The sequence below is a fragment of the Caballeronia sp. LjRoot34 genome, assembly GCF_964253815.1.
In the GTDB taxonomy this organism is placed as follows: domain Bacteria; phylum Pseudomonadota; class Gammaproteobacteria; order Burkholderiales; family Burkholderiaceae; genus Caballeronia.
On the sequence record NZ_CAXUSB020000002.1, the window covers coordinates 2,125,593 to 2,183,263 of the forward strand.

At 60.6% G+C, this 57,671-nt stretch carries 46 protein-coding genes (2 of these 46 cut by a window edge); 15 read left to right on the forward strand and 31 right to left on the reverse strand.

All coding sequences use genetic code 11. The features are described 5' to 3' along the window. The 11 genes from ACSQ36_RS29025 to ACSQ36_RS29075 form a co-directional block, all read right to left on the reverse strand. Window positions 1-809, reverse strand: the 5' portion of a protein-coding gene (locus ACSQ36_RS29025; RefSeq protein WP_436184629.1) for an MmgE/PrpD family protein. The gene continues 559 nt to the left of window position 1, outside the view; only the first 809 of its 1,368 coding nucleotides appear in the window; it begins with the start codon at window positions 807-809; its stop codon lies beyond the left edge, outside the window. 24 nt (window positions 810-833) lie between these two features. After that, a complete protein-coding gene (locus ACSQ36_RS29030; RefSeq protein ID WP_436184630.1) occupies window positions 834-1,922 on the reverse strand; it encodes a flavin reductase family protein in 1,089 nt (362 codons plus the stop codon). After that, complete coding sequence (locus tag ACSQ36_RS29035; RefSeq protein WP_436184631.1) at window positions 1,915-3,189, reverse strand: aromatic ring-hydroxylating oxygenase subunit alpha; 1,275 nt, start codon at window positions 3,187-3,189, stop codon at window positions 1,915-1,917. The genes ACSQ36_RS29030 and ACSQ36_RS29035 overlap by 8 nt, the downstream gene beginning before the upstream one ends. A 34-nt stretch (window positions 3,190-3,223) precedes the next feature. Continuing rightward, window positions 3,224-4,120: a nitrilase-related carbon-nitrogen hydrolase gene (locus ACSQ36_RS29040; RefSeq protein WP_436184632.1), complete on the reverse strand. Its 897-nt coding sequence runs from the start codon at window positions 4,118-4,120 to the stop codon at window positions 3,224-3,226. A 21-nt stretch (window positions 4,121-4,141) separates the two neighbouring features. Then, on the reverse strand, window positions 4,142-5,065 hold the full coding sequence (locus tag ACSQ36_RS29045) for a glycine betaine ABC transporter substrate-binding protein (RefSeq protein WP_436184633.1): 924 nt from the start codon (window positions 5,063-5,065) through the stop codon (window positions 4,142-4,144). Between the two features lie 62 nt (window positions 5,066-5,127). Beyond that, window positions 5,128-5,868: an ABC transporter permease gene (locus ACSQ36_RS29050; RefSeq protein ID WP_436184634.1), complete on the reverse strand. Its 741-nt coding sequence runs from the start codon at window positions 5,866-5,868 to the stop codon at window positions 5,128-5,130. Further along, complete coding sequence (locus ACSQ36_RS29055; protein ID WP_436184635.1) at window positions 5,865-7,100, reverse strand: ABC transporter ATP-binding protein; 1,236 nt, start codon at window positions 7,098-7,100, stop codon at window positions 5,865-5,867. Before ACSQ36_RS29055 ends, ACSQ36_RS29050 begins: the two co-directional genes overlap by 4 nt. Continuing rightward, window positions 7,097-7,834: an ABC transporter permease gene (locus ACSQ36_RS29060; RefSeq protein WP_436184636.1), complete on the reverse strand. Its 738-nt coding sequence runs from the start codon at window positions 7,832-7,834 to the stop codon at window positions 7,097-7,099. Before ACSQ36_RS29060 ends, ACSQ36_RS29055 begins: the two co-directional genes overlap by 4 nt. A gap of 357 nt (window positions 7,835-8,191) precedes the next feature. Beyond that, window positions 8,192-8,878, reverse strand: coding sequence for a GntR family transcriptional regulator (locus ACSQ36_RS29065; protein ID WP_436184637.1), 687 nt, complete (start codon window positions 8,876-8,878; stop codon window positions 8,192-8,194). Between the two features lie 42 nt (window positions 8,879-8,920). Next, window positions 8,921-10,594: a dihydroxy-acid dehydratase gene (locus tag ACSQ36_RS29070; RefSeq protein ID WP_436184638.1), complete on the reverse strand. Its 1,674-nt coding sequence runs from the start codon at window positions 10,592-10,594 to the stop codon at window positions 8,921-8,923. 12 nt (window positions 10,595-10,606) lie between these two features. Continuing rightward, entirely contained in the window at window positions 10,607-11,953 is a 1,347-nt protein-coding gene (locus tag ACSQ36_RS29075; protein WP_436184639.1) for an FAD-dependent oxidoreductase, read from the reverse strand. A gap of 122 nt (window positions 11,954-12,075) precedes the next feature. Between ACSQ36_RS29075 and ACSQ36_RS29080 the strand changes: the two genes are divergently transcribed. Then, window positions 12,076-13,446: an MFS transporter gene (locus ACSQ36_RS29080; protein WP_213764568.1), complete on the forward strand. Its 1,371-nt coding sequence runs from the start codon at window positions 12,076-12,078 to the stop codon at window positions 13,444-13,446. Between the two features lie 235 nt (window positions 13,447-13,681). Here the strand turns inward: ACSQ36_RS29080 and ACSQ36_RS29085 are convergent, their stop codons facing one another. From ACSQ36_RS29085 to ACSQ36_RS29135, 11 genes are all read right to left on the reverse strand, one after another. After that, window positions 13,682-14,629, reverse strand: coding sequence for a LysR substrate-binding domain-containing protein (locus ACSQ36_RS29085; protein WP_213764567.1), 948 nt, complete (start codon window positions 14,627-14,629; stop codon window positions 13,682-13,684). Next, complete coding sequence (locus ACSQ36_RS29090; RefSeq protein WP_436184640.1) at window positions 14,626-15,492, reverse strand: alpha/beta hydrolase; 867 nt, start codon at window positions 15,490-15,492, stop codon at window positions 14,626-14,628. The genes ACSQ36_RS29085 and ACSQ36_RS29090 overlap by 4 nt, the downstream gene beginning before the upstream one ends. Next, window positions 15,489-16,589 carry a zinc-binding dehydrogenase gene (locus tag ACSQ36_RS29095; protein WP_436184969.1) on the reverse strand — a complete coding sequence of 367 codons (1,101 nt, stop codon included), beginning with the start codon at window positions 16,587-16,589 and terminating at the stop codon, window positions 15,489-15,491. Before ACSQ36_RS29095 ends, ACSQ36_RS29090 begins: the two co-directional genes overlap by 4 nt. A 25-nt stretch (window positions 16,590-16,614) precedes the next feature. Further along, window positions 16,615-17,841, reverse strand: coding sequence for an NAD(P)/FAD-dependent oxidoreductase (locus tag ACSQ36_RS29100; protein ID WP_436184641.1), 1,227 nt, complete (start codon window positions 17,839-17,841; stop codon window positions 16,615-16,617). Further along, a complete protein-coding gene (locus tag ACSQ36_RS29105; protein WP_436184642.1) occupies window positions 17,838-18,827 on the reverse strand; it encodes a fatty acid desaturase in 990 nt (329 codons plus the stop codon). Before ACSQ36_RS29105 ends, ACSQ36_RS29100 begins: the two co-directional genes overlap by 4 nt. 144 nt (window positions 18,828-18,971) lie before the next feature. Next, on the reverse strand, window positions 18,972-20,489 hold the full coding sequence (locus ACSQ36_RS29110; RefSeq protein WP_213764562.1) for a sugar ABC transporter ATP-binding protein: 1,518 nt from the start codon (window positions 20,487-20,489) through the stop codon (window positions 18,972-18,974). A 15-nt stretch (window positions 20,490-20,504) separates the two neighbouring features. Continuing rightward, on the reverse strand, window positions 20,505-22,064 hold the full coding sequence (locus ACSQ36_RS29115; RefSeq protein ID WP_213764561.1) for a xylulokinase: 1,560 nt from the start codon (window positions 22,062-22,064) through the stop codon (window positions 20,505-20,507). A 52-nt stretch (window positions 22,065-22,116) separates the two neighbouring features. Next, window positions 22,117-23,160 (reverse strand): ABC transporter permease, encoded by a 1,044-nt coding sequence (locus tag ACSQ36_RS29120; protein ID WP_436184643.1) that lies wholly within the window; start codon window positions 23,158-23,160, stop codon window positions 22,117-22,119. Next, window positions 23,157-24,149 carry an ABC transporter permease gene (locus ACSQ36_RS29125; protein WP_213764559.1) on the reverse strand — a complete coding sequence of 331 codons (993 nt, stop codon included), beginning with the start codon at window positions 24,147-24,149 and terminating at the stop codon, window positions 23,157-23,159. The genes ACSQ36_RS29120 and ACSQ36_RS29125 overlap by 4 nt, the downstream gene beginning before the upstream one ends. A 76-nt stretch (window positions 24,150-24,225) precedes the next feature. Next, entirely contained in the window at window positions 24,226-25,521 is a 1,296-nt protein-coding gene (locus ACSQ36_RS29130) for a sugar ABC transporter substrate-binding protein (RefSeq protein ID WP_213764558.1), read from the reverse strand. Between the two features lie 80 nt (window positions 25,522-25,601). After that, window positions 25,602-25,943: a non-heme iron oxygenase ferredoxin subunit gene (locus tag ACSQ36_RS29135; RefSeq protein ID WP_213764557.1), complete on the reverse strand. Its 342-nt coding sequence runs from the start codon at window positions 25,941-25,943 to the stop codon at window positions 25,602-25,604. 503 nt (window positions 25,944-26,446) lie between these two features. Between ACSQ36_RS29135 and ACSQ36_RS29140 the strand changes: the two genes are divergently transcribed. Next, window positions 26,447-29,626, forward strand: coding sequence for an EAL domain-containing protein (locus ACSQ36_RS29140; protein ID WP_436184644.1), 3,180 nt, complete (start codon window positions 26,447-26,449; stop codon window positions 29,624-29,626). Between the two features lie 108 nt (window positions 29,627-29,734). On the opposite strand, the gene ACSQ36_RS29145 is transcribed toward ACSQ36_RS29140, so the two are convergent. After that, a complete protein-coding gene (locus ACSQ36_RS29145; RefSeq protein WP_436184645.1) occupies window positions 29,735-31,141 on the reverse strand; it encodes a DHA2 family efflux MFS transporter permease subunit in 1,407 nt (468 codons plus the stop codon). A gap of 37 nt (window positions 31,142-31,178) precedes the next feature. Next, the gene (locus ACSQ36_RS29150; RefSeq protein WP_436184646.1) at window positions 31,179-31,607 is read right to left on the reverse strand and encodes a MarR family winged helix-turn-helix transcriptional regulator; all 429 of its coding nucleotides are present in this window, start codon (window positions 31,605-31,607) and stop codon (window positions 31,179-31,181) included. 227 nt (window positions 31,608-31,834) lie between these two features. Between ACSQ36_RS29150 and ACSQ36_RS29155 the strand changes: the two genes are divergently transcribed. The 5 genes from ACSQ36_RS29155 to ACSQ36_RS29175 all read left to right on the forward strand — a co-directional run bounded on the left by ACSQ36_RS29155 (window position 31,835) and on the right by ACSQ36_RS29175 (window position 36,189). Further along, on the forward strand, window positions 31,835-32,161 hold the full coding sequence (locus ACSQ36_RS29155; RefSeq protein WP_436184647.1) for a hypothetical protein: 327 nt from the start codon (window positions 31,835-31,837) through the stop codon (window positions 32,159-32,161). Between the two features lie 328 nt (window positions 32,162-32,489). Beyond that, complete coding sequence (locus ACSQ36_RS29160) at window positions 32,490-33,602, forward strand: ABC transporter substrate-binding protein (protein WP_436184648.1); 1,113 nt, start codon at window positions 32,490-32,492, stop codon at window positions 33,600-33,602. Continuing rightward, the gene (locus ACSQ36_RS29165; protein ID WP_436184649.1) at window positions 33,599-34,444 is read left to right on the forward strand and encodes an ABC transporter ATP-binding protein; all 846 of its coding nucleotides are present in this window, start codon (window positions 33,599-33,601) and stop codon (window positions 34,442-34,444) included. Before ACSQ36_RS29160 ends, ACSQ36_RS29165 begins: the two co-directional genes overlap by 4 nt. Further along, a complete protein-coding gene (locus tag ACSQ36_RS29170; protein WP_436184650.1) occupies window positions 34,437-35,321 on the forward strand; it encodes an ABC transporter permease in 885 nt (294 codons plus the stop codon). Before ACSQ36_RS29165 ends, ACSQ36_RS29170 begins: the two co-directional genes overlap by 8 nt. After that, window positions 35,314-36,189, forward strand: a complete 876-nt coding sequence (locus ACSQ36_RS29175; protein ID WP_436184651.1) for a substrate-binding periplasmic protein — start codon at window positions 35,314-35,316, stop codon at window positions 36,187-36,189. The genes ACSQ36_RS29170 and ACSQ36_RS29175 overlap by 8 nt, the downstream gene beginning before the upstream one ends. A 166-nt stretch (window positions 36,190-36,355) precedes the next feature. Here ACSQ36_RS29175 and ACSQ36_RS29180 read toward each other — a convergent pair whose 3' ends face one another. After that, window positions 36,356-36,898, reverse strand: a complete 543-nt coding sequence (locus ACSQ36_RS29180; RefSeq protein ID WP_436184652.1) for a hypothetical protein — start codon at window positions 36,896-36,898, stop codon at window positions 36,356-36,358. 486 nt (window positions 36,899-37,384) lie between these two features. On the opposite strand from ACSQ36_RS29180, the gene ACSQ36_RS29185 reads away from it, so the two are divergent. Continuing rightward, window positions 37,385-38,338, forward strand: a complete 954-nt coding sequence (locus tag ACSQ36_RS29185; RefSeq protein ID WP_436184970.1) for an ABC transporter substrate-binding protein — start codon at window positions 37,385-37,387, stop codon at window positions 38,336-38,338. 265 nt (window positions 38,339-38,603) lie between these two features. Next, window positions 38,604-40,289 (forward strand): AAA family ATPase, encoded by a 1,686-nt coding sequence (locus ACSQ36_RS29190; protein WP_436184653.1) that lies wholly within the window; start codon window positions 38,604-38,606, stop codon window positions 40,287-40,289. A 156-nt stretch (window positions 40,290-40,445) separates the two neighbouring features. On the opposite strand, the gene ACSQ36_RS29195 is transcribed toward ACSQ36_RS29190, so the two are convergent. Beyond that, window positions 40,446-41,096: a BON domain-containing protein gene (locus ACSQ36_RS29195; protein WP_436184654.1), complete on the reverse strand. Its 651-nt coding sequence runs from the start codon at window positions 41,094-41,096 to the stop codon at window positions 40,446-40,448. A 408-nt stretch (window positions 41,097-41,504) separates the two neighbouring features. Here ACSQ36_RS29195 and ACSQ36_RS29200 point away from each other — a divergent pair, with 408 nt between their 5' ends. From ACSQ36_RS29200 to ACSQ36_RS29215, 4 genes are all read left to right on the forward strand, one after another. Next, window positions 41,505-42,332, forward strand: a complete 828-nt coding sequence (locus tag ACSQ36_RS29200; protein ID WP_436184655.1) for a universal stress protein — start codon at window positions 41,505-41,507, stop codon at window positions 42,330-42,332. A 33-nt stretch (window positions 42,333-42,365) separates the two neighbouring features. Then, window positions 42,366-42,704, forward strand: a complete 339-nt coding sequence (locus tag ACSQ36_RS29205) for a c-type cytochrome (RefSeq protein WP_436184656.1) — start codon at window positions 42,366-42,368, stop codon at window positions 42,702-42,704. Window positions 42,705-42,725: 21 nt separating this feature from the next. Beyond that, a complete protein-coding gene (locus ACSQ36_RS29210; RefSeq protein WP_436184657.1) occupies window positions 42,726-43,082 on the forward strand; it encodes a DUF3564 family protein in 357 nt (118 codons plus the stop codon). A 250-nt stretch (window positions 43,083-43,332) separates the two neighbouring features. Continuing rightward, on the forward strand, window positions 43,333-44,427 hold the full coding sequence (locus ACSQ36_RS29215; protein WP_436184658.1) for a PAS domain-containing sensor histidine kinase: 1,095 nt from the start codon (window positions 43,333-43,335) through the stop codon (window positions 44,425-44,427). Window positions 44,428-44,461: 34 nt separating this feature from the next. Here ACSQ36_RS29215 and ACSQ36_RS29220 read toward each other — a convergent pair whose 3' ends face one another. The 3 genes from ACSQ36_RS29220 to ACSQ36_RS29230 form a co-directional block, all read right to left on the reverse strand. Further along, window positions 44,462-45,190 carry a Crp/Fnr family transcriptional regulator gene (locus tag ACSQ36_RS29220; protein WP_213764541.1) on the reverse strand — a complete coding sequence of 243 codons (729 nt, stop codon included), beginning with the start codon at window positions 45,188-45,190 and terminating at the stop codon, window positions 44,462-44,464. Window positions 45,191-45,613: 423 nt separating this feature from the next. Beyond that, on the reverse strand, window positions 45,614-50,098 hold the full coding sequence (locus tag ACSQ36_RS29225; RefSeq protein ID WP_436184659.1) for a chemotaxis protein CheB: 4,485 nt from the start codon (window positions 50,096-50,098) through the stop codon (window positions 45,614-45,616). Between the two features lie 1,410 nt (window positions 50,099-51,508). Then, on the reverse strand, window positions 51,509-51,778 hold the full coding sequence (locus ACSQ36_RS29230; protein WP_436184660.1) for a hypothetical protein: 270 nt from the start codon (window positions 51,776-51,778) through the stop codon (window positions 51,509-51,511). 625 nt (window positions 51,779-52,403) lie between these two features. Here ACSQ36_RS29230 and ACSQ36_RS29235 point away from each other — a divergent pair. Beyond that, the gene (locus ACSQ36_RS29235) at window positions 52,404-54,200 is read left to right on the forward strand and encodes a hybrid sensor histidine kinase/response regulator (protein WP_436184661.1); all 1,797 of its coding nucleotides are present in this window, start codon (window positions 52,404-52,406) and stop codon (window positions 54,198-54,200) included. Between the two features lie 969 nt (window positions 54,201-55,169). Continuing rightward, window positions 55,170-56,468, forward strand: coding sequence for a hybrid sensor histidine kinase/response regulator (locus ACSQ36_RS29240; protein WP_436184971.1), 1,299 nt, complete (start codon window positions 55,170-55,172; stop codon window positions 56,466-56,468). On the opposite strand, the gene ACSQ36_RS29245 is transcribed toward ACSQ36_RS29240, so the two are convergent. Next, a complete protein-coding gene (locus tag ACSQ36_RS29245) occupies window positions 56,410-57,159 on the reverse strand; it encodes a response regulator transcription factor (RefSeq protein WP_436184662.1) in 750 nt (249 codons plus the stop codon). The two genes, ACSQ36_RS29240 and ACSQ36_RS29245, sit on opposite strands and share 59 nt — an antisense overlap. A 192-nt stretch (window positions 57,160-57,351) precedes the next feature. Continuing rightward, window positions 57,352-57,671 carry the final stretch of a GntR family transcriptional regulator gene (locus ACSQ36_RS29250; protein WP_436184663.1) on the reverse strand. It continues 412 nt past the right edge of the window, so the window shows 320 of its 732 coding nt (coding positions 413-732); the start codon falls outside the window, past its right edge; the stop codon is at window positions 57,352-57,354.

Here is a 57,671-nt window from a genome sequence, read left to right on the forward strand (position 1 = left end):
GCACAAGCGATTGCCGGATGTGCCCAGCGGCACACCGGGAACGGCTTGAAATACTGGTCGAGAATGAACCAGCGGCGCCCGAGATCGGACCACAACGCACCTTCTTCGCCGGCTTCAACCGTTAGTGCGGGAGCGCCGGTAAAGTGACGCGCGGCGAGCAGCGCGGCGCTCACGCCCGCCATGCAACCCCAGCCCGAGCCGTCCTTGAGCATGGTCGGAAAATCGATGCAGCGCATCATGTCGCTGCGTGGTCCGTGATACTCCGCGATACCTAACGCATGACGCGTTCGCTCAACATCGAGCTTCAGCCCTCGCGCGATTATCGCCGCCGCGGCCAATGCGTTCCACGCGCCGGACGTGTGGTATTCGCTGCTGGTTGCGTGCAGCGCGATGCCGGCACGCGTACCGATCTCGTAGCCGAGCACAAGGCTCGTGAGGAAGGAACGGCCGTCCATCGACGGGTCCAGTTCCGCCATCGCCAGCAAGGCGGGCAGCACGGCCACGCCGACGTGGCCCTTCGTCAGCGAATGGCCGTCGTGGCCGTCGAAGCTGTCGATCGTCATCGCGCCGGCCAATGCCGCACCGAGCGGACTCGCGATACGTCCGTTGAACAACAGCCGTGTGCGCATGCTGCCCGCGCCGAAAAATTCAGCGGCATGATCGCAGGCTATCTGCGCGAGTTGCGTGCTGCTGCCCGCTGCCGCGACGCCGAGCAGATCGAGCAGGCAGTATTGCGCCTGCTCGACCACGGCATCGGGCAGATCCTCGAAGCGAAGCGAGTGGATGAATTGTCCAACGTGATCGTTCATTGCGCGTGGTCTGCCGGAGAAGGGTTAGAAGTCAAGCACCAGATCAGATAATGGCCGGCTTGAGCAAGCAAGAATGAAGCCCTCCGCTTCGTCATGGGTGGAGAGCCCTCCTTGATGCTGCATGTCCACCGCGCCCGAACGTTTGTGCAGCTTGCAGGTCCCGCAGATGCCGCTCGCGCAAGCGCAGGGAATGACGACCTGCTGCCGCGACGCGGCCATCAAAACCGTTTCGCCCGCGCGTGCAGTGAAGTGCTTGTTGCCCAGCGTGACATCGAAACTCTTGTCTGTGTCCGAAGCTTCCCGGTCTGCCGGCGGAGTCGATACCGTCACCGCGCCGAAATGCTCCACATGAAAACGTGCATGCCTGGCGCCATCGGCGGCGTGAATGCGCCGGATATCGTCCATGAACGATGCCGGGCCGCAGCAATAAACTTCACGCGTGAAAAAATCGGGCATGGCCGCCGCAATCAGCCGCCGCGATGCGCGCCCGCGCAAACCAAACCAGCCGGGTCCGGGCAGACTCAGCGTGACGGTCGCTTGCAGCCTGGGCATCCGCGCTTGCAACGTAGCGATCTCGTCGGCAAACAAGATGTCTTCCACACGGCGTGCCGCGTGAAACCACGCGATATCCTGATCGGGCGCGTGGCGCGCGAGAGTGCGCAGCATCGACATCAACGGCGACGCACCCGATCCTGCCGAGACCAACGCGAGCGGCCCTTGCGGCACGGCGTCGAGTCGAAATACGCCTAGCGGGTAACGCGAACTCACGCGCATGCCGGGCTTCAGTTCGTCATGCAACCAGCGCGTGGCGCGTCCTGCCGGTTGCCGTTTGAGCGTGAGTTCGAGCGTCTCGCTACCGGCAACAGTACCCGGCGCCGATGCTATCGAAAACGTCCGGTCCACGCGTTCACCGTCAATATGGAGCGTCAGCAGCATCGATTGCCCGGCAACGAACCGAGGGGCATCGCGGGTTGTATCGCGGAAAACAAACGTCTTCACATCCGGCGATTCTGACCTCACCGCGACGCATTCAAGCATGCGGTCCACAGGTGCATCCGGCGTGCCGGGGAACGGCGCTTCGAGCGCGCTGATATCGCCGGGGACGTTAGCCATTGGACACCTGCAATTCGATCGTGCGGGGCTTCGAACTCGCGCGCTCGACATACGCGGCAAGTTTGTCCGCGTACCAGTTCGTGAAGTTGCGCAACATGAATTCCGATGGCGCGTACGGTCCCGGCACATAGGCTTTCGATGCAATGCCCAAATGATTGTTTGCCGCCAGCCGCGCGTCCTGGTCGTTGGTCGCGCGCCAGACCGACGTGAGCGTTTCGACGTCGTAGTCCACGCCTTCCACCGCATCTTCATGAACGAGCCAGGTCGTGCGCAACTCGGTCCGGTTCGCGGAAAGCGGCAGGATCCGAAAGTGGATGATGTGATCGGAGAGGAAATGATTCCAGTTATTAGGTACCCTGAACATTCTCACCGAACCCAGGTCCGGCTCAATCAACTCACCGAGCAGCTTGGTACAAGCCGGCGAACCATCGGCCGTGAACGACACCGCGCCGCGATGGAACGGCAAGCGGATGCAACGGAACTCGTTGCCACCGTCCGCAGGCTGATGCGGCAAGCTCAGGCTGTCCCACTGGCGGCCTTTATCATTCATCAACTGGCGAAAATCCTGCGAGCCGCGCGGATCGTCGGGCAACGCGAATTCGATCAGCGTGGCGAGCAGTTCGGGATGATTGCCCGAGCAGTGGTAACACTCGCGGTTGTTCTCTATCACGAGCTTCCAGTTCGCGTTTTCCACAATGGTCATGGAACACGCCACCTTCGTCCGTTCAGGCTGATGTGGCGCAATGTACGGCGTCACCGTACGGCGAAAGCGCGACAGGTCAGGCGTGATCGAGTGAGGATCGGAAGGATCGGCGAGACAGATATAGACCATGCCGCAGATCACTTCCACCTGCACCGGCGCGAGTCCATAACCGTCGCGTTCGAAATCAGGCGGCATCTGGCGCGCGTGCAACAACGCGCCGTTCAGGTCGTACACCCACTGGTGATACGGACATACCAGCCTATGCGCATGCCCCTGCGGTTCCATGCAGATACGCGATCCGCGATGCCGGCAAGTATTGAAGAAAGCCTTGATCTCGCCATGCGAATCGCGCAACACGATCACGGACGTCCCGCCGACTTCCAGCGTCTGATAGTCGCCAGGCTGGGGAATCTCGCAGGCGTTCAGCGCGAACAGCCAGTCGTTCATAAAGACAGCGTCGAGATCCAGCGCATGAAACGATTCGTCGATATAAAACGGCTGGGCCAGACTGAATCCTTCGCGCCGGCTGGCCAGTAGAGCGTGAACCCGTGCTGCGTCCAACATCGTCATGTCCGCCCAAGAAAACATTCGTGTGAAGCTATTGTGTTCCGCCGTTTTGCGGCGTGAGCGCAGGTTCACGACCAAGCCCATCACGAAACCGACACGATGCAACAGCCGGATTCAACTTCAGCGCGTTGGCGTCGCGAATAGTGGGCAACGCGAAACGCGCCTGGCGCACGGCGTCGTAGTCCAGTGTCGCAATCACCAGTTCTTCGCGGGCCTGTTCGCTTTGAGCAATGACATGACCATCGGGGCCGACGATGCGCGAACCACCCCAGAAATGGAGATCGCCCTCGCGGCCCACGCGGTTCGCCATCACGACCGGCGTACCGTAGACCAGCGCGTAGAAACGCAAGGCAAGGTCCCAGCCGCGCGGGTTGTCGAAGTCCTGGCCGACGGCTTCGAGCGCCGAGCTGACCGGCGCCGCGAACAAGGTCGTGCCCGCACACGCCGATGCATGCACGAGCGCCGGATTCCACAGGTCGGCGCAGACCGGCGTAGCGACGCGCCAGTGCGCATCGAGATCGAAACCACCGAGCGCGTCGCCGGGGGCAAAATACTTGCCGTCGTCGAGCTTTCCGTAGGTCGCCAGGGAAATCTTCCGATGCACATGGACCACGCGGCCTTGCGCCAGCGTGGCCACGCTGTTGTAGAACTGCGCGCCCGGCGCTTCTTCCATGAAGCCGACCACCGCATGCACGCCGGTACATGCAGCCGCTATTTGCAGCAGCAAGGGGTCATCGGCGGGCATGGCGAGACGCAGCGCATCCGCACCCGCGCCGTGGCCCACCAGTGACAGTTCCGGAAATACCAGCAGTTGTACGTTCGACGCTGCGGCGGCCGCGAGCATCGACAGATGCTTGTCCACATTCGAAGCAATCGAGCCCGGCACGCTTTCCATCTGTGCGGCCGCCACCACGAGTTCATGTTTCATGTTTGCGCGCGAACCCTCGGTCTAGATCAGTCCCGACGACTTCAGGAACTCTGCCGCGACGTCGTCCACCGACTTCTTCGACACATCCACTTCGGCATTCAGACGCGCCATGGTCTGGTCGTCGAGTTTCGCGGAAAGTGCGTTGAGAATGCCCGCGAGCGTCGGATTGGCGTCGAGTGTTTCTCGACGGATGACTGGTGTCAGCGCGTAGGCCGGGAAGAAACCCTTGTCGTCGCGCAGCACGATGAAGTTGAACGCGGGCACGCGGCCATCGGTCGTGAACACCAGCGCGAGATCGACCTGCCGGTCCTTCAGCGCCTGATACGTCAGGCCCGAATCCATGCGCTTGACCTGCGGCGGCGAGAAGCTGAAGCCATAGGCTTGCTGCAGCGGCTTGAGGCCGTCGGGCCGTGCGTAGAACTCTGAATTGCACGCGAACGTCAGTTCCTTGCCGCTATTGAGGACCTTAGACAAGTCGCTTAGCGTGGCAATGCCAAGCTTCGCGGCTTCGTCGCGATTCATCGCCAGGCCATAGGTGTTATTTGCCTTCGATGGATCGAGCCATACCAGTCCCTTCTTCGCATCCAGCTCTTTCACGCGCTGATAGGTCTGCGCCGGATTCAAATGATCCGTGACCTTGTTATAGGTGATCAACGAGGTGCCCGTGTATTCCCAATACACATCGATCTGGCCATTTTCCTGCGCCTCGCGCAGCACGCTGCTGCCCATGCCGTCCTTTTTAACGACGGTGAATCCCTTGGCCTCCAGCAAGGCGGTGGTCATCTGCGCCATCAGCACTTGCTCGGTGAAATTCTTGCCGCCGACCGTGATCGTGGCTGCACCGGCGGACGTCGATGCAAACGCCCCGGCGATACAAAAGCCTAGCGCACAGGTAAACGCGGAAATTGAAGCGCGGGAAAAAAACCGGGAGAGCCGAGTGTGCATGGAAGGTCCGAAATGTGGTTAAGGGACAAACTGACTTGGCAAACGAAACGAAAAAAGACCGCTCAACGCTGCGGATTCACGCCACGCGGCACCAGCCGAAGTTGCATCTGCGCGACCAGCATGTCGGTGGCAATGGCGAGTGCCGCGGTTGGAATCGCGCCGGCAAGCAGCATCGGAAAATCGTTCAGGTCGATGCCGGTAAAGATCAGCTCGCCCAGCCCGCCACCGCCCACGAGAAATGCGAGCGGCGCGGTGCCGACAGTGATTGCCAGAGCCGTTCGGAGTCCCGCGAAAATGACGTACATCGCGTTGGGCATTTCCACTCGCCACAGGATCTGCCAACGGGTCATGCCAATGCCGGTCGCGGCGTCGATCAGCGTCGGCGGCACGGCACGCAGGCCTTCGTAGGTATTCATCGTGATCGGCAGCAGGGTCGCCACCCACAAGCCGAAGATGGCCGGCTTTGCGCCGATTCCGAGCAGGCTCATGGCCAGCGCGAGCAGCGCGAGTTTCGGCACGGCTTGTCCCGCGTTGAGCGCGAGCAGCACGAGATGCGCCGCGCGGCCGCGTCCAGGCCGGCTGAGCCAGATACCCGTGGGGATCGCGACCGCGATGGCAGCAAGACCGGCGATTGCAACCATGAGCATCTGCTGACCCGCCTGATACACGATGTCCGCGCGATACTGCGCGAGCGACGAGAACAAGCTGTCGGCATGAGCGTCGGCGCACGCGGCCAGCATCATGAGCGCCACGAAAAGACATCGGCCGCGCACGCGATGAACGGTAGGCGAGCCCATGCTCATGCGCCCTCTTCCGCGCGCGTGAGCACGCTGGGATCTTCCTGGCCGGCGAGCGAAGTAGAGCCCGCGGTGTCATCGGTGAAGACACCCAAGCCCGCTTGAACGCATGCGTCCGGGTGCGCCGCGCGCGCCAACGCCGCGATCGCTGCATAGCTGACATAACCGGCGAAGCGGCCGGCATCGTCGAGCACGGCGAACCATGAGACGCCGTGCGCGAGCATGGCGGACACTACGCTGCGCAAGTCGTCGCCTGCACGGGCCGTCGCAGTAAGCGGCATCGCAATCGATGCATCCAGCCGGTCGTCCGCGTTCACGCCCGCGGCGTCCAGGCATGCGGCGCTGAGATAGCCGCACGGCGCCCCGTTAGAATCGACCACGATGACCTCGCCGCCGGGATGCGTGCCCAGCGCCGCGCGCACGTTGCGGTGCGTTTCTCCAACGCGCGCGACCGCTCTCGAACTCATCAGCGCATCGCTTGCGCACAGCAGGCGCAAGCGCTTCAATGCGCGATCCGAGCCGACGAAGTTCGCGATGAACGCGCTGGCCGGCCGTGCCAGCAATTCTTCCGGCGGTCCATATTGTTCGAGCTTGCCGTCGCGGAAGATCGCGATCTTGTCGGCCATCTTCACGGCTTCGTCAATATCGTGGCTCACGAACACCACGGTCTTGTTCAGGCGCCGCTGGATCTTGCGAAACTCGTCCTGGATAGCCGTGCGGTTGATCGGATCGATGGCGCCGAACGGTTCGTCCATCAGCATCACGGGAGGATCGGCGGCAAGTGCGCGCGCGACCCCCACGCGTTGTTGCTGACCACCCGACAGGTCACGTGGATAACAGCGCATGAACACGGCCGGATCAAGCGCGACGAGTTCAAGCAACTCCTCCACGCGCTTGCGCGTGCGCGCCTTGTCCCAACCGAGCATCTGCGGCACGAGCGCGATGTTGCCTTCCACCGTCATGTTGGGGAACAGGCCAACCTGCTGAATCACATAGCCAATGCGCCGACGCAACTCGACCACGTCGAAGCTCGCGGTGTCTTCTCCGCCGATCAGGATCTTGCCCGACGTCGGCTGCACCAGCCGGTTGATCATCTTTAGCGTGGTGGTCTTGCCGCAACCCGAGGGTCCGAGCAGCACGCATAACTCCCCTTCGCCAATCTCCATCGTGAGGTTGTCGACCACCGCTTGCGACTGGCGCGATTCGAAGCGCTTGGTGAGATTCTGAAGCTTGATCATCGGCTCTCCGCAATGGTGATGGGGTCGACTGCGCGCACGTCCGCTGAGACCGCCCGACGGCCAAAGGCCAGCAGGGGCAAGCGTGCCGTGCGCAGGCCGGCAGGCGTGAGGCGGCGTTGCAGGCAGGCCAGTCCAAAGTCCGCCACGATCGCAAGCGCACCCACGATCACCGCCCCGGCTATCAGTTGTCTCGGGTCCGACTGCGAGATGCCGCGGCTGATCAGCTTGCCGAGTCCGCCGGCGCCAATATAGGTTGCGATCGCCGCAATGCCGATGTTGATGACCACGGCCATCCTGATGCCGGCCATGATGATGGGCACGGCAATGGGCAGTTCGACGCGGAAGAGCCGTTGCTTCGTGGTCATGCCCATGCCGCGCGCGGCTTCTCGCATGGCAGGGTCGAGATTGCGGATCGCCGTGTAGGTATTGCGCACGATCGGCAACTGGGAGTAAAGGAACAGCGCAATCACCGCCGGCAGGAAACCGATACCTTGTCCAATCAGCGACAGTACCGGGATCAGCAAGCCGAACAGCGCGATCGACGGCACCGTCATGAGGATGGCGGCCACATAGAGCACGATCCGCGCCACACGTTCATTGAGGCTGATGGCGATACCCAGCGGTACCCCGGTGAGGATGGCAAAGCCGACGCCCACCGCCACGATCTGCAGATGCTCGACGAGCATGTGCAAGATCGAAGGACCGTTTGTCCAGATGAAAGCGAGCGTTTCCAAGCGTCCTCCGGAAGAGAGCCCAGCCGATTGGGTCGATAGCGCTGCGGGATCAGGGTTTGTCGGTATATGGGCGTGGACCATGGACCGTTTTCCAGACCTCCTCGCCGCCAGAGAACTGTAGCGGCTCAAAATGCACGGCAGCACCACGTTTTCGACATCAAGTGTCACCGAGGCGACGCCCGCGGGTTTTCGCTTGGGGCCGGAGTAGGTTTTGGATTTGGGTTTGCAGGCGCTTTTAGCGCGATTCTGCCTTGCGGCCACGCCTGGTCCCGTTCGCGCTCGGGAGCTTCAGAGGCTGGGGTCTGCCTACGCCCGGAAGGGGGCATATCTCGTGCAGATGGGAACTATGCGCTTCGGCTATCGATAGGAATCGAGCGCCGCCCGTGTAAACGTCTCGACATTATCGATCAACCGATCCAGCGCATCGCGCGCCAGATCTTCGTCACCGTCCGCGATCGCCGATGCAATTCGCGCATGCAATCGTGCCGCTTCGGGCAGATTCGCCGATTCCTTGTAATGCGCGTACCAGAATCGCCGCGACAAACCCTGCATGAGTTTCATGGCGGAAGTCGCGTATTCATTGCGGGCACTTTCGAGCAGCAAGCGATTGAACGTCCGGTCATGGGCAAGAAACGCATCGCCGTCATTCTCCTGCGCCGCCTGCTCCATCTGCTCGGCCAGCGTGGCGAATTCCGCGCGCTGCTGCGCGTCTGCGCGTTTCGCCGCGACTGCCACCAGATACCGTTCGAGTTCGCGCCGGACTTCGAGCAGCTTCAGTTGCTTGCGCACGTCGATCTCGGAAATGATGATGCCGAGCTTCGGCACGATCACCACCAGACCTTCGCGCGCAAGCTGCTGCAGCGCTTCGCGCACGGGCGTCCGGCCCAGGCCCAGCAGCTTCGACAAGCCGTTTTCGGAGACGATCTGCCCCGGCTTGAGGCTGAGTGTCGCTATGCGCTCCTCGATCTGCGTGTACGCCTGGCCTGCGAGGCTTTGCTCTTCGTTGTCGACAATGACAGGATTGACCGGCACGGGTCCGTTCATAAATGGGCCTTCAGAGTGATTGGCGGACCCGGCCGGCGACCATCAGCGCTTGCCGAGCACCGCGCCTTTTGAAAGCGGCTGCACCAGTTGCTGGTACATGGAAAGCCAGCCCTTTTCAGTCGTTGCGCGCAGGGGCGGAAGCGCCGTGAGGCGCGCCTCCATTTCGCCGTCCGAGATTTCAAGAGTCATCGATTTCTCGTTGAGGTCGATCGTTATTATGTCGCCGTTTCGCACCACTGCCAAGGGACCACCCTCCGCCGCCTCCGGCATCACCTGCCCGATGGTAATGCCGCTGTTCAAGCCCGACAGCTCGCCGTCAGTCACAACGGCAACGGTGTCTCCCAGCCCCGCGCCGACCAGCGCCGCCATGAAGCTGGCAGCGAACACCGTGCCCGGCCCGCCCTTCGGTCCCATCATGCGCAGGACCACAACCGAACCGCCCGCGATCTCGTTCTTCTCGATTTGCGCGATCGCATCGTTCTCGTCTTCGAATACCGTCGCGGGTCCGGAAAAGCGCCGCACGTGTTTCGGCACGGCGGAGAGCTTGACCACCGAACCGTCCGGCGCAAGATTTCCCCTGACGATGATCAGGCCCGGCTCAGCAAAAAACGGCGTCGCGAGCTTGGCGATAACCGCTTCGTCCGGCGCCGGACGCGCGTCCAGGTTCGCTTGCAAACTGTTGCCCGTCACGGTCATGACCGAGGTATCGAGTACGCTTTGCAGTTGCTTCATCGCCCCGGCGCAGCCGCCGGCGGCCGCAAAATCCTCGATCCGGTCGGGTCCGTTCGGACGCACCTTGGTGATCTGCCCGACCAGCGCGCCGGCTGCTTCGAATTCACCGATGATATTCACATCACACTCGCTCTCGATAGCGGCAGCCAGCAGATGGCGCATCACATTGACCGAGGCGCCGATTGCCACCGCCACCCGGACCGCGTTACGAAACGCCGCCGCCGTCATGATCTGGCGCGGGCGGATATCCCGGGCGACCAGATCCATGATCGCGACGCCGGCGCGTGCCGCGTAGTCATTGAGCGCTTCGCTGCCCGCGCGGATCGGCGCGTTGCCCGGCAGCGTCATTCCCAGCGCTTCCGCCATGCAATGCATGGAATTGGCGGTGGCGAGGCCCGCGCACACGCCCGGCCCCTTGATCGCGTGGCATGTCATCTCGGTCAGGTCATGCAGCGTGATCTTCTTCGCCTTGTACGCGCCGACCGACTTGTAGACCTCTTCAATATCGACATGATGGTCGCCGCACTGAGACCCCAGTTGAAACCCGCACGTGACGATGATGCTCGGCACATTCAGCCGCCCCGCGGCCATGAGTTGCGCGGGCGTGGTCTTGTCGCATGAAGCGAGCAGCACCATGCCGTCCAGTTCGGCGCCTTCCACCTGGACCTCGACGTCGTTGACCAGCAAGTCGCGCGTGGGCATCAGGTAGCGCCCCTGCTTGCCGGCGCTGGTGACGAAATCGGATGGCGCCACCGTGCGGATTTCCAGCGGCACGCCGCCGGCTGCGCGAATCGCGTCCTGTACAACCTGCGACACGCCATCGAGATGCTGATAACACACCGACAATTTGCTCGATGAATTCACGATCGCGATCTTCGGTTTTTCGAAGTCCGCTTCCGTCAGGCCCATCGCCAGCCATTGCGAACGGCGCACGGCCCAGCGCGTGGTGCCCGGCGTGAAATTACTGCGCAATTTTTGAGTCATTGTGGAGTTCCTTTAATCGAGTTGTGCGCCATCGCGGTTAAGCAGCAAGCGGATATCGCGACCTGCCAGCCTGCTCACCGGAATGTGTTCGTTGACAGCCAGCGCCGCGGCGTGGCCGATTGCGTGACCATAGGAAAAGCACTGCGCCGTGACGCGCGCGGACGCCACCGCTTCGTGTTCGGCCGATAAACATCGCCCCGCCGTCAGCAGCCCGTCGCCTTGCTGCGGCACGAAACAGCCGAACGGGACTTCGTAGTAATCGTTGAGCAGCCACTCGACGCGCGGCCGGCTGCCGCTATGCAGCTCGATTGGCCACGGTGAACGCGCGATGCCATCGGCGAATTTCTTGCCCGCGAGAATGTCGGCGTTGAGCAGCGTCTGCACGCCGAGCGCCTGACGGCTTTGTCGGATGCCGACCTGCACGCCGGTGTCGTTGACCCAGCTCGTCTCGCATCCCGCCAGATGGTCGCGGAAGAAGCACGCATACTCACGCACTTGCAGGCGCCCTTCGAACTCCGCTTCCGTGAAATCCCGATGGATCATGGAGTTGAGCTCGCGGCCATCGGCGCCCGTGATACGCGTGCAATTGCAAAGCAGTTCGCCCGGACGCGGTGTAGGGAACAGCCAGATCTTGGCGCGCGGCAGCGTATAGCCGCGGCCATTCGCCTCCACGAGCTGCACCGATATCTCGGGCGGCATGATCGTGTCGTGGCCGTACGCGCTGAGAAACCGCTCCACGTCCACACCGCCGAGGCGAAAGATCATGGTCGGATTCTGAACGTGACCGTTGTCCCCCATCGAGGTCGGCCAGCCCGCCATGGTGACCAGGTCGGCGTCGCCGCTGGCGTCGATCGTGATGGGAGCCAGTACCCGCACCTTGCCGCTCTTTGTATAAATCTGCGCACCGGCGACGCGACCTTCATCCAGCACGACTTCCGTCACCGTCGCGTGATAAATCACGGTAATACCGGCTTCGCGCAGCAGCGCATCCGCTACCTCGCGCCATACCAGCGGATCGTGGACCACCGTATAGGTCTTGCCGTATTTCACCGGATCGCCAAGGCCGCCCCGCGCATGCATCATCGCGATGAATTCATCGACGAATCCATGCACCAGCTGGTTGGGCGGCGCGTCTCCATTGCTGGCTTCGTACAGGCCGCACACCGTGCCCGACAGGCCCGCGACCGCACCACCTCCGCAGAACCCGTAGCGCTCCGCCAGCACGACCCGGCAGCCCTGCCGTGCCGCCGTTACCGCCGCTGCGAGGCCCGCCGCGCCGCCGCCCGCAACGAATACATCCGCTTCGATAGTCTCGACCGGACGGACGTCGCGCGTCTCCAAAACGATCGTTCGAGTCATGAATCTCCTCCATCCAAGGTTCGTTTTCTGGTTGACACTCTAAGCAACAACATCATATTCTGTCAACATGTCACTGACATACTACCAACATACAAGATCATTTCGACTTAGGAGACAGCCTTATGAGGCCGCGCATTCCGTACCGGTGGATCATTGCCATCGTTCTATTTGTTGCCTACAGCATCCAGTACCTTGACCGGGTAAAAAGCAGCGTCCTGAACCCGATGATTGCGCACGATATCGGCCTCAGCACCGGTGATATCGGCACGGGCGCATTCCTGATGCTGCTGTTCTACGGGCCGTCGCAATATGTGTCGGGCCTCCTCACGGACAAGTTCGGACCGAAGCGCATCCTGGTGTTTTCGGTGGTCGCGTGGTCGGTGATGACCATGTACATGGGCGCGATCCAGACCCGCAACGAATACCTCTTGCGCATGGCGTTGTTCGGCATGCTGGTGGGAACTGAATACGTGCCGTCGGCGCGTATTCTGATGCGCTGGTTCAACAAGGAAGGCCGGGCGCGCGCGCAGACTATCCTGGCGTGGGCCTGGATTCTCACGCCCGCGTGGGCAAGCGTGGTGGCGACCCAGTTCGCCGCGCATGCGAACAGCTGGCGGATCGTATTCGTGGTCACGGGCGCGTTGGGTGTCGTCCCGCTCGCGATGATTCTGCTCTTCGTGTTCGATCGCCCCGAGCAGTACAAGAAGATCACGGAAGAAGAGCTGGAATATGCTTACCGCGACGAGATCGCTTCCGGCACCATCAAGCGCGGTGAATATCGCAACGCGCAGCAGGACATCATGCGCAACGGCGCGGTGAGCTTTCTCGACCTGTTCAAGAACAAGACCTACGTAGCGGTTGTTTTTGTCGATATCGTGATGCAGATCACGTTGTACGGCGCACTCACCTGGATCCCGCTTTATCTCTCGGACACCTTCGGTTTCAAGCTGCAAACCATGGGCTGGTGGAGCGGACTCTATTTTCTCGCGGGTGCGGTGGGCAGCTTCGTATCGTCCTATCTCTCCGATAAAGTCTTTCACGGCAACCGCAAGATCATGATCCTTGCGTGCTTTATCGGCCTCGCTCCGTTCGTGGTTTTGCTCGGCTCATTGCAGCATGCCAATCAATTGCTGCTGACTATCGCGCTTTGCGGCATGGGATTCTTCGGCAACATGGCGTGGGGACCGTTCCTCGCATTGCCTGCCGAAATTTTCACGCCGGAGGTGTATGGCAAGGCGATGGGCTTCATGAACGGCGCGGGCTATTTCGTCGCGGCGTTCTCCGCAAAAATCTTCGCGATTCTTGTCACTGTCGATGCCCTCGGAAAGAAGGACTACAGCAACGGATGGTATTTCATCGCGCTGTGCGTGGTCGCAGGGGTACTGGCGGCGAGCCGGATCAAGACCGGATCGCCGGCCGGCGAGCAAAGACACCCGGACCATGGGCTGAATGGGGCGCCAGGGCCGCGAGAAAAAGGGCAGAACGTGCTCTAGCATGCTGCTGCAATGCGGGCAGAACAGGAACCAGGCGCCGGAATCGGTGCCAGATAAAATCTGGCACCGTCCGGTTCAGGAAGAACGTTTGAAGTACAAAGTCCAGGACCGTTTGCCGGCACCGTTTGCCGGCACCATTTGCCAGCGCTGTTCAACATGTACGTACGCGTCGGAGTCCTCCCTCTTCAGTTCCAGGGTGGCACCCCGTCACAGCGCAGGCTTGACGTGAGTTGCGCTATCCCAGGTCGGCGGCTTTCAATACCGCTGGGGATTTAACGCTTCCGTCCACGCTCGATTCTGCGAGATCCGTAAAAGCAGCAATAGTCTTCGCGCCTCTTCTCGAACGCAAACAGACGACATAAGAATGCGTGAAGCTCTTGTAATCTGAAATGTGCAGGACATGCAGGTTGTCATGGGGACGATATTCCGCCTGAGACACTATGCCAATGCCCAGCCCCTCCATCACCGCTTCCCGCACTGCATCGCGCGATACCTCCATGACAACTTTCGGGTGCACGCGATGTTGCGTCAGCTCCTTTTCGAGCGCAGTCCGTGTCATCGATCCCCGCTCGCGCATGATCATTCGCTGACCGTCGAGTTGCGCCAGCTTGATGCTGTCCAGCAGCGCCCACGGATGAGAAGAATTGACGAAGACGAGGATCTCATGGGAGCCAAGATGGCGCGAGTAAAGCCGGGCGTCGTTGACAATACTGCCGGTGATCGCGACATCCGTGCTCGAATCCAGGATCTTCCTGAGCACGCCATCGGAATTGTCGCTATCGATGGAAACCTGAACCAGCGGATACCGTTGCGTGAACTTCGCGAGCAGTTTCATCACGAAGAAAGGCCCGACTGTCCCAATCCGAATAGATCCGGACACGGCTTCGCCGGTCGAGCAGAGCAGATCGACCGCTTGTTCCTCGAGCTCGAATATCTGCCGCGCGACCGCGAACAGGGCCATTCCGGTTTCACTTAGCTGCAATCCCTTTGGAGAGCGAATGAATAGTTCGACGCCGTAGTTCTCCTCCAACTGCTTGACCTGCACGGTCAGGGTCGGCTGGCCAATGTGAAGCAGCAATGCCGCCTTCGTAAAGCTCATCTCCTGGGCGACGGCATAAAAGGACCGCAACTGGTTGAAGTTGACGAAGGCGAGTTTGCGCTCGCGCGGTCGTTCCGGCGTCATGCGGGTTTGCATCCCGTGCGGCTCATGCGCGCATCGATGGCACTCAGGACAAGGCCATCATCGCGAGTAAGGTCCATCAGTACCGTGTAGTGATTGCGGGCGGGCAGCATTGTGACAGTCGTGTCGAGACTACGTGAGGCGCGGTACGCAGCAAAGCGCCGGGTTTGCGAGTCGATAAAGCCGGTCGTCTCCTCTGCACCCACACCGAGGATCATCCAGCCGCCGAAGGGGCTTAGCCGGATCGGGCTAAGTGCTTTGGCATCGGCCGGGGTCAGGCAGATTTGCTGAGCGAGACTGGTTTTCATCAAAGGCTCAAGATCGAAAATTCCACTGATACAAGCACATCCGGCGATAGGTAAGCCCCGTCCCGCCGGCGCAGCGAACGAGGTTGCAACCGCCAATGCCGCAAGATGACCACCGGCCGAATGTCCCGCGATCACCATCGACGAAAAGCGCGGCAACTGAGCGCGCCCCGCTGTGTCCAGCCAGTGGAGCGCTCGACCGATGCTCGCGACAATGCCCGTCAAAAGCGTCTCCGGCGCAAGCGGATAATTTAACACCGCGACAGAATAACCCAGCTTGACGAACGGCCTGGCGACAAACGCAAACGAGCGCTTGTCCATGCTGCGCCAATAGCCTCCATGGATGAACACAAGCAGCGGCGCGTCGACCTCGCCGGCGAACAGATCTGCTCGCTCGAGCGGATGACTACCGTACGGGACGTCGAGGGTACATGCATGCGTGCTGCGGACGTCGGCACTCAAGCGGTCGATCGCGTCGTAGACGTGCCGCCGCTCGGGATACCGCGCGGAGAAAAAGTACTGCGACTCGATTGCGGGGTCTATCGTGGGATCTATCGTCACTCGAATGACACCACGCTTCTGAGCGACTCCCCCGAAACCATGAGTTCGAAGCCGCGATTGATCTGATCGAACGGCAGGCGGTGCGTGACGAGCCGGTCGATATCGATCTGACCGTCCATGTAGAGATCGACGATACGCCCGAGTCCCGTGCGCCCGCGCACACCGCCAAAATAGCTCCCTTTCACGGTGCGCCCATAGCGCACAGCGACCGGTGGCACGGACATGAGCGCATCGCGCGGTTCAACGCCCAGCAGCACGCAAGTGCCCCATCCGGCGTGGCAGCAATCGAGCGCCTGGCGCATGACGGCGACATGGCCGGTGCATTCGAAGGCGACATCGGCGCCGCCGTCGCACAGGTCGCGGATTTCTTCCAGAACGCGGCCCGCGCTGGCATCGATGTAATGCGTCATCCCGAGCTCCCGGGCGATCTGCGCCTTCGACGCATGCAGGTCGACGCCGATGATCGCATTCGCGCCGGCAATGCGCGCGCCCTGCACGATATTCACGCCGATACCGCCCAGCCCGAACACGACCACGTTATCGCCTTCGCGCACATCGGCAAGCGCTGCCCCGACGCCAGTGGTCACGCCGCAACCGAGCAGACAAACCGTGTCGAGCGGCGCGTCCTTGCGAATTTTGGCAAGCGCGATCTCGGGTACAACGGTATAGCGCGAGAATGTCGATGTTCCCATGAAATGGTGCAATGGCTCGCCCTGCCATTGAAAGCGCGGTGAACCATCGGGCATGACGCCCCGATCGCGCGTCGGCTTGATCGACCAGCACAGGTTCGTGCGCCGGCTCAGGCACATTTTGCAGACGCCGCATTCCGGGCCGTAGAGCGGAATGACATGATCGCCGGCGCGTAGCGTGCTGACGCCAGGACCGGTCTCGATCACCCGGCCCGCGCCTTCGTGTCCCAGCACCGCGGGATACACGCAACTCGAATTGCTGCCCTCGATCGCGGTAAGGTCCGTGTGACACAAACCGGTCGCGGCTATTTCGACCAGGACTTCGCCCGTTCGCGGTCCGTCCACCCATATTTCATCGATGACGAAAGGCAAATGGGGCGCCACGCAAATGGCGGCAAGACTTTTTATCATCGGCGTTCGGTGGGAGTGGTTATCAAGCGGGGCGGGATTCGGCTTTCGCTGCCTTCACTTTCGGTGTGGGAAGGGCCGCAGGATCGATGTCGGCACAGCTTTGAATCAGCTTTTGGGCCGCGCGCACATCGCGTCCGCAATCCACCCCGATCACGCCACGCAGCGCATTACCTTCCAGGTAATAGATCACGAACGAACCCTGGCCGGGGTTACCACGCAGCACGGATGCATAGCGGTCTGACGGCTCGCCTGCCAACTGGATGTTGCGCCCGAACTGGTCGGTCCAGAACCATGGGACATCGCGAGGCCTGGTTTGCGCACCGCACAGCGCGGCAGCCACTGTGTGGGCATCGTCCTCGGCCTTGCGCCACGATTCGATCCGCGATGTCGCTTGCGTATGCGTCGCGCGCAAACGCGCCACGTCGCCGATCGCAAAAATGTGCGGGTCGTGCGTACGGCACTCGCCGTCGACAAGCACGCCGTTTTCCACCGCCAGCCCCGCCTGAGACGCCAGTTCGTCGTTTGGCTGAGCCCCGATCCCGACCACGATCACGTCGGCCGCGACCCCTGCGCCGTGTTCCATCTCGATCCCATTGGCACGCAAGCGCGTCACGCGGGTGTCGAAACGCAAATCGACGCCGTTGCCAGCGTGGAGCGACGTTATCCACTCGGCGAAACCGGTGGGCAACAGGCGCATAAGCGGCCGCTCGGCCGCTTCGATCACCGTTACGCGCGCGCCCAGTTGTACCGCACTCGACGCAACTTCCAGTCCGATAAAACCCGCGCCGAGCACGGCAACGCGCGCGCCGCGAAGCAAGCGAGGCGCGAGCGCGGCTGCATCGGCAAGCGTGCGAAGCGTATGCACGGGCGCCCCGGCATCGACCTTGCCCGGAAACGCCCGCGCGCGCGCGCCGGTTGCGAGAATCAGCGCGTCGTACGGAACGACTTCACTGCTCGCCAGCCGGACCGCACCGCGACCACGATCGACTTCGACAACCGCATCGCCGAGTGCCAGCTTTACGTCGAGGGCATCCCACTCGCCAGAAGCAACGAGATGCGTCGACTGCGCCGGCGCGATGCCGGTCAGAACCTCTTTCGACAACGGCGGCCGTTCATAAGGCGGGTGCATCTCGTCGCCGAGGACTGTAATGCGTCCGGCAAAACCCAACTGGCGAAGATTGATTGCGGCGCGGCCGCCCGCATGTCCCGCGCCGACGATGACAACTGACTGAGGCAGGTTCACTGTCATGCCGAACCGCCCGTTGACGATTGCCGCGCAAAGCGCCGGCGGACCATGATTTCCCGGATGATCTGCGAATGCACTTCTATATAGCCATTCGCAACGCAGTGGAGATGCGGACGCATTTCCTTGTGCAGCCGCGCCAGCGCATGAAACGGCACCGATGACGCCACGTGATGCTCTGCATGAAACGGCATGTTCCAGTACAGCGTGCGAAAAATCGGATTGGCGAGCGTGGTGCGGGTGTTGGCCAGGAGGTCGGGACTTTCGTCGGCGCCGGTATGCTCGGCCATGCGGATCGCCCGCAGCACCGGTTCGCCGAAAAAGCGCGGCAAAAGCCAATAGATCACGACAGCCCATGAATGGAGCGCGATGGAAACCGCCGCGACGACGAGGTATAGCGCAAGCGTCAGGACAATCTCGCGGCGGACGCGGCCGACATCGCTTTGCGGAATGAAACTGCGCTCCACCGCCGTGAACCGGCCGGTAAGGCCACGCCAATAAGTCCCCACCATTTTCGGCCAGAACGACGCGCCGAGTATCAGCAAGACGTACTCACGAAGTGTCGATGGAAACGGCACGATGTCCGGATCGAGACGCTCATGTTGCGTGTATGTGTGATGCGCCGTATGCCGGTACTTGAAGTACAGGAACGGCCGCATGCTCACTACCGCTGCGAACATGCCCACTGCCGTGTTGAGCCAGCGCGAGCGAAACGCGGTGCCGTGCGAGCACTCATGCAAGGGTGCAAACAGCAGCACGATGATCGCGCCATGCAGCACGGTTGCAGGAATGACCCAGAGCGTTCCCAACGACAAATAAATCAGGCAACCCGTGAACAACAGCGTGCCGAGGTGAGCCGCCAGATGCAGCAAGCCGGGCACGTTGCTGCGTTCGCGCAGGGCCTTGAGGCTCTTCTTCGGCACCATGGCTCCGCCGGTCAGCGGCCATTCCTCACTGCCCAGTCTGTTTGCGTTCAATCCATCGGTTGTCATTCATCCACCCGCGAGACATTTGATTTCGATTCCGCCGGCTGCGTTCAACGCATCCGGCGCCATTGATGTCATCGTAGGGATCGGCTTGCTTTCTGACCAATTCATTGTTTGAACGCACCCATTGATGAAGCTGGGGCACGGCGCTCAGATCGCCTGCACCGCGCTCACGGCACAATGCGCGATGGCCTCGGCGTCGAAATCCGCGCGCGCGAAGTGACCCGTTACGCGCCCGCGGCTCATGACCACGATGCGGTCGCATAGCGCCATCAATTCAGGCAATTCGCTCGATACGAGCAAGATGCCCTTGCCTTCATCCGTGACCGATTGCAGCGCCTCCCAGATCTGCGGCTTGCCACCCACGTCGACCCCGCGCGTGGGCTCCTCGACAACAAAAAGCCGTGCGTCGCGTGCCAGCCACTTGCCGAGAACGACCTTCTGCTGATTACCGCCGGACAAATTGACCACGCCGCGGTTCGGGTCCTTCGCCTTGATCGCGAGCCGTTCGATCAGGCCCCGGCTGAGCAGGTCGCGCCGCCGCCGCGACACCAGCCCGACGCGCGTCAGGCGCCGCAAAGTCGTGAGCGCGAGGTTGTCATGCACGGACATGGTCGGAACGAGGCCTTCCGCCTTGCGATCGGCCGGCAGGTACGCGAGTCCGTAACCCACCGCGCGCCGTGGCGTAGTCAGCTTGCGGACCACGCCGCCGATGCGGATCTCACCGTGATCCACGCGCTGCAAGCCGAACAGGGCGCGAATTACCGACTCCCGTTCGCATCCGAGCAGGCCCGCGATCCCTACAATCTCCCCCTCCCGCAGCTCGAGCGACACTTCGCTGAAACGCCCTTTCGCGCCGAGCCGATCCACTTCGAGCAGCAAGGCGCCGGGCGCACGAGCACGGCGCGGTGGAAAGCGCTCGCCGAGTTCGCGGCCGACCATCGCCTGAACCAGTTGCTCGGGTGTCGTGCCGGCCGCGCTGAAGCGCGCGACAGACTTGCCGTCGCGCAGCACGGTGATGCGATCCGCGATGCGCAGCACTTCTTCAAGCCGGTGTGACACATATATGATGCCCAGACCTGCCGTGCGCAGACGATCGAGCATGCCGAGCAACGTATCAACGTGCTCGCTCGTGAGGGAGGCCGTCGGTTCGTCGAGAATCAGCAAGCGCGGCTTTGACGCAAGCGCCTTGCAGATTTCCACGAGTTGCTGCTGGCTCAGGCCCAAAGACGACACGTGCGCCCTGCAATCGATCGCAACGTGCATCATGCTCAGCAACTGCCGGGCACTCTCTTCCATCTGCTCGGTGTCGATATTGCCGAGCCGCGAACGTGGTTCGTTGCCAAGAAAGATATTCTCCGCGACCGTCATGTTCGGGCACAACGCGAGTTCCTGATGCACGAGCACAACACCGTTGTTACGTGCCGCCGCAGGCCCGTCGAGCGTCAGCGCCATGCCATCGAGGCGCATTTCGCCATGGTCCGGGCGCTGCAGACCATTCATGATCGCGAGCAGGGTCGACTTGCCCGCGCCGTTCTCGCCCACGAGCGCGTGCACCTCGCCTGCACGAATGTCGAAACTGACTTCATCCAGAGCGACGACGCTTCCGAACTGCTTGCGGATGCCCGCGACCTCGAGGAGCGGCGGCGGCTGAGTGGACGTGGACATGAGCGGTTCCATCGATCAATGCTCCTGTCCGATCCGATAGCGCTCAAGCAGCGCGCGATGATCGTCCATCGAACCGCGCAGGTTCTCGTAGACCTGACCCCAGAGCCCGAAAAATTCGTCATATCGTTCGTGGATTTTCGCGTCTGGTTCGATCGTTTCCCGAATCCTGACTATCGCCTTGACCGGCGTCACCGGGTCCGGGTAAATGCCCGCGCCGACACCCGCCAGAATCGCATCGCCAAATGGCGCCGCCTCGCCAATATCGGGAATGGCCAGCGGCAGGTTGACCACGTTCGCGGTGATCTGCGTCCACAGGCGGCTCTTGGCCGGACCGCCATTGAGGATCAGGCTGTCGAGCTTGACGCCCGCCTGCTGCGCGATCTTCACGTTCGAATAGAGGTCGAACGCCACACCCTCTACGAGCGCACGAATGAAATGGCCTCGCGTGGTGTCGGGGCGCACACCAAAAAACGTGCCGCACGCGTTCGAATTCCAGTTGGGGGCGAGCGAGTTGCCAAGGTAAGGCAAATACAGCAGGCCGTCGGCGCAGGGCGCAATGCGCGCGGCCTCGGCCGTGAAGAGGTCGAACACATTCTGACCGATACGTTCGGCCAGCCTCCATTCGTAATCGCCGAACTGATCGCGGAACCACTTGAGCGAGGCGCCGGTGAACGCCATGGGCGCGTCGAACATCGTGAGGCCGGGCAGGACGTGCGGCCACTTCAGGATGCGGAATTCGTCGACCTCCTGTTCTGTCGGAATCATGATGCCGAGATTCGAGCCGGTGCCCATCGAGTAATACGCCTGGCCCGCTTCGGTCACGCCCGCACCAAGTGCCGCCGAGCTGATATCAGTGCCGCCCGCTACAACCGGCGTGCCGGCACGCAAGCCGGTTTCGGCCGCTGCCTGGCGCGTCACCTCGCCTACCACTTCGTGCGAACGGTAGATGCGCGGATATTTATCGATAGGAATGCCAATCGCTGCCGCAACGTCTTCGTTCCAGCACTCGCGCCGGTAGTCGTAGGGATAAAACAGGCCCGCATCCCCTGTATTTATCGAAAATGTACCGGTCATCTTGAACGTGCAATAGCCCGTCGGCGAGACGAATTTATGCGTCGCGTTGAAAATGTGCGGCTCGTGCTTTTTGATCCAGAGCGCCTTCGGCTCGATAAACCACGGCGCGATCCGGTTGCCGTTATTCCGGTTGATGGTTTCCTCGCCCACACGTTCCCGAATCTCGGCGCATTCGCGCTCCGAGCGCGCGTCCATCCAGATCGGTGCGGGACGCAACGGCTTGCCGTTCTGATCCACAGGCAGCGTGACGCCCACCAGGCCCGACATGGCCACGCCGCGAATGGCGTCGGCGAACGCACCCTGCTCCAGGCACGCGCGGATAGCCGCGCTCACCGCGCCCCAGTAGTTGTCAGCTTCCTGTTCCGCCCAACCCGGCCGGGGATGGAACAGCGGATGCTCACGCGACGCGTGCGCGACGATCCTGCCGGTGTCCGTATCCAGGATCGTCGCCTTGACGTTGGTCGTGCCAATATCGATGCCGAGGGTGAGATTCGCCGCCATGTTTCGTCTCCTTAAGTTGTTGTTTAGACCAGCTCCACCGCTGGACGGGTTCCTAGCGTGCGCCGCGCCGCAGCCATTGAACCAGCGCCACCGCCACGATCAGCACCACGCCCACGATCAGGTTCTGGTACCACGCGCCGACACCCCACATGTTCAGGAGGCTCAGGCCGATCGCAAAGATAAGACCGCCGCACAGCGTGCGGAACGGCGAGCCGTAGCCGCCCGCGAGGCTCGTACCGCCGAGCACAGCAATCGCGATCGCATTGAGCTCATAGCCATTGGCGAGCGGTGCGTCGACCGACATGAGCCGCGAAGTGAACAATACGCCGGCGCAGGCAGCGCAAAGACCGCTTGCGACATAGACCAGCACGATCCACCCGCGCACGTTGATGCCGGCGAAGCGCGCCGTCTTTTCATCGCCGCCAATCGCATAAATGCGCTTTCCGATCACGTGCATGTGAAGCAGCCACGCGAGCACCAGGAAAAGCACGAAATAGGCGACCGTGCCAAGCGGAATGCCTAGAAGATGCGCTTCGCCAAGCCATTGGTACGCGTCTGAACGCACATAGAATGCGTGACCGTTGGTCAGCGTGTAACTCAACCCGCGCAGCGCGCTCAGGCTCACCAATGTCATGACGAACGGCGCGACCCGCCCGTAGGCAACGCCCACGCCGTTGACGAGACCCGCGAGCGCGCCGAGCAAGAGTGTGAGTCCGATCAGCGGCAACGCGGGCCCGACATACGTCCCACCGCGGGCGATCATGCGGATATCGAACTGTGCGCCGATCAGGGACATCAACTGGATCGCGCCAATCACACTGAAAATCATCACGGCCGCCACCGACAGGTCGATGCGTCCGGTCAGCAGCACGAGGGTCATGCCCATCGCGAGAAATCCGAACACCGCGACATCACGCATCAGCGTGTCGAGGTTGGCGGGGCTGAAAAAATACTCCGATGTGAAATACGCCAGCACGAGCAACGCAACCAGCAGCCAGATCAGAGGCTGCGCGATAACCGCCCGCGCCGTCTGCCTTACCGGCAGTCCGAGGGAACGGCGCGCGGCGCGGCGTTCGGTATCGAGAATGCTGCTCATGCTTCACGCTCCTTGCGCTGCAGGCTATCCGGAAGCACCACGGCGAGAATGACGCCGGCGGTGACGATCTGCTGCAAATAGCTGCTCATGCCCAGCATGTTGAGCGCATTGTTCATGGCGCCGATAATCAATGCCGCTACCACCATGCCGCCTATCGTGCCGCGGCCGCCGGCAAGCGATACGCCGCCAAGCGTCGCTACCGCGATCACGCTCAGTTCGATGCCATTGAACGCCGCCGGGTCAATATAAGAAAGGCGGGCACTTTCCAGCATGCCAGCGAGCGCGGCCGCAGCGCCGCTCAGTGCGAAAACGAGCAGCTTGATCCCGTCGACATTCACGCCTGAAAGCGCCGCAGCGCGCGGATTGCCGCCTGCGGCGTAGAGCGCGCGGCCAAACACGGTGTGGCGCGTGGCAATCAGCGCGAGCACGACCGCCACGATCAGGATGAGGATCGGCACGGGAACGCCAGCTATCGATCCGCGTCCCAGCCAGAGGAAACCCTCCAGCTTCGACGGGAAGATGGCCTGGCCGCCCGAGAGCAAGTTAGCCAGCGCGCGGGAAATGCCGAGCGACCCGAGTGTGACTATCAGCGAAGGCACCCGCAACACGGTGACGCACAGGCCGTTGATCAGGCCAAGACCGATGCCGGTTACCAGCGTAGCCGCCAGCACGGCGGCGACCGATCCGCCGGGCACGAACTGCCCGCCGACCACCCCGGCCAGCACGGCGATACCGCCTACCGACAGGTCGATTTCGCCTGCCAGCAGCACCAGAGTCATGCCGAGCCCCATTACGCCTACGGTCGATACCGCCAGCAGCACGATCCGCAGATTGTCGCTACTGACGAAGCGCGGATTGATCAGATAGCCGGCGATAACCAGCAGCGCGAGCAGCCCGAGCCGTGGGAGCGCCGGCGCCATCGCGTGGCCGCCTTGCTGCCGCTTGCGAGCCGGGGCTGGGGCCGCCGCCGGTAGAGTGGGCTGATTCATATTTGTCTCCTGCAAATGTCCGTGGCACGCCCGCTAACCGATGCATGCGTGCCACGGACGGTGCTTCAGCGAAGTCTCATTTTCCCGGGCCGTAACCGTAGGGCCATTCGTCCGGAGTCACCGTCTCAATCCCGCCGATCTTCATCTTCGTCTTCGTGATCATCGGAAGGTTGGGCGTGAGCACCAGCTTGGGCGGCGCCTGTTTGATGAGGCCTTCCTTGAAGCCGATATGCTCGAGGACGACACGCACGCCGAGATCGCCGATCAACGGTGTGTAGGGCGCGACCATGTCGATGTTGCCATCCTTCACTTCCTTGAGGACCTCGTTCGCGTCGTCGTCGGCGAGAATCACCAGTTTCTTGCCGCCCGGGCCGCTGTTGAGACGCTTGGCCTCCCGGATTGCATCGAGCGCGCCCATGGCTTCCTCGCCTCCGGCGTTGAACACCACGGAGATGTTCTTGTACGCCTGCAGCGCATCCGCCGTCGCCTTGAATGCAAGCGTACGATCGCTGTTCACCTGATATGACGCAAGAATGTGATAACCATTGCTCTTGCCAATGGTTTGCAGGAACGCGCCGGAACGGATCGCGTCAGCGGTGCTGCCAAGATCCTTGCGGTTCATGATGAGCTCGCCCTGGCCGCCCGTCGCCTGCTGGAGATAGATGCCTTGCTGAACCCCGTTCGCGTAGAAGTTGCCCATCACTTCCGAACTGATCTTCGTCGACGATGTCCGCCGGTCCACGCTGACCACCGGAATACCGGCAGCGATTGCACGGTCCACGGGCGGACCCATCGGCGCTTCCCGATTCGGCCAGAGCACGATGCCGTCATACTTCTTCGCGATCCAGCCGTCGATGACCTGCGACATGCGGTTATCGTCGAACTGCGCATCGACTATATCGATCTGCACGTTCGGATGACGTGCAGCTTCCCATGCGGCGGTGTCGGCCAGGCTCATCAGCCAGGGGTTGTTGAAGCCGTGAAAGACGAAACCAATTCGATACGTCTTCTTGGGATTGAGCACCGGGCCATCGGGCAGCGGCATGTAGTCGGTGAACGGCGCCTTGATCGTGACCTTGCTGTAATGACCTGTGAAGGTCGCGCCCATCCCGACTTTCCATACATAGCCCAGCGCAAGATTGCCCACCGGGTAGTCGGCCAGATAGTCCGCGAAACCGTCCTTGTCGAAGAGCTTCTTGACGTCCGGATTCGTCATTGAAGCGCTCGTCACGCCGCTATATTGCTTGATGACCCCGTTTAGCTGGGTGTGCACGGATTCCTGCGCGCCTGCGTTGACGCTTGCGAACGACACGCACGCGTAGCCGGCCAGCGCTGCGGCCATGCGCACCGCACTGTTTTTATAGCCAATCATTGTTGTGCTCCTCCATGCTTCGATGGAATGCCGCCGGATCGGCGGTCTGTGTTTATGTGTATTTCCATAAAATCTATTGCTTAGTTTTCCTCCTTTATTTCTATTTCGGCGAAAACGTGTCCATCCTCGACCCGGGTCGCGAACGTCTTTAAATTCTCGGTGACGGGCGGCGACATCGCGCGTCCGGTGGGAATGTGGAACAGTCCCTGGTGCAACGGGCATTCGACCGTCTCACCGTCAATATATCCATCCGACAGATGCGCGTAAGCGTGGGTGCAGATATCACTCGTCGCATAAAACGTCCCGTTCACGTTAAAGACCGCGATACATGTGCCGGCTGCTTCGCAACGTTCCACATCGCCATCTTCAATATCCTCCGCGCGCGCAAGTTTGATCCATTGCGTCGAATTGCCTGCTTGCAAACAACCTCCTTGTGAGTCGGTTTCGTGTTGAATCGATGCTAATTGCGACCGTTACCTGGAGAAAATTCATTATTTGAATGAGCCCATTGACGCACTGGAGGTCGGCCGGCCACCCGCTTGACGTCGAGCGGTCACGATTAACGCGGTAAAGGCCATCGGGATAAACACTCCCGGTTCAGTGAAGAGGAATGCGGCGTTGCGCCAGCAGAGGCGCGACTTTCATGAGGTGAAGCCGACAGCGTGGCGAGTGCTTCATTACCGTTACGCGGACACCCCCACGGCAAGCCTTGCGAGCGCTCGCACCATCGTGTCGCGTTTCCGGCACCGTCTTGGGGAGTTTTAAGCACAGGCTAAAGAAGTCGTTCAACCGGTCGATAGCATGAACAGGGAGTTTCCTCGACCGGACCTGACCCAGGTCCGACGTTCCCCGCACGGAGAAACGCAGTGAAACGTCTGACTTATGACAGCCGGGGAGAAAGCTTCGCGGTCGAGCGGCAGCGCTCATGAAACGTAACCTGTTCTTCCGGTTTCTTGCGCGGCTTCGCGTCGGCCGCAAGCTGCTGCTGATCTATCTGCTCGACCTGAGCGCAGTGCTGTATATCAGCGGCATCCTGATCCACGAGAAGTACATCGCGATCGACTTCTCCGACAAGGAGCTGATCGGCAACGCCTACGTCGCGGCCGCGCACGACGCGCTCATCGACTTTGCACTCGCGGGGGCCGGGCAGCCGCAGACGGCGGCCCAATTGCAACGCACAGCGAACCGCCTCGCCGACGCGGAGCGCCTCTATGGCGCGAACATGCAGAGCGCCGAGCTCAATGCGCGTGTGCTGGCCGTGCTCGCGGCCAGCACGGCGGCGCATGCGAGCACCGCAACAGCGGACGGCGGCCTCGAGGCGACGCGCGAACTGGTGACGCGGGTCGGCAACCAGTCGAACCTCATTCTGGATCCGGACCTCGACAGCTACTACTCCATGTCGCTGTCCATCCTGCGCTATCCAGAACTGCTCAACGACGTCAACCGGATCGGCCGCCACCTGCACGATGCCGGCGCGAGTCATCGCGCCGCACCGATGAGCCGTGACGAGATGCGCACCCGCTACCTCGTGCTGGAAGGGCAGCTCGACGCCGTATTGCAGGGGCTGCGTTCCGACTACGCGGAGGCTTCCGCTGCGAACCCCTTGCTGGCAGGGACGATCGGACCACCAGTCGGGCGCATGCTGGCCGCGATCGACGCGTATCGCCGTGTAGCCGGTGCCGCGGTCGATGCCGGCTCGAATGTGGACACGCTTGCCGCGCTCGATGCCGCGCAGCAGCGCGTGGTAATGAGCGTGAGCGACGCGTGGAGTGTGACCGCCAATCAGCTCGAAACACTGCTGCATGAGCGCGTGCGTGGCCTCTTTGAGCGCATGTGGCTGCATCTCGGCACGGCGCTATTCCTGCTGTGCGCGATCCTGAGCATGGTGTATTCCGTCGCACAGCAGATTTCGCGGCCACTGCGCCAGCTCGCGCGCGTGATGGACACGGTGCGGCGCACGGGCGACCATTCGCTGCGTGCCAGCTGGCATAGCCAGGACGAGATCGGACAGCTTGTGCGAGGCTTCAACGACATGCTCGCGCAGCTCGACCGCGAGCGCGACGTGCAGAAGGAACTCGCGGCGACAGCACGCGCGTCGGCCGCGCAGCATGCGCTCGTCGAGGCGACCCCTGTGCCGATGGTCGTCACGGCGATCCCCGGGCACGAAGTGCTGCACGCGAACACGCCCGCGCTCTACTGGTTGAATGGCTGCACGGTCGACCCGTGGGCCTTCGGTCTCGACTCGGAGGTTCGCGCGCGTTTCTTCCAGCAACTCTCCGACCGCGAGGCCGTCGACGAATTCGAGGTGCACTGGAAGGCCGCGAGCGAACCCACCTGGGCCATGCTGTCAGCGCGGCGCTTCAACTTCCAGGGACGTGACGCCGTGCTGACCGCGTTCACGCCGATCAACCAGATCAAGCTGATGGAGCAGCGCCTCGAGCTGTGGGGCAAGGTGTTCGAGGCGTCATCCGAAGCAATCCTGATTCTCGATGCGCAGCGACGGCTCGTGACTGCCAACGCGTCGTTCTATCGTGCGACGGGGTATCGTGCCGACGACGTGGCAGGCAAGGAACCCGCTTTCCTTTTCGGCGCGCAGGAGCACGACGACATTTTCCCGACCGTTATCGATTCCGTCGATCGCCTGAGCGCATGGCATGGCGAAGCGCACGTGCGGCGGCGCGCGGGCAGCGACTATCCGGCATGGCTGATGCTGAGCGCGGTGCGCGACCGGCGCGCGAACCTGTCCCACTACATCTGTACGCTGATCGACATCACGGACCGCAAGAAGAGCGAGGCGCGCATCCAGTTCCTGGCCGAGCACGACGTGCTGACGGAGCTGCCGAACCGCGAGCTGTTCGTGAAGCGCCTTGGCGTCGCGCTCGGCAACGCGCGCCGCACGGGGCAGCGCATCGCGGTGCTGTTCATCGATCTCGACCGCTTCAAGAACGTCAACGATTCGCTGGGCCATCACATCGGCGACAACCTTCTGCGCTCAGTCTCGCGGCGCCTGTTGCAGGCCGTGCGCAGCAAAGACACGGTTAGCCGGCTCGGCGGTGACGAATTCACGGTGATCCTGAACGGCGTCAGCAACGCGGCCGACGTCACGCGCACGATCGATGAGCGTTTGCTGCCGCTCGTGCGCCAGCCGCACGAACTCGGCGGCCTCACGCTGCAGGTGTCGTGCAGTATCGGCGTGGCGCTTTTCCCCGACGACGGCGAGGACATCGAGACGCTGATGCAGAACGCCGACGCCGCGATGTACCAGGCGAAGGCCGCGGGACGCAACCTCGTCAAGTTCTTCGCGCCCGACATGGCCGAACGCGCCCGCTACCGGCTGACGCTCGAAGCGTGCATGCGCACCGCGATCGAGACGCACGAGTTCCGGCTCGAGTACCAGCCGTGCGTCGATGCGCACACGGGCGAACTGGTGGCCGTCGAAGGGTTGCTGCGCTGGAACAGCCCGCAGATCGGCAAGGTGTCGCCCGCGCAGTTCATTCCGGTCGCGGAAGATACGCGGCTCATCATTCCAATCGGCGCGTGGGTGATAGACGAAGCATGCCAGCAGATCGCCGCGTGGGATGCAGAAGGACTGATGCCGCTGCGCGTCTCGATCAACCTGTCAGCGATCCAGTTGAGCGGGCCGGACCTGATCGGGACGCTCGCGGACAGTCTCGCGCGGCATCGCGTGGACCCGTGGCGCCTCGAACTCGAGATCACCGAGACCGTGCTGATGGACAACGCGGAGAACTATCTCGCCACGATCAACGCGATCCGCGCGCTCGGGGTCAAGTTATCGCTCGACGATTTCGGCACCGGTTACTCAAGCCTCAGCTATCTGAACCGCTTTCCGCTTGATCGGCTCAAGATCGATCGTGCGTTCGTGCTCGACATGCTCGATGCCCCGGCGGATCTCGCCATCATCCGGGCGATCATCGAGCTCGGCCACGAACTGGGGCTGCGCGTGGTCGCCGAGGGTGTCGAGAGCGAGCATCAGGCTCGCATCTTACGCACGATCGGTTGCGACGAGCTGCAGGGCTTCCTGTTCTCGAAGGCGTTGTCGCCTGCCGATTTGTGGTCCTGGACCAACACGCGCGAGGTGGCGTGAGCGGCGCGGCAGCTTCTTTCGTGGCGGTGGGGTGGTACGGATTCAGGAGAAGGCAGGAGGGTAGTCGCGGCATTTGCGGCCAATCCGGCAGCGATAAACCGTGAACGCTCACGCTTCTGACGCGCGATGTATTCGTAGCGGAAGGAGCGTTGCCGCCCCGAAAGCTAACAAATGAAAACAGGAGAGCATCACAAAGGCCATCAGGAATTGCCGTGGCTGAGCGTTCGCCGGCTTGTGCATCGTCAACGAAATCACCACGGCCAGGAGCGTGGTCGCAACCGGACCGCCGACCCTTTGTGCAATGTTCAACGCGGTGTTCGCGACGGCGAGCCGCGCTTTCGGGATCGACGAATACGCCGCCGATATCGACGGTATGCTGATCGTTCCCTGACCCGCCCCGGCCAGGAAAAGGCTGACCACGGCCCACGCAACCGAGAACTGATGTCCTGTCATCCAGAGGAACGTGATCGTGCTCAGGAAAGCCAGCAACGCACCGCCCGCCGAGACCGCGCGGCAGCCATATCTTTCTGTCAGGAATCCCAGAAGTGGAAACGAGCACATCATGCCGACACCCGTCGACGCGATGATCCAACCCGCTTGCGCGGCGGGCAACCCACAGCCTGCGATCAGGTACAAAGGAACGACAAGTTGCCGGCCAAACAAAATGCCGTTGGCGAAAAACTGCGTGGCGGCGGCGACAGAGAAAGTCCGGTCCGCAAAGATCCGCACGTCGATCAGTGCCGAACTGCCCTTGCGTTTCGCGTGCCGCAAGAATCCCGCAAGAAACACGGCGCCAGCGAGCAGAACCCATCGTCCCTCTGTGTGCGACGCATTTTGAAGCCCGTAGATGAGCGCAACGAGGCCAGGTGAAATCAGCGCGAAACCGAGGAAATCGAACGGGCGCTTTTGTAGAGAGATGGCGTCGCCCGGAAGCAGCAAGAAAGCCAGCCCGACACCGAGAATGCCGACCGGTACGTTGAGGTAGAACAGCCAGGACCACGTGGAAACGCCAAGAATCGTCCCGGCCAATACCGGACCAAGGATGGGACCAAGCAGAATAGGCAGGGCGGTATAGCCCATCACACGCGCCATGTTTTTCCCTGCCACACGCGCAATCATCATCTGTGTCATAGGCGCCAGCACGCCGCCCACCAGTCCCTGGAAAACGCGGGCACAGATCAGCTCGCCCATGGTTCGGGACGCCCCGCATAGAATAGAGGCCAATGTGAATGTCGCGAAGCCGATGATGTAGAGGCGCTTCGCGCCGATACGGTCCACGAGCCAACCGTTGAGCGGCAGCATCAGCGCCATTGCGAGCAGGTAGCCGCTGATGATCCATTGCGCAGTCGCAATCGACGCGTCAAGTGTGTGACTGATGGTCGAGAGCGAAACGTTGACCACGGTGGAGTCGAGTTGCGTCATGAACGGCCCGATCACGGCGACGAGGGCCACTTTCCAGACAGACGGATCAATCCCGCCAGGCGCGTTGGCGCTCTTCTTCATCTCGTTTTTCATTCGCTTTTCATTGACTCTTCATTCACTCTTCAGTCGCCTATTTCTCGGCCAGCCTCTTGATGATCCCGGCAGCCTTGAACAGCATGTCTCGCTCCTCTGCATCGAGTTCCGCGATCACCTGCGATAGCCACATCTGCTTCGCCTCGCGATTTTTCTTGCGTAACCGAACACCTTTCGGCGTCAACGCGATAAGCATCTGCCGCCCGTCGGTAACATGCGGCGTGCGTTTTACGATGCCCATTTCCTCGAGCGAGGTAATGGTCGTTCCCATCGACTGCGGCTTCATCCCTTCGGCGCGCGCGAGTGCCGCGATAGTGGCGGGCCCGTCATTAGCCAGCCGCGACATGACGACAGATTCCGTCATCGAGAGCTCACTCGCATGGGATTCGTTGCGGGTACGCCGTACGAGCAGTCCTACTGCTTGCATCAAGTCGATGACGGCTTGCTCGAAAGTCCTGGTAGACATGATTTTTCAAACGCGGTCGGGTTGAGTGTGTGTCAAGGATGAATGTCATCAGTCAAACTTGCAAGATAAACTTGCAAGTTTGACTGGTTAATGCGAATCTTGACCTGTGCGTTGGCCGGCCGTCGGCATGATGAATCGGCAGGTGGGCCACGGACCACATTGACCACCCGCTTCGCGGCATAAGGCGGTCTCAACAAACACTGTTATGACAATTGGAGAGCCATCAGATGTCCTGGTATCACTACCTTTCCTACTTCCTGGGCGGAGCGGTTGTTGCCAACGCGATTCCACACGTCGTAAGCGGAATGATGGGGCGATCTTTCCAGAGTCCATTTGCCACGCCATCGGGCAAAGGGTTGTCCTCGTCAACTGTTAATGTCTTGTGGGGAGCGTTCAACGTTGCGCTGGGGTACCTTCTGATCTACCGGGTTGGAAGTTTCGATATACGCGTCACGGCGGACGCCGGCACCGCGGGTCTCGGTGCGTTGTTGATGGCGATCTTCGCCGCCCGGACGTTCGGGCGGTTTCATGGTGGCTTCCCTGCCGCCAAATAACGGGCTAGGTGCGTGGCTGAGCGTGTCGGCCCCGACCTGAAGGTCAGACCACGGTGGTAGCTGGCAGCCAGGACGTTGACAGTGTTGACGCAAGCGACCGGTTACACGAATGCTTCCGGCACGTAAACAGTTTCGCCCCATTCCCGGAAGAGTCGGCACCTTACGGCAACCTGCATGTTTCCTGCTATCGAAAGAATTTTTAATTAGTTAGGCGCGGGACCCGCAAAAGCGAAAATCGTCTTTGGCTCAGGTTGCGAACATGCGCGCTTTTATGCGCAGCCGCGTTCGTGCCTGAAGATTTCGCCGCTTCCTTTTGCCAGGTATCCCGATGCTCTCTACCCCGACCCGGTCCCGCCTGCGTGACCGCACGATCTCCATTGCCGTCGCATCGATCGCGGCGTCGCTGCTGCTCCTCCAGAGCGGCTGCAATTCCCGCGATGGCGCCCCGAGCGTCGCGTCCACAAGCGGTGCGCAAGCCCAGAACGTGACGTATTTCAAGTATCCCGACAATCCGGCATTCGACCTCGTTTATCTGGCGGACAAGCTCGGCTACTTCGACGGTACGAGTACGCGTCCAAAGTATGTCGGGAAGGTATCGGCGCCGCAGATCATTCCGCTGGTCGGCACGGGTGAGATCGACTTCGGTACACGCATGGTGCCGCTCGTCATCTCCGCAATCGCCAGCGGCGCCGACATCAAGGTCATTTCCGCCGGCGGCGAGACCCTGCCCGACGCACCGCACATGAAGTACTTCTCGCGCAAGGACTCCGGCATCACGCAGCCCAAGGACTTCGAAGGCAAGACGGTCGCGTTCAACAGCTTCGGCGCGTGCGCTGAGTTCGTCACGAAGAAATACCTCTCGCAGCATGGCGTGGATGTGTCGAAGGTGAACTGGCTGGTCGTGCCCGACAATCAGTCCCAACAGGCGCTGGTCACGAAGAACGTCGACATCGCGATCATTCATCCGCCGTTTTCCGGCGCCGCCGAACATGACCCGCAGCTTCACAAACTGTGGAGCGACTGGGACGAGGATCACGGCCTGGGCGGGATGGCGCCGTACAGCGTGAACGGTGCGTTTGCGCGTGCTCATCCGCAGGCGGTACGCGACTTCGTGACCGCCATTGCCAAGGCGGGGAACTGGGTCAACGCGCATCCGGACGAAGCGCGCAAACTGACGGCCGAGCGGCTCGGGATCGATGTCGACGTGGTCGAACGCTATGCCTATGTCAAGGACCTCGTCGTCACCACCCCGCCGATCCAGTATTACATCGACATCCTCGAACAAGCCGGCAAGATTCCGAAGGGCAAGGTCAAGGTCGAAGACGTGTACACCAACGAATACAACCCGTACGCGCAGCCACCCGCACGCGCGAATGCGCCCACGGGCTTGAGCAAGTCCGCATCGGCCGCGCCGGGTCACGACGCGGAAGCGGCATCGTGAGCAGCGTTTCAACGCACCGCGACAAGATCGTCGCCGAGCATCTTGGCCTGACCTATGTTGACCAGGGAACGCCGGGGCAGGCGCGCAGGAATGCCGTGCTCCAGGATTTCAACCTGTCGGTGCGCGAAGGAGAATTCCTCTCGGTGCTGGGACCCAGCGGCTGTGGCAAGTCGAGCCTTCTCAACATACTCGCCGGACTCGTCCCGCAGACCACGGGCGATGTTCGCATCGACGGACAGATTCTGAGTGGCGTCAGCCGAAAGCTGGGGGTCGTATTCCAGGGATATGCGCTGTTCCCCTGGCGCACGGTCATCGAGAACGTGGAAATCGGCCTTGAGATCCGCGATGTAAAACGCGCGCAACGCCGCGAGCAAGCCGCGCACTTTCTTTCGCTGGTCGGATTGCAGGCGTACGGCAATCATTATCCGCACCAGCTTTCCGGCGGCATGCGTCAGCGCGCGGCCATTGCACGAGCGCTCGCCTACGGACCCGAAGTCCTGCTGATGGACGAGCCCTTCGGTGCGCTCGACGCCCAGACCCGCGAGACGCTTCAAAGCGAACTGCTTACCATCTGGGAGAAAAGCGCCAAGACCGTGGTCTTCATCACCCACAGCATCGATGAAGCAATCTTCCTCTCCGACCGTGTAGCAATCATGACGCGCGGTCCTGGCCGGGTGAAGGCGATCATCGACATTCCCCTGCCTCGGCCACGCGACGACACCGTGCGTAATTCAGCTCAGTTCCTGGAGTTGCGGCAGCGCGCGTGGGCGTTGCTAAAGACCGAGGTCGCCGAGACGCGCAGCACGACCGAGCGCGAAGATACGAGGACCCTCAATGCCTGATCGATCTTCCGCGACGGCCGCCCTCCCCGCCAGCGAGCAATTCGCTTCCGACACCGCCGCCTCGCAATCGAAAGAACCTGCGCGGGCCGCAGCGTTTTCACGCGTGCGCGCTCACGCCGTGCGCCTCTTCGAGCGCAGCGTCGCGCTGGTTGCGTTCCTGCTGTTGTGGGAATTTCTGCCACGCGCCGGCATCGTCAACTCGGCCTATCTCAGTCCACCTTCCGCTGTCCTGGTTGCAATCGCGCATCTCTTCGAAAGCGGCGAAGTGTGGAAGCATCTTGGCAGCAGTGCGTTTCGCTCTATCGCGGGCTTGTTGCTCGCCGTGGCGGCCGGGATCATAGGCGGCTTTTTGCTGGGCTGGTTCCGTCGCGCTGAACGGATCGCCGATCCGCTTTATCAATTGTTGCGACAAGTCTCCGCATTCGCACTGTTCCCTGTCTTCATGCTCTTTCTGGGCATAGGGGAATCGTCGAAGATAGCGATCATCGTGTGGGCCGCATTCTGGCCTGTGCTGCTCAACACCCTGTCCGGCGTCAAGCAAGTGGAGCGGATCTTTATCGATTGCGCACGGTCGATGGGCGCCAAGCAAGGATTCATATTTGCCAAGGTGATCTTGCCGGCAGCCTTGCCGCAAATACTGACCGGCATCAGGCTTGCCGGTGCGTACAGCATCACCGCGCTGGTCGCCGCCGAGATGATCGGCGCCCGCTCGGGGCTGGGTTTCTACACGCTCAACTCACAGGAAACATTCCAGATCCCCGATATGTACGCAGGCATCGTATTGCTTGCACTCTTCGGATTGCTTATCAACTACGGCCTCTCGTTGCTTGAGCGCAAGCTGCTGCGCTGGCGCGTCGGCATTGCACAAAATGGCTAGCGACGGAGCCGGCGCCGGTACGCTCGGTCCGCGCTATGGGACGAGGACGCGCAATCGTACGGCCGTTTTTCTGCTGGTGCTTGTGTGTATTGGCGCGGTATTGAGCCGGTTCGTCACGCTTGAAAAACCGTTCGCGGCCGCCAGCCTTCGCGGCCGGCTGATTGTCGCGGTGCCGCCCCGGCCCGCCCCTGTGTTGACGGTCGGGCACGTGGACCGCACGCTGCGATCGCCTGATCCTTTCTCGGCTGCATTGGCCGCGGATCTCGGACGGCGGCTGGGACTGCCCGTCGATCTGTTGCTTAGCGAGCCCGATGCTGCTGCGGTCGCGGTTGCAACTGGCAAGGCCGATGCTGCAATCGACGGCTTGCCGTTCCAGCCGGGTTCTACGCTATCTTTCTCACCCGTCTCCTATGCGAGCGGCCGCGGACAAGCGCTGGTCCTGCGTCACGGAAACGTACACGACTGGGCGGCCTTGCGCGGAGGCTCGATCTGCACGTCGACAGGTAATGCTTACGGCCCCCGAGCCGCGCGGCTCCATAACGTGCGTCTAATTACCTACGACCGGCCACTCGACGCGCTGCTGGCGTTCCAGGCCGGCGAATGCACCGCCCTGGTCGACGATGAGCTCGTCATCAAGTCGCTGTTGAAGCAGCCCGACTGGAGCTATTACAGCGTGCTCCCCGGCAATATCGATCCAACGCCCTCGTTCATTGCGACGCCGGGCGGCGATGCGGCAAGCATGCGGTTCGTCGATGCCACCATCCGCGAGTGGCGCCAGAGCCGATGGCTGACGACAGCGCGCGAAAGCGTGGCGAAGCAGCTCGCGTTCGACATGTTCATCGCCGAGAACGACTTGTACTGTCATTGACTTGATGCACCGCTCAAGGTCTTAGAAACTATCCGGTCACCGGCTGCTATCCCAACGGCCAGACCGTGCCTTCACCCGAGGGGCCACTCGGCTTCAAACCGGGAGTTCACTCAGATACTCCGCTCCGGGCTGACATGCGTACGTCGTCACCCACCCTCCCGGCATGTCATCCGGGATCTGCCGGGAGAAGCCTCATGCCGTGAATCTCGCAGAAAACCCGCTGACGCAGTTCAACCGTCGCGCAGGGATGCGTCATCAAGGCCCAGTAAGTGCCGGGCAGATCGCGATCCTGTTGTCTGGCTCCCCAGATCTCGTACAGTTCGCACACGTCTGTCACCTCGCCAAAACGCGCCAACATCGCGCTCCACCGATGGTCGAGCGCCTCATGCAGGATATCGGCAGCGGCTCCGCCTTCGGCGGCAAGCTGGACAGCGGCGTGATGCACTTCGAAATCACTGCGGCCACGCCAGCCGGGTCCGCTGAAATAACGAACGATGCCATGCAGCACCGGGCCGCTGAGACAGGTTCCAAGGACCGAGCAGTGGAAATGCGGCTCCAGTTCAGCTAACCGGAGACGCCCGTCGCCCGCGTCGGCAATCGGGCCGTCTTCTGGATTTCCTTGATCGGTTGATCGATTGTTCCGTGCCAGACGGTACGTCGCACAATCGTCCGCCGGCGTCTGGGCACGCGGATGTGGCATACCATGCATCGGGACACCTCTCATCGGATAATCAGCGCAGATCCAACGCGTGACGGGCCGCAAAAGATGGCTGGCTTCGTCGTTTCGTAATATACAGCCAAATATAACGTCTTGTCCCTTGTCCTGCTGCCTGGATAACCCGCCGCAGTCGAGAGCCCGACCGCGCGCGGGCGCCGCTCCCTGCACAAGAGCAGTACAGTGAGCAAACAAACCCGCCGAGCGCGAGAAATCCTGGTGGCGGGAATGGCGACGGCTGTTGAAAACACATGCACCCGAGCGTATATGCATATTCCCAAACGTCATTTACCCGGTACATATTGTGGCCTGTAGACTACCCGGCAATTATCGGTGTCGCCTGGAGTGCTTGTGCGCCTCGGCCGCCCGCATAACAATTCACGAACTGGCACAAAGCATCGCGATAAAGATATGAAAAATGGTATCCGGGGTTCAGTGGTCAAGCGTCTGGCGCATGCCATGGTTCTTTGCGGCGCGGCAATGCTCGCGTGCACGGCGCATGCCGAGGGCAAGATCAGCATCGCGCAGCAATTCGGTATCGGGTATCTGATACTCGACGTCGTCCAGGATCAGCACCTGATCGAAAAATACGGCAGGCAGCAGGGGCTGGACATCAAGGTCGAGTGGCGCACCATTTCCGGCGCGACAGGCATGAATGAAGCACTGCTCGCCGGAGCCCTGGACGTGGTGTCGGCGGGCGTGCCGCCCATGTTGACCGTCTGGGACCGCACCCGTGGCAAACAGAACGTCAAGGCGGTCGCAGCGCTCGGCTCCATGCCCAATTATCTGCTGACCAACAACCCCAACATCAAGACACTCAAGGACTTCACCGACAAGGACCGCATCGCCGTGCCGGCGGCGGGCGTCGGCTTCCAGTCGCGTACCCTGCAGATCGAAACCGCCAGGGTCTTCGGCGACAGCGACTACAAACGATTCGACACGATCTCGGTCAGCCTGCCCCATCCAGATGCGACCGCCGCGCTAATCGCAGGCCACACGGAAATCGACGCGCATTATTCGAGTCCGCCGTTTCAGTACCAGGCACTGGAGCATTCCAACATCCATAAGGTGCTGAGTTCCTATGACACACTGGGCGGTCACGCCACGTTCAACGTGCTGTACAGCACGCAGAAATTCCACGATGAAAATCCAAAGACGTACCGCGCCTTCTATGACGCGCTGGCGGAGGCGGCCCGCATCATCAATAGCGACAAGAATGCCGCCGCTGCAGCCTATATTCGCGTAGAGCATTCAAACCTGCCGTTGGCGCTAGTCCAGAAGATCGTCAACGATCCCGAAATCGAATTCACGATTTCCCCGCAGCGCAGCTTCGTCTACGCGAGCGAGCTCAACCGGCTCGGTGTCTTGAAGAACAAGGCAACGTCATGGAAGGATTACTTCTTCCCCGAGGCGTATGTCTTGCCGGGTAGCTGAGACCCTGCGAATCGCCCGTCGTTTTCCCGGCCGCAGATCGCCGCCGCAGCGCCGGGTCGGACTCCTGAACTGAAGCCAGCCGGCTCCGGCTTTAGACGCGGCACCCGACCCGTATCTGCCGGTATCCTGCCCGTCCCACCCCACCGACTTCCCTCAATCGACGCACGCCCTTGATCTGGGTCAAGCGGGCCTACGCTGGAAACGCGCGAAATGGAGTGATGGCGCGGCATGAAAAGCCGCGTGAAAATCTCTCAGGGCGGTCACCATGACAGCACATAGCTCGATGCGCGAAAGGAAAGCGACGCATGAATGGCGGTTGATCGATACGGCACTGCGCCGCTCATGTACATATCGACATCCTGCCGGACAGATCCGCAGAATCGAAACGCATATATCGGTGATCTATCTGGCCGGGAGACACGCATACAAGGTCAACAAACCGGTGACGCTCAGCTTTGCCGATTTCACGCGGCTGACAACGAGACAGCATTGCTGCGAAGCCGAAGTACGGCTGAATCGGCGCCTCGCCAAGCGTCTCTATAGAGGCGTGATGCCACTCAGCCGAGTTGGACGTACCGCGAGGCTTGGCGGAGACCGATGCGTGATCGGCTATGCGGTGCACATGAAGCGTTTCAAGGACGGCTGCCTGTTCTCCGATCTGGTGAACGCGAATCGGCTGGGCGACAAAGCAATCGAATGTGCAGCGGAGCGTATCGCCGGTTTTCATCAGTCCATTCCGGCGCTTGCGCCCCGGCGAGAATACGGATCCGCGCCTTTGTTCCACACACAGGTGAACGCTGTTCTCGACGGACTCGAAGGCGCTGGTGTGGGGGTTCCATCGGCCATACGCGCGTGGTGTCACTCAGAGCTTGAACGACTGGCGGATGACATCGAAGAACGCCGGCGCCAGGGCTTCGTTCGTGAATGCCATGGCGACCTGCACCTCGATAACCTGGTTCAAACAGGACGCGACGTGCTCGTCTTCGATTGCATCGCCTTCAGCGAATCGCTGCGCTGGATCGACGTGATGAACGACGTCGCGTTCCTCGTCATGGATTTGCAGGCGCACAAGCGGCCCGACCTGGCAGCCCGTTTCCTGAACCGATGGCTATTTTTGACCGGCGACTTTTCAGGGCTACGCGTCCTGCGGCTTTATGTGGTGTATCGCGCGCTGGTGAGAACCTTGGTCGAAACCCTGAAGACACGCGGCGACCCATCGGCGCAGCGCGCCCGTTGTTACCTCGACTGTGCGATCGAGGCAATCCAGCCGCAACATGCAACGCTTCTGCTGTGTCATGGCCTTTCAGGATCAGGCAAGTCAGTGGCAACGGCAGAACTGGCGCCGTTCATCGGCGCGGTCCGGATTTCAAGCGATGCCGAGCGCAAACGTGATCGGCCGCTTCAGGCCGCCGGGGACAAAACCCTGCCACGGACCGCCTACACACACGCCGCGATCGATGCTCACTACACCAGGCTCCGCACTCTGGCCAGCCGGGCGATCGAGGATGGCTACAGTGTCATCGTTGACGCAAGTTTCCTCAAACATGACCATAGGCAGCGCTTTTTTGAGCTTGCCCAAGCGTTGTCAGTCCCGGTGCTTATCCTCGACTTCCACGCGTCCACCACCAGTTTGTTCCGTCGTATCAGGGAACGGAAATTGGACCCGCAAAGACTCAGCGATGCCGACGAGCAAGTCCTCGTGAAGCAACTGGCGAATGAGGATCCGCTGCTACCGGAAGAATGCGCGCGAACGCTGTTCTTCGACACCGATGTGCCCCAGACCAGGTTCGGCGAGCGCGCGTACTGGAAGCCGCTACTTTCATTTTCAAGCTCACGCGTGACGCTGCACACCGTTCATCCCGTTCATCCTGTTGAGCCGACCGCAAGCGCGCACATGAGGCCAGACGCAAGCTTGACTTGCATCAGCCATGCGAGTGCTGCAAATGCCTAGACTTCGCGAAGACCGTCGAGTGCTGCCTCGCGCCCGGTTGCAAAGATTCTAGAGTGCAGGAACGCGCCGCAACTGATGCTTTAATTCCTCACCCGAACCGGTGACGGTCCAGCTAGCGCTTGTCACCTGCCCTTTGAGAGTCCCGGCGCCTCTCCCCTATTCCACCACCAGGTGATCGACCACCGCGTGTACGCCAGGCGCGGACCACGCAGCGCCACGAGCGGCCTCCCGTTCGCCGTGGCTTCCCACCGTGCCACTCAGGGTCACGACACCGTCATGCACCTCGATGCCGATGTGTTTGGCCTCGCGCTCAGCGTGGCGCAGCAGGGCCCGACTGATCTGTTCACCGACGTCGGCCGGAGCGAGACCGCCGCGCACCTTGATCATGTTTGCGACACCCGTCACGCCGCGCATGTGCGCAATGCGCCGTGCTGCGCGATAACGTTGCCAGTTCAACTCGACATCGCCACGCAGCGTTACCCAACCCTTTTCAACCTGGACCTTCACGGCGCCTTCCTTCAGTCCAACCGTCCATTGCAAGATCGAATTGGCGGCGCGGGCGATATCGGCATCGCCCATCACATCCTTGGGCGGCAGACGGACCTCCGCCTGGACAACGGTGGCCTTGACACCAGACACCCGTTGCACAGCCTTTTCAGCGGCGAGTTTTTCCGCATAGCTTGCCGGATGACCGAGCAAAGTCACAATGCTGTCCTGCACTTCAACCACGAAGCTCGACGAATCGACTTCCGGCGTCCAGTCCAGTTCCTCTTCCACGTCCTGCTTCAACTGTAGGTCGGTTTTCATAAGATCCTCTGCGATAAATAAAGCGCGCGGCAGACCGCGCGCCAACGGCTTAACTGATCTGAAGGCGTTTTTGCTCCGATGGCGCCTTCTTCGGAAGCGTCAGCGACAGCACACCATCCTGGTCAAGATTTACCCCCGAGGCGAGCGGGCGAGCGAATTCCGTTGCCATGATCGAGTCCTCATTCCGTGAACCAAGGCGCGAAGAGCGCCGCATGGTCGCTGTCAATTTAGACGTGGAGCCCGGCTGATCGTTGACCTATATCAATCAGTCTGCCCGCGATACGATGCCCGCTCGCACTTGATCTACATCAATCGGCGCGCAGTAGCAGCTCATAGACTTTCTAATCAGGAGCTCACGACCCGGATTGATGCGGGCGCCTTCACTGACTCACCCATGGAGCACTCGTGATGAGCTATAAGACAATCCTGGTACATATCGACGACAGCCAGCGCAGTGACGCGCGCGTGGAGTTCGCCGTCGACTTTGCGCTCAAGCACGACGCGCACCTGATCGGACTTTATGTTGTGTGTCAGGACCTTCTGCGACCTCTGTTCAGACGTGACGAAAGCCTGAACCTGGCCGTCAACGAAGCACAGAGCGCAGCACGGCAGCAGCGGGCTCAAGAGCATTTCACGGCTGCGGCTCAGAGCGCGGGCTTCAACGGCGAGTGGCGCGCACCGCCCGGCCCTGCCATCGAAAACGCCACGCTGCACGCACGCCATGCCGACCTGTTGATTCTTGGTCAACAAGATCCAGCGGACCCGGCGGCGTATGTCGCAAAGCATTTCCTGGAAGACCTGTTGATGGGCGGCGGTCGACCGGCCATTCTGCTTCCGTATGCGGGGCGCGTGAAGCGCTTCGGCGACTCGGTGTTGATCGCATGGGATGGCGGCCGGGCAGCCGCGCGCGCGGTGAAGGACGCCCTTCCCATTCTGCAATATGCGCGTTTAGTGAAGATTGCCTGCGTGATCCGGCATCTTGAAGAAGGGGAGACGGCCGGACTCGAACTGACGGCGTATCTGGAACGGCAAAACGTACGCGCCGGGTTTACTTTATTGCTACACGTATCCGGCGTCAGCACCGGCGCTATGTTGCTGAATGCCCTCGCCGATACGAACTCGGATCTTCTGGTGCTCGGCGCATACGGTCACGCACGCGCCGAAGAACGGGTGCTTGGCGGCGTGACCAGAACCATGCTCGAAAGCATGATCGCCCCGGTATTCATGTCTCATTGAACGATGACGTTGCGTCACTTTTGGAGCCTGTCGATGCAGCCACTTCAGCTATCACGTCAGGCCGGTATCGCGGGTCTTTTACTGTGCGCAGGGATGCAAGCGCTCGCGTCGCCGGAGCCGGTCGCACTTGTCGATCAGCAACATTGCATGTTCTGCCATACCGTCGACTCACCTTTTCTTGCGCCATCGTTTCAGCAGATCGCGGAGCGTTATCGCAACGTTCCGAACGCCGCTCTGATGCTCGAAGAAAAATTGCGGGTCGGCGGCCCCGCACATTGGGGCGATATGGCCATGCCGGCGCCGGCGGATCGCGGTGGCCCGCTTTCGCGAGAAGACGCCCGCACGCTCGTGCAATGGGTATTGAGTAACTAACCTGAAGTTGCGGAGGACACAATGCGTATCACGATCAAGTTGGACCAACCCGCAGACCCCGACGCGTTTGCAGTCCTTTGGCTGGATCTGGAATTGCACCACTGGTCGCGGGAAATGCACAGCGGCGTCGACATTCCGTCCTGGGGCCTTTTGCGCACCGCGCCCACCGCAACGTTTATCTGCGACCCGGATTCAACAGACGCACTGTGCACCTTGACCGGACTCGATCTGGACGACCGTACTCGCCTGATCGAAGGCCAGTTTGGACATGTGGTGTGGCATGGCGACTCGAACTTGAAAGTGCGCCTGGATCGCTGGCATGTGCAATGCGTCGAGTCTGATTCGATTGAAGCCGAAAACGAGGTATTTGACGAGTAAATGCGTGCGCCTCAAAGGATGCCGGAGGGGCTGTTCACCACTTCATCACCTGTTTCCCCCTCTCATGCGCAAGGGCAAAATTGATTCAAATCAATGCTGGCTCAAGCCACTGCCCGTAACAATGCGGGAACGCTCGGCGGGCTATCACAGCGCCGCTTGTCGTGGGCGTGTCAGTCTTTATCGCTCGCAGTGTCGAACGATCCCTGCCGCTCATGCGGCGATTCAGTATGACTGCCCTCGCGCAATGCCCATGAACAACCAAACCAAAGAGTCGCCGCAACGAGACAGGCCGCATGTCGATCTGCTGCTTGCAACCGATGCGAGTTTCCGGATGTTGGTCGAGGCGATCGACGGCTACGCCATCCTGATGCTCGACATGTCGGGTGTCGTCGTAAGCTGGAATGCCGGTGCGCAGAAGATGAAAGGCTATCGCGCCGATGAAATTATCGGGCGCCACTTCTCGGTCTTTCATACGCCTGAGGATCAGGCGGCCCTAAATCCGGCTACCCAGCTCGCCAAGGCAGCCGCGAACGAAACGTCGGAAAGTGAGGGCTGGCGCTTACGCAAGGACGGTTCGAAGTTCTGGGCGAACGTGGTCATCACCGCGATCCGCGATCAGGCGGGCACCTTGATAGGTTTCGGGAAAGTGACGCGTGACATGACCGAGCGCAAACGCCTCGCCGACCTCGAACACATCAGCTTGATGTCAGCGAGCATCGAGGCTGCCCGGGAAGAGGAGCAGGTTCGCATCGCGCGCGAGCTTCACGATGATCTCGGGCAGCAACTGACTGCTCTCAAAATGGCTCTCGTCAATACGGAGCGCGATCTCGGGCCTGACCAACACTCGGAGCCGCGACGCAATCCTTACACAAAGGACATGCTCGACTTGCTCGATCGAACGATGGATTCGGTTCGAAGAATCGCAAGCGGCCTGCGCCCCATTCCACTCGATACCTTGGGCTTGCAGCCCGCGCTCGCATGGTTCATCGAAGATTTCACGAAACGACACGGCATTGATGTCCTGGCGCGCATTGAGATCGGCAACATGGATCTGGGCGAGCCGGCCCAGACATCCTTATTCCGAATCGTCCAGGAAGCACTGACCAATGTGGCCAAGCACTCGTTTGCGACGCAGGTAAGCGTTGAACTGGCGCGCGCGGGCAAGACGTGCGTCGTTCACATTGAGGACAATGGGCAAGGCTTGGCGACCGGAACCACGCCCAGCCCGACATCGTTTGGTCTGCTGGGGATGCGCGAACGCGTCCATCGGCTGAACGGCACAATCTCGGTCGGGAACGCGCCCGGCAGTGGGCTTCGCATCAGCATCGCGTTGCCTTTATGGTGATCGACGAAAGCGGTGAACCCCGAAACGGCGACCGTTATTCCAGTCCTGCCAGCCTGCGAAGTTTGCTGATGTCCAGCAACGTGATAAAGCGCGGTCCGTTCCGAAGGATTGCTCCTTGCGATTCGAGTGAATGAAGCGCGCGACTGACGGACTCGACTGACAAGCCAACGTAGTCGGCAACGTCATGCCGCGTCATTGGCAACATGAGTTCTCCGACGGGTTGACCGGGCGTCACATAGGCCCGCTCTATCCAGAGCAGGAAATTCGCGAGCCGCGCCGGACCGTCGTTCTTCGAGACGGTAATCGTATGATGCTGCGACTGGCGAAGTTCATGACACAGCTTGCAAAGCAAGTTGATATCCAGCCGCGGGTCGCGCTCGAGTATGGCCCCTAGCGCATCGATCGGAATCTTGTAGGCGATGACCGGCGTAAGCGACTGCGCTGTCGCAACATAAGTGCCATTTTCGCTAAGCCCCATCAAGTCCCGAGGGAACAGGAAGGAGGTAATTCTCCTGTCCCCGTTTGGCTGAAGTTGGTATGTTTGCGCGACGCCACTCACGATGTTGTAGACGAACAGCGCCTGCCCTCCCTCCGGATAAAGCACGGTATGACGCCGAACGTTGATAAGCCTTGAAATGCCGATCAATTCATCCTGTTCGGAAACTGACAGCAACTCCACGGCAGCGCCATCGCCGCTGCGTTGAAATGGTGTTGCATAAATGGAGGGCCGAAAACCCTGGGCCGAGATGGAGTCGTCTGTCATTCGACGTTTTGCCCTAATCTTTCTTTCATGGTCCGATGGTTTATGCAACCAGGCGAATCGCATGATAACTGTGTTGTAAAAACATGCGGTCCGATGCATATCCGGCTTCGTCGAAGCCAACTGAAGGCAAGCAACTGAAGGCAAGCAACCGACTGCTGCGTTTGCAGCGTATAAGCTGACTCTACTTTGTCAATTGATTCAGATCAACTGATCGTATTCGCGGCACGCGGCAAAGCTGTAATCCGCCTGGCTGACCACGCACGCGACCAATGGCGGCGCACATTCCACCATCATCTGTCATGACATTGGCAGGGCCTTTCCCAGTCAGGATACGAGCGGCCAACAGGTGCCGCGAACGATAGCCTGCCGCTCATCTTCCCCGGCCCGGTAACGGGCTCGACAAGATCCATTACGTCAGCACGCCTACGGTCTCGCGAGAGCGCTCGCTGCTGGCCCGCTTTGCCCGAGTTGACCATCCGTGTGCCCCCACGCGGCAGCCAGTGCGAGACGTGCCAGCGCCGGAAGCGATTTGCAGCCCGTTTTCTTCATGATCGCGGCGCGGTGGTTTTCAACCGTGCGCTGGCTGATGCCGAGAGCCGTTGCAATAACTTTGCTGGGCTGACCAGCAAGGACACGATCCATGATCTCGCGCTGCCGGGCGGTGAGGTCCGCCATGTGATCGGCTGCGCTTTGCCGCCAGGCAATTGACTTGTTTGAATCCACCGACTTTTCAAACGCCCGGTCAATGCTCTGAAGGAGCTCACTGCGGCCAATGGGCTTTTCGATGAAGTCCAATGCACCCGCCTTCATGGCTTGCACCACCGTCTGTACGTCGCTGTGTCCGGTGATCATGATGACCGGCAGCCAATGGCCCGCGTCGTGAAGTTGCTGCAGCAATTCGAGACCGCTCATGCCGGGCAAAGAGGCATCGAGCAGGAGGCAGCTTTCGCGCCCCGGGTGCCAGCCTTCCAGGAATGCCTCCGCGCTCGCGAAGTCCTCGACGCTCCGGCCCGCGTCCTCGAGCACGCTGCGAATTGCCCCGCGCACCTGAGCATCGTCGTCGACGACGAAGATGACCGGCGAATCTTTATCGCCTGCAGTCTCCACAGGCTGAGCAGCGGGCATAGGCGCCGCAGCTTGCGGGGTTGCCAGCAAACGCTGGATGACGTGCGTCAACTCCTCGAACTTCACCGGTTTGACGACCTGTTCACAATGGTGAAAGGCGATGTCGCGCAAGGTTTCCGTTGAGATGTCGCCGGTCAGAATAATCACGGGAAGTTCGCCATGCAGCTTATCGCGCATCTTCACGACAGCCTGGACTCCGTTCATGCCGTTTGGCAAGTTGTAGTCCGCCAGTACCAGGTCGGGCAGGACGCTCCCCTGGGCCAGCCATTCGAGCGCGGCGACACCATCGGGCACGCCCACCGCATGATGCCCCTCTTCGTTGAGCGCGAGCTCAAGCGCCTCGCGCACCTCGGGATCGTCTTCGATGACCAGAATCATGCCTGGGCGGCGCGCGCTTCGAATCGCCTCTTGATCTGCCGCATACGAGGGCGTGCGTTGAGACTGCGGCGGTGTGCCCGGCGGCGGAAGATCGACTTCGATAGCGAATGCTGAACCCTTGCCGAGCTGGGAACGCACCCGCAATCGGTGACCCAGCAAATCCGCGAGTCGTTGGACGATGGACAGGCCGAGGCCCAAGCCCCTGCTCCGTTCACGCGCGGGGTTATCGAGTTGATGGTACTCCTGGAAGATCGCCTGAAGTTCGTCTTTGGCGATCCCCACCCCCGTGTCCCATACCTCGATGCTCAGCGTCCCGTGGCGTCGCCGACAGCCCAGCAGCACCTTGCCGCGCGGGGTGTATTTCAAGGCGTTCGACAGCAGATTCCGGATCACCTGTTCGAGAAGACGCGGATCGCTGTATAGCGTGAGGCTACAGGCCGCGACGTGCAGAACGATTCCCTTTGCTTGCGCCTGAAAACTGAACTCATTCTTCAGCCGGTGAAGCAGCTCGTTGACCGGGAAACTGACCATGTCGGCGTGGACCGTGCCCGCTTCGATCTGGTTGATGTCGAGCAGCGTATTCAGCATCTCAGACATCGCGCTGATCGTTTCATCGAGCCGCGTCAACAGATCCTGCCCTTTGTCACCCTCGACCGTTTTCACCAGCAACCCCTGGAGCAAGGCAAGCGTCTGGAGCGGTTGGCGCAGGTCATGGCTGGCAGCCGCAAGAAAGCGGGACTTCGCGATATTCGCCAGCTCGGCTTGTTTCCTGGCGAGTTCCAGCGCCTTCGCCGTACGCTTGCGTTCAGTGATGTCCGTAAAGGTGATCACCACGCCGCCCACCCCGCCGTCCTCAGTACGATAGGGCAGTATCCGTCGAGTGAACCACATGTCGCCTCGGGTTTCGATCTCCCGCTCGACCGGTACAAGACTGCGCAGCACCGTCTGCACATCGATCGGGAGCGCACCGTCGGTCGCAAGCGAATTCAGGTCCGCGAGCGGCCGGCCGATATCGCCTGGAATGACGTTGAAGAGCGATCGGGTAGCAGGTGTGAAGAAGCGGATCTTGAGTTCGGTGTCGAGGAAGAGCGTCGCAACATCCGTGCTGTACAAGACATTCTGGAGATCGTTGCTGGTTGTCCGCTGCCGTTCCAAGGTTTCCTGAAGTTGCCCGTTGAGAGCGGTAAGTTCCTCGTTAAGCGACTGCAGCTCTTCCTTGGAGGTGAGCAATTCCTCGTTTGTGGACTGGTATTCTTCATTGGCCGACAAAGCTTCTTCGTTGATTGCCTTCTGTTCTTCGCTCGATATCTCAAGATTGCGAATGGCGCTCTGCAATTGCGCCCGCGTAGCTTCAAGTTCCTGCTCCAGTTCAGTAGCCTTTGCCTCGTTCTGCGGCTCGACGGGATGAGCGGTTTCCTTGTGTTTCAGTTCGACTTGCTGCTGGTCGATGAAGCAGACCAGCAGCAACGCCTCGCCCTCCGTCATCACGGGCTGGACCTCAATGCTGAACGCCAGGGGACGGCCATCGTAGGTCACTCGGCCGCCGTTGATGACAGTGCGTACGTTTTCCTGACTGGCCTGTTGGATCGCCGACCGGAGTTTGGTACGCACGCCCGGTCGCGCCATGGCGAAGAGGTCGTGAGTGGGCTGCCCCGGTGCGACGCTCAGATAACGATCCGTCGCACCCAGCGAGTAGAGGCACTCATGCTGGTGATTGACCAACACCGCCGCCGGCGCATAACGCTCGATCACCAACCGTCGACAAAGCTCGGCGAGAGCGGACTGGCGCGCAGGTTCCTGGCCCTGTCCCGGACCGGCAGGAACTCGCATGCCGCCACCGGTAGGCATCGAAAAATTCAGATCCCCGGGCCCGCTGTGACCGATATGCCGATAGAGCCTTTCCTGCTTGGAGATCAGTTCGAAGCGGCCTTCGGCGTGGCTGATTGTCTCTGCATTACCCAGCAGCAGAACGCCTCCCTCGCGCAACGCAAAATGAAATAACGAAACCACCTTCTCCTGAGCCTCAGGGAGCAAATAGATAAGAAGGTTTCGACAGGAAACCAGGTCGAGACGGGAGAAGGGAGGATCTGCAAGCACATTCTGAACAGTGAAAACGATCGCTGCACGCAACTCGGGCAAGACCCGGTAATGGTGATCCTCCAGCGAGAAGAAGCGCGCAAGGCGTGCTGGCGACACGTCTGCCTGGATGGTTTCAGGATATACACCCTCCCGAGCCGTGGTTACAGCATCCGGGTCCACGTCAGAAGCGAGTAACTGGACTTTGATATTGCGCTTCGAGACCGCTATCTCCTCGATGAAGAGCATCGCGATCGAATAGGCTTCTTCTCCCGTACTGCATCCAGCCACCCAGATTCGTATTGGGCGATCACCCGTGTGACTGCTGACCAGATCGGGAATGATTTTCTGCGCAAGGAAATCGTAGACCTTCGGGTCACGAAAGAAGTGGGTGACATTGATCAGAAGATCCTTCGCAAGGAGCTTAAGTTCGCCCGCGTCGTTTCCAAGTATTTCCAGGTACCGGTCGATGTTGCCGTTCGCCACTCCAGCCATAGCCATGCGTCGTTCGATGCGACGCTTCAGCGTTCCCGGTTTGTAAAGCGTGAAATCGTGCGCGGTTTTTGTGCGGAGAAGTTGAATGACCCGCTCCAACGCGTGCGGCACGCCATCCAGGTCTTGCCGCGTAATCAATGCCACCGAATCATTCTGCGTTGGCGTTGGCGTGAGCGTTATGCCCCGATCGTATTTGATCAGCGCTTCCGCAATCGCGGCCACCGGCAGCACCCGATCCACTATCCCGGTTGCGATTGCGCTGCGCGGCATGCCGTCATATTCGGCCTCGTCAGGATCCTGCGCGATAACGTATCCGCCTTTATCCTTCAACATTTTCAGCCCGATGCTGCCATCGGCACCCGTTCCGGAAAGGACGACACCGATGGAACGTGGACCCTCTTCCTCGGCCAGTGAATGCAGCAAAAAATCGAAGGGCAGACGCGCGCCGTGGCGCTCTTGAGGTTGAGAAAGATGGAGTGCGCCGTTAGCCACCGAGAGATAGGCTCCGGGAGGAATGATGTAGAGGTGTTCACGCTCGAGCGACATGCCGTCCACTGCCTGCACTACCGTCATTGACGTGCGGCCGGCGATTAACTCCACAAGCATGCTTTCATGCGTGGGATCGAGATGTTGGACCAGGATGAAAGCCATGCCGGTACCGGCGGGTAGCGCATCCATGAGCTTTCTGCAGGCCTCAAGGCCGCCCGCCGATGCGCCTATGGCAACGACCTGAAAAGCCGCCGACGCACTGTGCAGATGGCCGACTGGCAATGCGAGTCCGCCCCTCGATCGGGATTGACTCGTTCGCGGCTGATGCCGTGAGATGTTTAACATCACATATTCGTTCCGGAACGTGCCTCCAGACGGAAGGCGAGTGATCGGCAGGTGGCGTGATGCAATCGATCTTGAAACAGTATCTGTGCGGGCTATGGCGCAGAAAGTCTAACGTTGGGTAATTCGACTAGCCCTGCCCATAGCACTTTCCGTCGCGAAGGCCCTATAAGCCAATGACTAGACGCCCGATGTCATGATTCCGGCCACGCTACATAGACTTATCGAAACGCGGTGCTACTAGTCGGAGGTTAGCGCCCCATTAAGAAGCGACGCAATCCTTCATCTACGGTGGCGCCTATAGGTTTAATAACAAAGGTGATATAGAAATGCATTGACTCAAATCAATTCCCGGGGTCGCGTGAATCCGAATGGACGCCCAGAGCGGGCAGAGTTGATGCCTTCCGTGGCCGACCGATTGTTGCGTGGCCTATCTGCTATCTGTTTAGCACCTGCCTATCCCACGGTGGCATATCCGGCGACGTGCACTCCAATAAGAAGTGCAACCAGCCGCACACCTTTTGGCTGGAGCCGTTCCACAGTTTGGGCTCTTCTGGAATTACGAGAATTAAAACGGCAATTCACTTACGTTGGCATTCTTGAGTTGTCAGACCTTGAATGGAATGCCATTAAGGGCATTGCTCGTTATCGCGAAGGACGTCAGAGCCCCAGACGGCAATACGACCCCAAGCTTATTGTTAGTGGAATTCTGGAGAAGTTAGGTACGGGTCGAAGTTGGGCCGAAACCGAAATCCAATGGCCCAGCCGTTCCGCTTTAGGAGGTGCTTACTCGTACTTGAAAGAAACGGGAAGATGGGAAAACATGTTGGTCGCTCTTCGGAAGGTTCGAGCACGTTCGGGACCGACTGCGCACCCGCACCAGACATAGATTTAATTTCGTGGCACCGCAGGTTTGCAATTTTCTAGCCCGGACGAACCCGCTAACGAGGAACGTCCCCGCGTGGAAGTCGAGCGCGCGGGAAACGGAAGCAGCGAGGCTGGGACCCGTCTCGCGAGACCGGACATGCTGAAATAGTGGGGCTGCCGGACGCGTTTGTGCCGGGGGGGCCTCCAGCCATTGGCCAAGGAAACCGCCGCGGTGAGAGTCGAAGTGACCCGGCCGCCTATTTATTTCGACGGCTGAGAATGCGGCCTCGGCATGTTCCATGCGTAAGCCCCCGCGGCCGGAGCATGTGCAACAGGCGCTCCGACCGAGCCGCCCATAACATGGCGAAGAACACAGCGATACGACATCGATAACCATGACTTCATTTTTATACTGCGGATAACTTATCATTAGATTTGTATCTTGCTGCTGCTCCCACCTCCACAACTACAAATCGTGATAATAGTGCTTCATGATCTGGACAGAATCGCTAGACCAACCTCTCCTTCTGGCCCGCGACATCTCCCTCAACTGCCTCCCCGATAAAGATCACGCATCTGAGCTGCCTGGTCACTGTTCTGAAAATCTTCCAGCTCGCGCCTCACTTGCTCACGTGTTTTTCCCATGGAAACAGGAGCCGCCGGAGTGACAGCCGGAACCGCGACCGCTGGATCCTGCGGGGTGCTGCCAGCCACTACCGACTCGTTCTGACTGGTCGCTGATTGGGCGAAGCATCCGTCTGCCGTGACTCCAGCCATCAGGGCAAGACAGACGGCGATCGATTGATGAAGTTTCATGAGCGTTCTCCTTTGGAGTTTAAGAGATCGGCCTGTGCATCGTTCGCCGACCGACAGCGGTCCTTGCACAAGCCAAGGCAGGTTCGGCTCGTCGCAACGGCCAACCCGATCCGGGTATGCTTGAAGAGTGCTCTCGCAGCGTTGCTGTCATATTCATTCTTGGTCAGCCGACACGCGGTCGCAACGCACATGCGTAGGCGACGGACAAGGAACGCAGGTGAAAGATGTATGCACTCCCGTTCGCCGATCCAGGCGACGTATCAGCTAGCCGCCGTCCATGACGGAGTGCCTGCCAAACCGCCCAACTGAGGGCAACGCACATCATCTTGCCGATACATTTGTGGCTGATGGCAGGGATCGCGACCTGTTATTCTGCTTTTATCGCGCTGTGGCCAGGCATTAGAGCGTTTTGCACCCGCTACCACCCGCCGCTTTCGCTGGAATTTGCCGTCTTTCCGTTAGCCACGTTCAGTGGGAACCGATCTAACCCGTGGTGCGCCGACCAAGCCTCTCAATGTCGCGCACTATCCGCCCACGGCGGCTTTCCTGATCAAGCAGCCTTATGAGATCGTCAGGCTTCGTAGTACGCAAGTTCAGGTCGGCGGCAATGGAGCGTGCGTTCCGTATGGACTACGCACGTCGCTACGCGGGCCAACGCAGGCTGGCTGGCGCCAGTCTCATCCTGCTATGGATCGCGGTTTTTGCCCGTGATTGGTTGCTGCTGAACACGCTTGATCCCCGCATCCTCCTCCACGTTGGCTATGTGCGACTTGCAGGCGCCGTGGGTATGGCTGTGCCGCTATGGTTGATGTGGGGACCACGCGCCTTTGACGAACGCTGGGCCGTCAGATTACTGTGTCTAGTGACGCTAAGCTGCTGGGCCGCCCTATTGGGATTGGTGAACGTTTACCCGGCGGCCCGGATCGGACAGGAGGTTTTCCCCGGCTTTTTTGTTGTCCTTTTCCTGATATTCACGTTGTTCCGACTTCGCGCAATCACGGCAGCATGGTTAGTCGGACTATGCGTTGTCACCTTCCATTTTATAGAACTGAGTCGTTACATCTCGGGTAGTGTTTCCACGCCGTGGTCTCACTGGATCACCCGTGGGGCTATGGTGTTGACGATGTATCTCGCCGGCATTGTCGTCTGCATTCAGTTTGAACGCACCGCGCGGCGCGAATTTGTGTTCCGGCGGACCTTGCGCGCAGCCAAGGCACGCGTTGAAGCGGCGTCCCGGGCTGTCAACCAGCAGAATGAACGCATGAGAGAATTCGTTAAAGAGAAGGAGCGGTTTTTTTCATCGGCCTACCACGATATCCAGCAGCCTCTCGCCGCGATCAACCTCTTCATCCGTAGCGCACGGATAAAACTCGAAGGTGAACATGCCGCAAGCCATGATCTCGATGTCATCGAGGAAACCGCACGCGACATCCTCGCCATGTTCAAGGATATCCAGGACTATAGTGAACTAGGCTCATACGTCCCGCACCTGGCGCCAGTCGACACACAAGCCGTGCTGACAGAAGTCCTCGAGCAATACCTTGAACCGGCAAGGTCGCGGGGCATCGAATTCAGAATCAGCGGGCGTCGGCATCCCCCGCCACCCATTGAAAGTGACCGCTCCTTGTTCAAGCGGGCATTGTCCAATTTCGTATCGAACGCGATCAAGAACACCTCCGTGGGGGGTGTCGTCATCGGCTGGGTGGAGATCGGGGAACAGCTTCGCATCGATGTGCGGGACACGGGCATTGGTATCTCAGCCGCGCATCGGGAGGCGATATTCACCGAGTACTATCAGATCGACAACCCGGGTCGCGATCGCTCGAAAGGCTTGGGGCTCGGGCTGTCTATCGTGCACCGGGTCATTGGTATTCTGCCGCAGCACAGCATGAGTTTCTGGTCGGTCGAAGGCCACGGGTCGCGCTTTTCCCTCTACGCTCCGATGTCAAAAATCACACCTGTCATCGGGACGGACGATCCAAAGAGCGATGCATCCACTTCCGTCCTCAGGGGCAAATACGTCCTGCTGTGCGACGACGAACCGATCGTCCTGGAGGGCCTGCGCCGGTTGTTCGTCAGTGCTGGCGCGCTGGTGGATACCGCCGAGTCGATGGCGGGATTCGACGCCATTTTGGCCGATGACTGCCGCGTACCCGACGTCATTGTCGCCGATATCCGGCTGCGAGTCGGCCCAACCGGTATTGAGGTTGCCGAACGAATCAGGCAGCATTTCGCGTGGGCGGGCGTGCTTCCCGTCGCATTCATCACGGGCGAACTGGTATCTCCCCGAACACTTCGCGATTTCGCCGAACCGTTCGTTCTGCTGCGGAAGTCTTCCGCGCCGGAAAGCACGCTCGCTGAGGTCAGTCGGCTCATTGCCGACAGGCAGCCGGCAGGCTTCGGTCACGTGCAGGATCAGTGACTGGCGGGACCAGCCTCGGATAGAAGTATGTCCCTATATTCCCTATATGCCCCTATTAGCCAGCGGCAGTACGAAGGCTGGCCGATCCGGGCAACGCATCAGGTAGTTGCCCTCCATGACCGAACTCCTTGCCGAACCGTCCAGGTACGGGCGAGGACGCATCACGTTGCTGATACATTTGTGGCTGATGGCAGGAATCGCGACCTGTTATTCTGCTTTTATCGTACTGTGGCTACGCATGACGGTGTTGTGCACCCGTTACCACCCGCGCCGCTTTCGCTGGAATTTGCCGTCTTTCCGTTAGCCGCGTTCGGTGGGAACCGGCTAACCCGTGGTGCGCCGACCAAGCCTCTCAATGCCGCGCACTATCCGCCCACGGCGGCTTTCCGAATCAAGCAGCCTATGAGATCGTCAGGCTTCGTAGTACGCAAGTTCAGGTCGGCGGCAATGGAGCGTGCGTTCCGCATGGACTATGCGCGTCGCTACGCGGGCCAACGCAGGCTGGCTGGCACTATCCTCATACTGCTATGGACCGCGTTTGTTGGCCGTGATTGGTGGCTGCTGAACACGCTTGATCCCCGCATCCTCCTCCACGTTGGCTATGTGCGACTTGCAGGCGCCGTGGGGATGGCTGTGCCGGTATGGTTGATGTGGGGGCCACGCGCCTTTGACGAACGCCGGTCCGTCAGATTACTTTGCATAGTGATACTAAGTTGCTGGTTCGCCCAATTGGGGGTGATGAACGTTTATCCAGTGACCCGGGTCTATGAGAACATTTTTCCCGAATTTTTTCTTCTCACTTTCCTGCTATTCACATCGTTCCGACTTCGCGCAATCACGGCAGCGTGGTTAGTCGGACTATGCATTGCAAGCTTTCGTCTTACCATTTACCTCTGGCTATGGGCTAACGTTTCCACGCCAGGGTTTCACCGGGTTTCCTGGGCTTCCCGAGGCAATACGGTGTCTATCATGTATCTCGCCGGCATTGTCGTCTGCATTCAGTTTGAACGCGCTGCCCGGCGCGAATTCGTGTTCCGGCGGACGTTGCGCGCAGCCAAGGCACGCGTTGAAGCGGCGTCCCTGGTTGTCAACCAGCAGAATGAACGCATGAGAGAAATCGTTAGAGAGAAGGAGCGGTTCTTTTCATCGGCCTACCACGACATCCAGCAGCCCCTCGCCGCAATCAACCTCTTCATCCGTAGCGCGCGGATAAAACTCGAAGATGAACATGCCGCAAGCCATGATCTCGACGTCATTGAGGAAACGGCACGCGACATCCTCGACATGTTCAAGGATATTCAGGACTATAGTGAACTAGGCACTTACATCCCGCACCTGGCGTCAGTCGACACACAAGCCGTGCTCACGGAGGTCTTTGAGCAATACCTTGAACCGGCAAGGTCGCGGGGCATCGAGTTGAGAATCAGCAGACGTCGGCGCCCCCCGCCGCCCATCGAAAGTGACCGCTCATTGTTCAAGCGGGCATTATCCAATTTCGTATCGAATGCGATCAAGAACACTTCCGCAGGGGGTGTCGTCATCGGCTGGGTGGAGATCGGCGAACGCCTTCGCATCGACGTGCGGGACACGGGCGTTGGTATCTCGCCCATGCATCGGGAGGCGATATTCACCGAGTACTATCAGATCGACAACCCGGGTCGCGATCGCTCGAAAGGCTTGGGGCTCGGGCTGTCTATCGTGCACCGGGTCATTGGCATTCTGCCGCAGCACAGCATGAGTTTCTGGTCGGTCGAAGGGCGCGGGTCGCGCTTTTCCCTCTACGCTCCGATTTCTGAAATGACACCTGTCATCGGGACGGACGATCCAAAGAGCGACGCATCCACGTCCGTCCTCAGGGGTAAATACGTCCTGCTGTGCGACGACGAACCGACCGTTCTCGAGGGCCTGCGCCTGTTGTTCGTCAGTGCTGGCGCGCTGGTAGACGCCGCCGAGTCGATGGCGGGATTCGACGCCATTTTGGCCGATGACGGCCGCATACCCGACGTCATTGTCACCGATATCCGCCTGCGAGTCGGCCCAACCGGTATTGAGGTTGCCGAACGGATCAGGCAGCATTTCGCGTGGGCGGGCGTGCTTCCCGTCGCATTCATCACGGGCGAACTGATGTCTCCCCGAACACTTCGCGATTTCGCCAAACCGTTCGTTCTGCTGCGGAAGTCTTCCGCGCCGGAGAGCACGCTCGCTGAAGTCAGTCGGTTCGTTGCTGCCCAACAGCCGACAGACTTCGGTCATGTGCGGGATCCGTGACTGGCGGCACGCCGAGCTTGATCCCTCTATCAGCCAACATGACGATAAGTTCCGTACGGCGCCGCAGATTGAAATGCGTGAGCAGATGACTGACGTATTTTCGAACGGTAATGTCCTCGAGCCCCATTTTCAGGGCAATTGCCTTCGAGGGAAGTCCGCGTACCAGCCACGCCAATGTTTCAAACTCTCTCGGACTGAGCCCCAGCCCGGATGCGCTACTCATGTCGGAATTACCGCTCGGCTGCGCTTTCCCAGGACCATTTGCCGGAGCCTCGCCCGTGCCCATGTCATGCCTGAGCCTCGCGATGCTGGCCGCCGGCAGGAACACGCCTCCGGCAAGCACTGCGCTTATTGCTGCATGAAGCGCTTCAGGAGGTGACGACTTTGGCACATATCCCATGGCGCGAAGTTCGATGCAACGACTGATGGTTTCCACGGTCTCGTCGGCCGAAATCACAATCACCGGTAACGACGGTCGCGACTCCCTCAATTCGGCAAGTGCGTTGCAACCGTAACCGTCAGGAAGGTCGAGATCGAGAAAAACGATGTTCAGGAGTTCGCCAAGCGCATGCTTCAAGCCCTGCGACAGCGTACTCGCGTGCAGCAACTCGATGCCAGGAAAGAGGTCTCTCAATAGCAACGCCAATCCGGCCCTGAACAATTCGTGATCGTCGACGATCAGTACGCGCATTCCGTCGTCTCCCAGGAACACATTCGAGGCGAGCTGCCGTTACATCGTTACACCCATCGTTACACCACCATTACGCATTCGGATACTACACGCAGTAAAGCCATTTCAGTGGCCTCTGAAGTCAGCCATTGATCAAGCGAACGCCTGATCTGGTTAATCGCGCGCTCGCGCAGCACGGCTCGTGCCACACACCTAAGACACGAATGGCAGCTTCACATCGCGCGCCGCATCCAGCATCGACACCGTGATCTTGCGGACTTCCAGCTTGCTCTGCGTGATATGGGCACGCAACAGGATGGTCGCTTCGGTCAGCCGGTTGCGCTCGATGAGATGCAGCATGGTCGAGTGCTCGTCGTAGGTCGCGCTGGTCCGGTGAGGCTTGAGAAAGTCGAGCCGGCGCACGATGCGGATACGCTCGGTTACGTCGTTATGAACGCGCACCATCTCCGCATTGCCGGTCGCGGCCACGATCTGCCGATGAAAATTTTCGTCCATGCCGAACATCTTCACGG

Coding starts and splice junctions, on each gene's coding strand:
- ACSQ36_RS29030 (WP_436184630.1), bottom strand. CDS start 1,922: ATGGCTAACGTCCCCGGCGATATCAGCGCGCTCGAAGCGCCGTTCCCC.
- ACSQ36_RS29035 (WP_436184631.1), bottom strand. CDS start 3,189: ATGTTGGACGCAGCACGGGTTCACGCTCTACTGGCCAGCCGGCGCGAA.
- ACSQ36_RS29040 (WP_436184632.1), bottom strand. CDS start 4,120: ATGAAACATGAACTCGTGGTGGCGGCCGCACAGATGGAAAGCGTGCCG.
- ACSQ36_RS29045 (WP_436184633.1), bottom strand. CDS start 5,065: ATGCACACTCGGCTCTCCCGGTTTTTTTCCCGCGCTTCAATTTCCGCG.
- ACSQ36_RS29050 (WP_436184634.1), bottom strand. CDS start 5,868: ATGAGCATGGGCTCGCCTACCGTTCATCGCGTGCGCGGCCGATGTCTT.
- ACSQ36_RS29055 (WP_436184635.1), bottom strand. CDS start 7,100: ATGATCAAGCTTCAGAATCTCACCAAGCGCTTCGAATCGCGCCAGTCG.
- ACSQ36_RS29065 (WP_436184637.1), bottom strand. CDS start 8,878: ATGAACGGACCCGTGCCGGTCAATCCTGTCATTGTCGACAACGAAGAG.
- ACSQ36_RS29070 (WP_436184638.1), bottom strand. CDS start 10,594: ATGACTCAAAAATTGCGCAGTAATTTCACGCCGGGCACCACGCGCTGG.
- ACSQ36_RS29075 (WP_436184639.1), bottom strand. CDS start 11,953: ATGACTCGAACGATCGTTTTGGAGACGCGCGACGTCCGTCCGGTCGAG.
- ACSQ36_RS29080 (WP_213764568.1), top strand. CDS start 12,076: ATGAGGCCGCGCATTCCGTACCGGTGGATCATTGCCATCGTTCTATTT.
- ACSQ36_RS29085 (WP_213764567.1), bottom strand. CDS start 14,629: ATGACGCCGGAACGACCGCGCGAGCGCAAACTCGCCTTCGTCAACTTC.
- ACSQ36_RS29100 (WP_436184641.1), bottom strand. CDS start 17,841: ATGACAGTGAACCTGCCTCAGTCAGTTGTCATCGTCGGCGCGGGACAT.
- ACSQ36_RS29105 (WP_436184642.1), bottom strand. CDS start 18,827: ATGACAACCGATGGATTGAACGCAAACAGACTGGGCAGTGAGGAATGG.
- ACSQ36_RS29110 (WP_213764562.1), bottom strand. CDS start 20,489: ATGTCCACGTCCACTCAGCCGCCGCCGCTCCTCGAGGTCGCGGGCATC.
- ACSQ36_RS29115 (WP_213764561.1), bottom strand. CDS start 22,064: ATGGCGGCGAATCTCACCCTCGGCATCGATATTGGCACGACCAACGTC.
- ACSQ36_RS29120 (WP_436184643.1), bottom strand. CDS start 23,160: ATGAGCAGCATTCTCGATACCGAACGCCGCGCCGCGCGCCGTTCCCTC.
- ACSQ36_RS29125 (WP_213764559.1), bottom strand. CDS start 24,149: ATGAATCAGCCCACTCTACCGGCGGCGGCCCCAGCCCCGGCTCGCAAG.
- ACSQ36_RS29130 (WP_213764558.1), bottom strand. CDS start 25,521: ATGATTGGCTATAAAAACAGTGCGGTGCGCATGGCCGCAGCGCTGGCC.
- ACSQ36_RS29140 (WP_436184644.1), top strand. CDS start 26,447: ATGAAACGTAACCTGTTCTTCCGGTTTCTTGCGCGGCTTCGCGTCGGC.
- ACSQ36_RS29145 (WP_436184645.1), bottom strand. CDS start 31,141: ATGAAAAACGAGATGAAGAAGAGCGCCAACGCGCCTGGCGGGATTGAT.
- ACSQ36_RS29150 (WP_436184646.1), bottom strand. CDS start 31,607: ATGTCTACCAGGACTTTCGAGCAAGCCGTCATCGACTTGATGCAAGCA.
- ACSQ36_RS29155 (WP_436184647.1), top strand. CDS start 31,835: ATGTCCTGGTATCACTACCTTTCCTACTTCCTGGGCGGAGCGGTTGTT.
- ACSQ36_RS29160 (WP_436184648.1), top strand. CDS start 32,490: ATGCTCTCTACCCCGACCCGGTCCCGCCTGCGTGACCGCACGATCTCC.
- ACSQ36_RS29170 (WP_436184650.1), top strand. CDS start 34,437: ATGCCTGATCGATCTTCCGCGACGGCCGCCCTCCCCGCCAGCGAGCAA.
- ACSQ36_RS29175 (WP_436184651.1), top strand. CDS start 35,314: ATGGCTAGCGACGGAGCCGGCGCCGGTACGCTCGGTCCGCGCTATGGG.
- ACSQ36_RS29180 (WP_436184652.1), bottom strand. CDS start 36,898: ATGCATGGTATGCCACATCCGCGTGCCCAGACGCCGGCGGACGATTGT.
- ACSQ36_RS29185 (WP_436184970.1), top strand. CDS start 37,385: ATGCTCGCGTGCACGGCGCATGCCGAGGGCAAGATCAGCATCGCGCAG.
- ACSQ36_RS29190 (WP_436184653.1), top strand. CDS start 38,604: ATGACAGCACATAGCTCGATGCGCGAAAGGAAAGCGACGCATGAATGG.
- ACSQ36_RS29195 (WP_436184654.1), bottom strand. CDS start 41,096: ATGAAAACCGACCTACAGTTGAAGCAGGACGTGGAAGAGGAACTGGAC.
- ACSQ36_RS29200 (WP_436184655.1), top strand. CDS start 41,505: ATGAGCTATAAGACAATCCTGGTACATATCGACGACAGCCAGCGCAGT.
- ACSQ36_RS29205 (WP_436184656.1), top strand. CDS start 42,366: ATGCAGCCACTTCAGCTATCACGTCAGGCCGGTATCGCGGGTCTTTTA.
- ACSQ36_RS29210 (WP_436184657.1), top strand. CDS start 42,726: ATGCGTATCACGATCAAGTTGGACCAACCCGCAGACCCCGACGCGTTT.
- ACSQ36_RS29215 (WP_436184658.1), top strand. CDS start 43,333: ATGAACAACCAAACCAAAGAGTCGCCGCAACGAGACAGGCCGCATGTC.
- ACSQ36_RS29220 (WP_213764541.1), bottom strand. CDS start 45,190: ATGACAGACGACTCCATCTCGGCCCAGGGTTTTCGGCCCTCCATTTAT.
- ACSQ36_RS29225 (WP_436184659.1), bottom strand. CDS start 50,098: ATGTTAAACATCTCACGGCATCAGCCGCGAACGAGTCAATCCCGATCG.
- ACSQ36_RS29230 (WP_436184660.1), bottom strand. CDS start 51,778: ATGAAACTTCATCAATCGATCGCCGTCTGTCTTGCCCTGATGGCTGGA.
- ACSQ36_RS29235 (WP_436184661.1), top strand. CDS start 52,404: ATGGACTACGCACGTCGCTACGCGGGCCAACGCAGGCTGGCTGGCGCC.
- ACSQ36_RS29240 (WP_436184971.1), top strand. CDS start 55,170: ATGTATCTCGCCGGCATTGTCGTCTGCATTCAGTTTGAACGCGCTGCC.
- ACSQ36_RS29245 (WP_436184662.1), bottom strand. CDS start 57,159: ATGCGCGTACTGATCGTCGACGATCACGAATTGTTCAGGGCCGGATTG.